Raw genomic sequence first — 55,645 nt, 5'->3', positions numbered from 1 at the left:
GCGCTGCTTCTTCTGGCTGACGGCGGTGATGCGCGACGGCACGATCTTGCCGCGCTCGGAAATGTAGCGCTGCAGGAGGCGCACGTCCTTGTAGTCGATCTTGGGCGCGTTGGCGCCCGAGAACGGGCAGGTCTTGCGGCGGCGATGGAACGGGCGCCGGGTCGGGATCTGGTTGATGTCGACCATTATTCTGCACCCCCTTCAAAGCCTTCGCGCGGACGGCGCGGACCACGATCGCCACCGGCGTCGCCGCCGAAGCTGCGTGGCGGACGATCGCCGCGATCACGGTCGCCGAACGAGCGCGGACCACGGTCGCCGCGGTCACGGTCGCCGAAGCCGCCGCGTTCCGAGCGCTCTTCGCGCTTCTGCATCATGGCGGAGGGACCTTCCTCATGCGCATCGACCTTGATGGTCAGGAAACGCAGCACGTCCTCGGACAGGCCCATCTGGCGCTCCATTTCGTTGAGCGCTGCCGGCGGGCAGTCAAGATCCATCAGCGTGTAGTATGCCTTCCGGTTCTTGTTGACCCGGTAGGTGAGGGACTTCAATCCCCAGTTCTCGACCCGGCCGACGGACCCGCCATTGGCGGAGATGACGCCCTTGTACTGTTCGACAAGCGCATCGACCTGCTGCTGCGAGAGGTCCTGCCGGGCAAGAAACACATGTTCGTAAAGAGCCATTATGTCTTTTCGCCTTTCTTCGTTTCTCTCCCGGTTCCCGGCGGCAAAAGCCTCTGCAACTTCTCTGACCCGCCAGGAGCGGGGAAGAAAGGAGCATGACGAGACGGTCGAGAGCGGAGACACGGGAGGCGGAAGCGCTTCTGGCATCACGCGAAGGTTTCGAAAACCTCCGGCCCTCCGTTCAGCCCCCAGCTGGGACCGGCAGATTGGCGGCGTCTATATAGCAATCCACATGGAAGGCAAGAGCAGGCGGCAATCCCGGATGTCGCAGGGCCGGAAAAACCGGCATGTGCGGCGACGGGACGTCATGGTTCCCGGAAACCAGACCTTAACCACCATGACAGGTGTATGGGGTTGCGGCCCCGGCATCAACCGCCGATTCATCATGTCTGGCGCAAAAAGCGGCATCCCGCTGTCAGCAACGGGCTAGGCATTTCCGGGGGTAAGGATGCTTCTCAAGAAATTCTGGCGCTCGAAAAGCGGCAATTTCGCGCTTTTGCTCGGGATCGGCTTGCCGGCCATCCTGTCGGCGGTGGCCTTCGCAACCGATGTCTCCACCATCATGCGGGCCAAGAGCAACTTGCAGAATGCGCTCGACGCGGCAAATCTCGCTTCCTCGCATCTCGGCGATCTGGACATCACCCGCACCGACGCCTTCAACCGCTATTTCCAGGCCAACGTAGCCGGACATGGCGAGCTCACAAATGCGCAGGCGACGCTGACCGTCGACAGGGGCGTCAATTTCGTCAAGACGAAGGCGGTGGCCTCGGCGGACGTCAATTTGAACTTCGCCTTCCTGTTCGGCCAGAACAGACACATCGTGGTCGATGCCTCGGCGGTCGAATCGAACAACCAGCTCGAAGTCGTGCTGGTGCTGGACAACACCGGCTCGATGGCCGGCGCCAAAATTGCTGCCCTCAAGACAGCGACGGACAATCTGCTCAAATATCTGGAAGCGGCGCAATCACCGACGCGCAAGGTCCGCGTGGCGCTGGTTCCCTTCGTCACGGCTGTCAATGTCAATGGCGATGGGTTCGACCCGTCCTGGATCGATATGGAAGGCAAGTCATCCACCAATGGAATCAATTTCCCCATCATCAACGGCAAGCGTCCCAATCACATGGCGCTGTTCAGGCAGTTGATGAAAGATCCGGCCTCTGCCGCCAGGTTGACGGGGTGGAAGGACGACAAGGGGGAGGATACGGGTTGGAAAGGCTGCGTCGAGGCGCGCCCTGGTGCCCTTAATATCGCCGATACGCCGCCCGATCCCCGTTACCCCGACACTCTGTTCGTGCCGTATTTCGCGCCGGACAGTCCGGGAAATGGCACGAGACCTTCCAGCGGCTATTCAAACGACGCCTATCACTACAACAATTCCTTTATCGACGACGCCCCCGATGAGACCAAACTAGCTCAGAATGGCGGACTGAATATTCTCGGAATAGATCTGAGCGGCTTGCTTGGAAGTGCTGCCGGCGTTTTGAGGGGTGATCTTGAAACGGTCGCCAAATATGTGGCGCCGCAGAACACCGCCATTGCCACCGCGGTCACAAACGATCCAAACGCTTTGCAACTGACGGTAGGGCCAAACCGGTCCTGTCCCTCGCCAATCGTCCCCTTGACGGAAGACTTTACAAAGCTTCGCCAGGCGGCCGCCAAGATGCTTGCATGGGCGGGGTCCGGCACCAATGTTTCCGAGGGCCTGGCCTGGGGCCAGCGGGTGTTGTCGCCGAGTGCGCCCTATGTTGAGGGGACGCCTTGGAAGACGCCCGGGGTGAGCAAGATCGTCATGTTGCTCACCGACGGGGAGAATGTCGTCTACGGCGCCAGCAACGAGACGACCAAGTCCGACTATACGTCCTATGGTTTTCTTGCCGGCTCAGCCTATGGCGCTGCCGGTCGGCTTGGATCGGACAATCAGACGACCGCCGCGCGCAATGTCGACGGATGGACCAAAAGCGTCTGCACGCAGCTGAAGAACCAGGGCGCCGAAATCTACACGATGGTGCTGCAATCCGACACCGCCGCCAACCGCACGCTTTACAGCGCTTGCGCCTCGGATCCCAGCGACTATTACGCCGTCAACGACCCAAACAAACTGCCGAACGTGTTCCAGCAGATCGCCAACAAATTCTCGAAATTGCAACTGACGAATTGAACGCTCGACCCCCTGGGCGGCATCCAGAAGGATGCCGCGAATCTCAGCTCATATGGGCGACGACCTTGTCCACCGTTTCGGGGAAGAAGTCGGGCGCCGCGTGGCGTTTGCCGAACATCATGTCGTATTGCAGCAGCCGGAAATCGCGGATCGCCGGGTCGATTTCCTTCTGCCGCGCCCAGTCCGGCGTGGCTTCTCCCGCCGGCGTCAACAGCAGATTGCGGTCGACCACGCGGTAGCGTTCGCGCATCTCTCCCAGGAAGCCGGTGTAGTAGGGGTGGGTGATGCCGGCCGTTTTCAGGATGTGATAGGGCAGGAAGGCGGGGCTGACGGCGCCCATGTCCTTGGCCGGGCCGGTGCGGTTCGACCAGATGATCAGCGGCGTCTGATGATGCTCCAGCGCCGCCTCGGCGGAAGCCTCCTTGCGCGGCGCGACATTGTCCTTCATGAACCCGGTCTCGACATAGACCGGCCCAAGTGGCGGCAGATGGTCGCCGAAGAAGGCGATGACGGTGGGGCGAGAGCGTTTCTTTGCCCATTCGACCAGGCGTCCGAGACCGCGGTCCGCGTCCGCCGAGCCCTCGGTGTAACTCAGCAGCGATTCACGCGCCCATTGGCTGATCGGCGCCTGCACGGTGTGGGTCGGGTTGTAATAGCGGTTCGGCTCGTAAGGGCCGTGGTTCTGCAGGCTGACGGCAAAGAAGAACACCGGGGCATCGCTGGCATCGGCCTCGCTGATGATCTCGTCCGTCATCGCCGCGTCGGATGCCAGCGGCCCGCGCTTTTGCATCGGCGGCAGCGTCTCTTCCGATCTGAAGTCGTCGAAGCCGAAATCGGCATAGACCGCGCCGCGGTTCCAGAACCAGTTGGTGCCCGGATGGATGGCGCGCGCCTTGTAGCCCTCCCTCTTCAGGAAAGTCGCCAGCGACGGCGTCGGCGTGCGCACATATTGCTGGTAGGGGATGCTGCCGGCCGGCAGGAAGGCGTTGGAGAAGCCGGTCAGTGCCTCGAACTCGATATTGGCGGTCATGCCGCCGAATTCGGGTGAGAACATGGAGCCCGAACGCAGCGCCCGCACGTTGGGGATCGGATCGGGCGTGATGGTGACCCCGGGCAGCTTGGTCGGATCCCAGAAGGATTCGCTCATGACGACGATGATGTCGGGCTTTTCCTGGGGCACAGAGGCGGTCACCTGCGGCCTGTCGATGGCCGCGATCGTCTTTTCCGAATAGCCTGGCGGCGCCGAGACATGCGCCATCGGCACGTTAAGCGCGAAGGCGAGCGCAAAGCCGTTGGAGGCGTAATTTTCCTTCTGGTCCCACATGATCGGGATGATCTGCAGCCGGTCCCGGGTCCAGGAGAAGGTGGCATAGTCCATGATCGAGACGAAGAAGGCGAGCAGCGGCACCGCCAGCGTCAGCCGGGCGAGACGGCCCTTGCGGCTGAGTATCGGCACCTTTCGACGCCAGACCCGCCAGCCATAGATGAGCAGCGACAGGCCGGCGACGATGCCGACAACCATGGCAAGGGCAGTCATCGGGCGGTCACGCACCAGCAGCGGCAGCAGCGCCACGATCTGGCGGGAGTAGAGGAAATCGGTCGGGTAGAGGGGATCGCCGAGATAATGCGATTTCTGATGACCGATGAAAGCCAGCGAGAGCGTCAGCGGCGCGACGATCATCAGGCTTTGATAGCTGCGGCCGAAAACGGCATCGAGGCCGATCAGAACCAGGGCGAACACCACGATCGTGGTCCAGCCCGGCTTGAGCGGCTGCAGGAAGAAGGAAACCGTGCCGGCGAAGTCGCCGCGCACGATCAATTCGATGGCGAACACCAGGACGGCCGCGATCAGCAGGCTGGTCAGCCCATAGCGTATGGTCGGCCACTTCCGTCCCGGCAGGTAGCCGGTGGAAGGATCGTCTTCCAGAAACTGTGGCGCGGCTTTGCCGGCGCCTTTCGAAATCCTAGCCACTTTAACTTCCCCACCCAGCGACAGACCCGTCACTCGATTGTCATGGAATTGTCACGCAAAGCTAGCGCCTGTGGCGGAAATAAGAAGAGCCAGCAAACGATTCGTGAGCGGTTTTCATCAGGAGTGATCGCCAAAAAGCCTTTTGGAACAGTCACTCGGCCCGCAAAGCTGCCGAGCGGCCGGGCCGAACCGGGCTTGACTTGGCAGGCCGCGTTGCGTCACAGGCAAGAAAATTCGTGTATCAGGCAAGCAGAACCGAGCTTTGGGAGCCCACACATGGCCGTTGCATTCACCTTCCCGGGACAAGGCAGCCAGGCTGTCGGCATGGGCAAGGACCTCGCCGATGCCTTCCCCGAGGCGCGTAGGGTTTTTAGCGAAGTCGACGACGCGCTCGGCGAAAACCTGTCGAAGCTGATCTGGGAAGGGCCGGAAGAGACGCTGACGCTGACCGCCAACGCGCAGCCGGCGCTGATGGCTGTATCGCTGGCCGCGATCAGCGCCTTGGAAGCGCGCGGTTTCTCGCTGAAGGACAAGGTCGCTTACGTCGCCGGCCATTCGCTGGGCGAGTATTCGGCGCTCGCCGCCGCCGGCTTTGTCTCGGTTGCCGATGCCGCCAGGCTGCTGCGCATCCGCGGCAATGCCATGCAAGCGGCGGTGCCGGCCGGCGAAGGCGCCATGGCGGCGATCATCGGGCTGGAGCAGGCCGATGTCGAAGCCGCCTGCGCCGAGGCTGCCAAAGGCTCGGTCTGCCAGATCGCCAACGACAATGGCGGTGGCCAGCTGGTGATTTCCGGCGCCAGGGCAGCGGTCGAACTGGCCGCCAAACTGTGCACGGAAAAAGGCGCCAAGCGGGCGCTGATGCTGCAGGTCTCCGCGCCCTTCCATTCGGCGCTGATGGCGCCTGCCGCCGAGATCATGCGGGAAGCGCTGGCTGGGGTAACAAAGAACGCGCCTGTCGTGCCGCTCGTCTCCAATGTCACGGTCACTCCGACCAGCGATCCCGACGTCATTGCGCGCCGTCTGTTCGAACAGGTGATCGGTCGCGTGCGCTGGCGCGAGACAGTGGAGTGGTTCGGCGCGAACGGCGTCACCACGCTCTATGAAGTCGGCGCGGGAAAAGTGCTTTCAGGGCTGGCCCGGCGCATAAACCGCGACATCGCCACGACATCGGTCGGAACCGCGGCGGAGGTCGAGGCCGCATTGGCGGCGCTCGGGTGAAGCGCCGCGTGTGAATTGATGGCGCGGCTTGTATCGCTGAAGATATTCCGTTGATGATGGCAATCGGACACCGGCACGACGTATACAGATAAGGTTGCTCGCTGAGCTTCCGAAACCAAAGAGGAAAACACATGTTCGAACTGACCGGCCGCAAGGCACTTGTCACCGGCGCGTCGGGAGGCATCGGCGAGGCGATCGCCAGGGTGTTGCATGCGCAGGGCGCCGTCGTCGGCCTGCACGGCACGCGCATCGAGAAACTGGAGGCGCTGGCCGCCGAACTTGGCGACCGGGTGAAGCTGTTTCCGGCCGACCTGTCGAACCGCGACGAGGTCAAGGCGCTCGGCCAGAAAGCGGAGGCCGATCTCGAGGGCGTCGACATCCTGGTCAACAATGCCGGCATCACCAAGGATGGACTGTTCGTGCGCATGTCGGACGCCGACTGGGACAGTGTGCTCGAAGTCAACCTGACGGCCGTGTTCAGGCTGACGCGTGAGTTGACCCATCCGATGATGCGCCGCCGCCACGGCCGCATCATCAACATTACCTCGGTGGTCGGCGTCACCGGCAATCCCGGCCAGACCAACTACTGCGCCTCCAAGGCCGGCATGATCGGCTTTTCCAAATCGCTGGCGCAGGAGATCGCCACCCGCAGCATAACCGTCAACTGTGTCGCCCCGGGCTTCATCGAATCGGCGATGACCGACAAGCTCAACGACAAGCAGAAGGAGGCGATCATGGCCGCTATCCCGACGCGCCGCATGGGCACCAGCGCCGAAGTGGCGTCCGCCGTCGCCTACCTTGCCTCCAACGAGGCCGGCTACGTCACCGGCCAAACCATCCATGTGAACGGCGGTATGGCGATGATCTGATCGGGTCGGCCAAAGCATGCATTTCGGGCCGGGCCCGGGCATTCGCGGTGGCTTTGAGACGGCGACAGGCAACGCTCGGGCGGGCTGTGAAAAGCGACCATTTCGGCTTGGACGCCCACGATTTTTCGTGTAATGCGGCCCGCAACCCGGCGGTTCGGGCAAAAACCGGTCTGCGGCCATTGCGTTTCCGGCGGGACCATCTTTCAGCTTGATTAGCGGCATTCCGCCCGCTAACGAAGACAGACAACCAAAAGACGAGGATGCCCCAAATGAGTGACACCGCAGAGCGCGTCAAGAAGATTGTCATCGAGCACCTGGGCGTCGACGCCGACAAGGTGACGGAGCAGGCGAGCTTCATCGATGATCTGGGCGCCGACAGTCTCGACACGGTCGAACTCGTCATGGCGTTCGAAGAAGAATTCGGCGTCGAGATCCCCGACGACGCGGCTGAAACCATCCTGACGGTGGGCGATGCCGTGAAGTACATCGACAAGGCTTCGGCCTGACGCTTTCCGCAGTCATCACCGGGGAGGACCTGCGATGAGGCGTGTCGTCGTCACGGGCCTTGGGTTGCTGTCGCCGTTCGGCATGGGCTTCGAGCACAGCTGGAAGGAACTTCTGACCGGCCGCAGCGCCGCCAAGCGCATCACCGAGTTCGAGGTGGAGGATCTTGCCTGCAAGATCGCCCATGTCGTTCCGCGTGGTGACGGCAGCAACGCCACCTTCAATCCCGAGGCGGTGCTCGAGCCGAAGGAACTGCGCAAGATCGGCGACTTCATCCTGTACGGGATCGCAGCCGCCGACGAGGCGCTGAAGGATTCCGGCTGGCAGCCGAAGACCCATGCCGAACAGTGCGCCACCGGCGTCCTGATCGGTTCGGGCATTGGCGGCATCGAAGGCATCGCCGAGAATGCGATGATCCTGAAGGAGCGCGGGCCGCGTCGCATCAGCCCTTTCTTCATCCCCGGCCAGATCATCAATCTCGTCTCCGGCCAGGTTTCGATCCGGCATGGGCTGAAAGGTCCCAATCATGCCGTCGTCACTGCTTGCTCGACCGGCGCGCATGCCATCGGCGACGCTGCCCGGCTGATCATCTGGGGCGATGCCGACGTGATGGTCGCCGGCGGCGCCGAAGCGCCCGTGACGCGACTGTCTATCGCTGGCTTCGCTGCCTGCCGCGCGCTCTCGACCGAGCGCAACGACGCGCCGCAAACGGCGTCGCGGCCCTATGACCGTGATCGCGACGGCTTCGTCATGGGCGAGGGCGCCGGCGTCGTCGTGCTTGAGGAACTCGAGCATGCCAAGGCACGCGGCGCGAAAATCTATGCGGAGGTGACCGGCTACGGCCTGACCGGCGACGCCTATCACATCACCGCACCGGCTGAAGACGGCGACGGCGCATTCCGTTGCATGACGGCGGCGTTGAACCGGGCAAAGCTGACGCCCGCCGATGTCGATTACATCAACGCGCACGGCACTTCGACCATGGCCGACACGATCGAGCTCGGCGCCGTCGAGCGGCTGGTCGGCAACGCCGCATCGAAGATTTCGATGTCGTCGACCAAGTCGTCGATCGGCCATCTCCTCGGCGCGGCAGGGGCTGCCGAAGCGATCTTTTCGATCCTCGCCATCCGCGACAACATCGCGCCGGCAACCATCAACCTTGACAATCCGGAACGTGAGACCGCGATCGACCTGGTGCCGAACAAACCGCGTGCCCGCCAGATCGACGTGGCGTTGTCCAATTCCTTCGGCTTCGGCGGCACCAACGCTTCGCTGGTCTTTCAGCGCTACAATGGCTGACCGTCCGCCTGCCGGACGGCGCCTCGGCGTGTCGTCAATTTTGCCATATTCGCCCCTACTCTGCCGCAGGGGATTCGTTGAGAGATCAAACGGTAGGGCGAAATGAACACAAATCCGGCCGGCAACGGAGAGTTCGGGCAAGGGCAGGCGACATCGGGACCGATCGTGCCCAAGACAGCCGCCGAAGCCTTGCGGCCGGAGGCCGGCACGCCGCCGCCGAAGCGCTCGCGTGCTTCGCGCAGTCAGGTCGTCGTGTTCATGAACTTCGTCATCTCCTTGGTGATGCTGATGGTTCTGGCGGCGGGTATCGCGCTTTACTTCGGCAAGCAGGAATTCACCGAGCCCGGCCCATCGGCCAATGGCGACACCTTCCTGGTCAAGCCGAACACCGGCGTACAGGATATCGCCGACCAGCTCGAGCGGCGCGGCCTGATCAGCGACGCCCGCATATTCCGTCTTGGCGTGCGCGCCTTCGGCAATGATTCCGCGCTGAAGGCCGGCGAATACGAGATCAAACCCAGGGCGTCCATGCGCGACATCATGGAATTGCTGAAGAGCGGCAAGTCGGTCATGTACTCGCTGACCATTCCCGAAGGGCTGACCGTCGAGCAGGCGCTGGCGCGCATCGCAGGCGAGCCCGCCTTGAGCGGCGACATGCCGGCCACCGTGCCTCCAGAGGGCAGCCTCGCCACCGATACGCTGCGCTTCACGCGCGGCGCCACGCGCCAGCAGATGATCGACAAGCTGCTGGCCGACCAGAAGAAGCTGGTCGAGGAGGTCTGGCAGCGGCGCGCCGCCGACCTGCCGCTCGCCAGCATTGACGAGTTCGTCACGCTGGCCTCGATCGTCGAGAAGGAAACAGGCAAGGGTGATGAGCGTTCGCGCGTCGCCGCGGTCTTCCTGAACCGGCTGGCCAAAGGCATGCGCCTGCAATCCGATCCGACCATCATCTACGGTCTGTTCGGCGGCAAGGGCAAACCCGCCGACCGGCCGATCTATCAGTCGGACATCCAGAAGCCGACGCCCTACAACACATATGTGATCAACGGCCTGCCGCCGACGCCGATCGCCAATCCCGGCCGTGCGGCGCTGGAGGCGGTAGCCAATCCATCAAAGACCGACGACCTCTATTTCGTTGCCGACGGCACTGGCGGACACGTCTTCGCCGCCACGCTTAACGAGCACAATGAGAACGTCGCGCGCTATCGAGCCCAGCAGAAGAAGCAGGTCGACGACGCGGCCAAGGCTGATGCCAAGGTGGAGGGGCAGACCGACGCTCCCATTGACGGCGACGCGGGGGCGGCCCAGTAGCGGCGCACGATGTTTTCCAGCTCGTCCATGCTATCGGTTGAAGGCAGGAACGTTGGATTTTGTCAGGGCGCCTCGTAAGCCGGTTGGCAGGCGGGCATTTCGGCTTTCTGAAGGTGCGCGAAGCCGGATCAAGCAGTATCCGCAGTACGCGCCAGGGGGTATGCAGGCACGATGAATTTGCAGAGCATGACCGGGTTTGCGCGCGCTGTCGCCGAACATGACGGCACCTCGATTGCCTGGGAGGTCAAATCCGTCAACGGCAAGAGCGTCGAGGTGCGGCTGCGGCTGCCGCAGGGTTTTGAGCGGCTGGAGCCGGCCATCAGGCAGACGCTTCAGAAACGTTTCGCGCGCGGCAATTTTCAGGCGACGCTGACCATCACGCGCGCCGTCGGAATGCAGTCCCAGCCCGTTGTCAACGAGGCCTTCCTCAAGGACCTGGCCGGGCTCGCCAAGCGGATCGTGGAACAATTTGGTGTTGCTCCTGCGACCGCCGACGGACTGTTGTCGCTGCGCGGCGTGCTCGAAATTCCCGAGACCACCGAAACCGAGGATGTAAGGACAGCGCTCGACAACGCCGTCATGGCGGCCCTTGAGGCGGCGCTGGAGGGGCTGGAGCGGTCCCGCCAGGGTGAGGGCGCGGCACTTGGCACGCTTCTGCTGGGCCATATCGACGCCATCGAAGCGCTGACGCTGGGCGCCGAAGCGGATCCGTCGCGCGAACCGGCGGCCATCCGCGAGCGCCTCGCCGAACAGGTGCGGCTCTTGATGGATGCTTCGGCCAACCTCGATGCCGGCCGCTTGCACCAGGAAGCCGCCTTCCTCGCCACCAAGGCCGACATTCGCGAGGAGATCGACCGCTTGAAGACGCATGTGGCGTCGGGTCGGGCATTGCTTTCCGGCGGCGGCGCCGTCGGCCGCAAGCTCGATTTTCTGGCACAGGAATTTAACCGCGAATCGAATACGCTGTGCTCGAAATCGAACGCCGCCGCGGTCACCGCCATCGGACTGGAACTGAAGGCCGTGGTCGATCAATTCCGTGAACAGGTCCAGAATCTGGAGTAGCCGATGGTCGCCAGGGATTTGGGGTCCCGCATTCGCCGCCGGGGGCTGATGCTCGTGCTGTCGTCGCCGTCGGGCGCCGGCAAGTCGACGATTGCGCGCAACCTTCTGGAAAGCGATTCCAGCCTCGAACTGTCGGTCTCCGTCACCACCAGGCCGCGCCGCGGCTCGGAGATCGAAGGCGTTCACTATCATTTCCGCACCATGCGCGAGTTCGAGCGGCTGCGCGATTCGGACGCCCTGCTCGAATGGGCGGAGGTGCATGGCAATTGCTATGCGACACCGCGCGAACCTGCGGAACTGGCGCTGGCTCAAGGGCGCGACATGCTGTTCGACATCGATTGGCAAGGTGCCCAGCAGCTCAAGGAGAAGATGCGCGCCGACATCGTCTCGATCTTCATCCTGCCGCCGTCGATGAAGGAGTTGAAGGCAAGGCTGAAGCGCCGCGCCGAGGACCAGGAGGCGGTGATCGAGACGCGGCTGAAGAACGCGCGCAACGAGATCGAGCACTGGAAGGAATATGATTTCGTCATCGTCAACGATGATCTCGATCGCGCCTTCGCCGAAGTGCGCGGCATCGTTGTCGCTGAGCGGTTGCGGCGCGATCGTCGGCCCGGGCTCTTCGATTTCGTCTCGGGACTGTTGGACGAGAAGACGAGCTAGCACTTTCCTCTGCCCATAAGATGGGCCGGCGGACAGGCCGAAGGCCGACAAGTCCGATGTGCTCGAGATGGTCGCGCCTGCAAGATGCGCATTGCGGCGACATAAATCAGACAATTGACGAAGAGGGCAACGCCCCTAGTTTCTCCGGCACGAGAGCGCGCGCGTGGTCGGTAACGGCCGGTTCGGCGGCGTCCCATCGTAGCCATGAGGGAGAGCAGATATTGAAACGCTTCTGGCTGGGCGTTCTTGTCATCGTCATTGTCTGCGGCGCCGGATTTTTCGCCTATGCGTGGAAGCCGGCGATCGATCCTGTCGAGCCGCCGCAACGATCGTCGTTCGACCCGGCGTTGATCGAGAAAGGCGCTGTGCTGGCCTCGGTCGGCAATTGCACCTCCTGCCACACCAGGCCCGGTGAAAAGTCATTTGCCGGCGGGCTCGCCGTGCCGACGCCGTTCGGCACCATCTATTCGACCAACATCACGCCAGATCCGCAGACCGGTATCGGCCGCTGGTCGCAGGCAGCCTTCAACCGCGCCATGCGCGAAGGCGTCGACCGCGAGGGCAGGCATCTCTACCCGGCCTTCCCATTCGATCATTTCACGCGTGTCTCCGATGAGGACAACCGCGCGCTCTACGCCTATCTGATGACGCGCCAGCCGGTGAACAACCGGCCGCCTCCGAACGAGCTGCCTTTCCCGCTCGATATGCGCCTCGTGCTGGCCGGCTGGAAGCTGCTGTTCTTCGACAGGGGCGCCTATCAAAACGATGCTTCGCAAAGCGCGCAGTGGAACCGCGGCGCCTATCTGGTCAATGGGCTCGGCCATTGCGGCGCCTGCCACACGCCGCGCAATCGGTTCGGCGCGGAAGAGAAGGGTTCGCACATGGCCGGCGGCGAGGCGGAAGGCTGGACGGCATTTGCGCTCGACGGCACTTCACCGGCGCCGATACCATGGACGCATGACAGCCTGTTTGCCTATCTCAGGCAAGGCTGGCATGCCGACCACGGCGTCGCCAATGGCCCGATGGGCGAAGTGACGGGCAATCTCGGCCGGCTTCCCGATGCCGACATCGACGCCATGGCCACTTACGTCATGTCGCTCATGGGCGAACCATCCGCCGAACGGACGGCAGCCGCGCAGGCTATCCGCGGCCGCGCCGCGGCCGACCCGGCGTCGACCGCCGCCGTGGTGCCGACATCCGCCGATACGCCGGCGGCGCGTGGAGCCGTCATTTACCAGGCAGCATGCGCCACCTGCCACGACGGCAGCCGTCCGCCGCCTTTTGGCGGTATCAATTTCCATCTGTCGAGCGCGGTCAACGCGCCAGATCCGCAGAACGTCATCAACACCGTACTGTTCGGCCTGCCGGCGGCGGGTGGACGCCCGAGCGCGATCATGCCGGGATTCGCGGCGACGCTGAAGGACGACCAGGTGAACGACTTGCTGGCCTATCTGCGCGATGCCTTTGCCGGCAAGCCGGCCTGGCAGGATGCGGCGGCCAGGATCGCCGACACCAGGAGCGGAAAATACCAGGTCAGCGTCCGGCCATCGGACGGCATCGAGCGCGGCCCGGACAATGTAGGAGCGAAGGACAGATGATCAATCTCAACGTCAACGGCATCTCCCACGACGTCGACGTCGATCCCGCGACGCCGCTGCTTTACGTGCTGCGCAACGATTTGAAGCTGAACGGCGCCAAGTTCGGCTGCGGCCTTGGCCAATGCGGCGCCTGCACGGTGATGGTCGACGGCAAGCCCGTCTTCTCCTGCCTGACGCCAGCGATGCTGGTGGAAGGCCGCGAGGTCAAGACGGTCGAGGGTTTGGGCACGATCGAGAACCCCGGCCCTATGCAGAAAGCTTTCATCGAGGAGCAGGCGGCGCAATGCGGTTATTGCATCGCCGGCATGATGATGCGGGCGCAGGCGCTGCTCGAGGCCAAACCCGATGCCGGTGACGCCGATATCAGGCAGGCGCTGGAACCCAACCTCTGCCGCTGTGGCACGCATATGCGCATCCTGCGGGCAGTGAGCCGCGCGCGCGACCTGATGAAATCGAAATCGGCCGGCTTGGCGCCGGCCGCGGCCGCGGGGAGGGCATGATGAACGCGCCAACCTTTCCCGAGCTGACACGACGCGGTTTTCTCGCCGGAACCGGCGCGCTGGTCGTGTCCTTCACCATCCCCGTGCAGGCTCAGGAGGCCGCGCCCTCGGCGCAAACGCCCGCGCCGCCGGCCCCGGCCAAGAAACTGCCGGGCAGCCTTGCCGATACCCCCTCGCTGGACGCCTGGATCAGGTTGGATGCCGATGGTTCGATCACCGTCTTCACCGGCAAGGCCGAGCTCGGCCAGGGCACCAGGACGTCGCTGCGCCAGATCGCCGCCGAAGAACTGGAGGTCGAGCCGGCTTCCATCAAGCTCATCACCGCCGATACCGCGCTCACGCCGAACGAGGGCTATACCGCCGGCAGCCAGACGATCCAGAACAGCGGCACCGCCATACGCTACGCCTCGGCGCAGGTGCGCCAGATCCTGGTCGCCAAGGCCAGCGAGAAGCTCGGCATTCCGGCCGACCAGCTCAAGGCGGCAAGCGGCAGGATCACCGGGCCGGACGGGAAGTCCGTGGGCTATGGCGAACTCGTGGTGGCGGATTTGCTGCATGTGGACGCATCGGCCGATACGGCGCTGAAATCGCCGGACAGCTATCACGCGATCGGCAAGCCGTTCGCCCGCGTCGATATTCCGGCCAAGGTGACGGGCGGCGAGGCCTATGTGCAGGACATGCGGCTTCCCGGCATGGTGCATGCCCGCGTCGTTCGCCCACCAAGCTATTCGGCCAAGCTCGTCAGCGTCGACGAGGCCGCCATCAAGACGATGCCGGGCGTGGTGGCGGTGATCCGCGACGGCGACTTCCTGGCCGTGGTGGCCAGGCAGGAATTCCAGGCGGTCCAGGCCATGCGCGCCATGGCCGCCAAGGCGAAGTGGCAGGAGCAGCCGGTCTTGCCGGACCAGGACAATATCCCCGCCTTCCTCGAGCGCTCGGTCGCCGAGGTCGGCACCGTGACCTCGGTCGGCGCGGAAACGGCAGCCGGCGCAAAGACGTTGCAGGCGCAGTTCACCCGCGCCTACCAGATGCATGGGTCGATCGGCCCGTCCGCTGCCGTTGCCCTGTTAGACAAGGGCCTGATCACGGTGTGGACGCATACTCAAGGCGTCTATCCAGACCGCAAGGCGATCGCCGAGATGCTCGGCGTGGGGCCGGAAAAGGTGCGCTGCATCCACACCGAGGGATCAGGCTGCTACGGCCACAATGGCGCCGACGACGCGGCGGCCGACGCCGCACTGATCGCGCAGGCGCTACCCGGCACGCCGGTGCGCGTGCAGTGGATGCGCGATCAGGAGCATTTGTGGGAGCCTTATGGCCCTGGCATGCTGACGCGCGCCAGCGCAATGCTGGACGCCGGCGGCAAGATCGTCAACTGGCACTATGATCTGTGGAGCAACAGTCACGGCACCCGGCCGGGAACGGCAGGTTCGCTGATTGCCGGCCGGCTGATGGCGAAGCATTTCCCGCCTGATCCGGCCAAGCTGCAGATCTCGCCGCTCGGCAATGGCGACCGCAATGCCATCCCGCTCTACGACGTGGCGAACCAGCGGGTGAACTGGCATTTCGTCGCCGACATGCCGGTGCGCGTCTCGTCGCTGCGCGGCCTCGGCGCCTACTGCAACGTCTTCTCGATCGAAAGCTTCATGGACGAGCTCGCGCTCGCGGCCGGCGCCGACCCGGTGGAATACCGGTTGAGGCACATGAAGGACCCGCGCGCCAGGAAGGTGATCGAGGTTGCGGCGCAAAAATTCGGCTGGAGCAATGATCCTATGCCGGAGGGCCGCGGCCGGGGGTTCGCCTTCGCCAAGTACAAGAACCACGCCGCCTATCTCGCAGTCGCGCTTGAAGCGGAGGTCGATCGCGACAGCGGCGCCATCGCCATCTCGCATGTGGTCTCGGCAGTCGACTGCGGCGAAGCGGTGGCGCCGGATTCGATCGTCAACCAGACCGAAGGCGGTATCCTGCAGTCAATGAGCTGGACGCTCTACGAGGCCGTCCATTTCGACGACACCCGCATCCTGAGCGCGGATTGGTCGGCCTATCCGATCCTGCGCTTCAGCGCCGTTCCCGACAGCGTGGAAGTGCATGTCGTCGACAATCCCGGCACGCCCTATCTCGGCGTCGCGGAAGCAGCGCAAGGCCCGACCGCCGGCGCGATCGCCAACGCCTTCCGCCATGCGGCGGGAAAACGCATTTATGACCTGCCCTACACGCGCGAGCGCGTCAAAGCGGTGTTGGGCGTGTAGTTCGAAGCATGCGCTCGACAAGGATCAGATTTCGCCGCGCTTCGACGGCCGGCGGCACTACACCGCATTGGTCAGCCGCACGAACTCCTCGACATCGAGCGTCTCGGCGCGCCGGGTCGGGTCTATCCCGGCGCGTTCGAGCAGGGCCTCGCCGCCGAGGCTCTTAACGCTCTGCCGCAGCATCTTTCGGCGCTGGCCGAAGGCGGCTTCCGTGACGCGGCCGAGTTTTTTCACGTCGGCGCATAGCGGCGTCGCGCGCGGCTCGAGATGCACGACGGAAGAGGTCACCTTGGGCGGCGGTGTGAACGCCTGGGGTGGCACGTCGAACGCTATCCTGGCCTGCGTGCGCCACCCCGCCAGCACGCCGAGCCGGCCATAAGCCTCGCTGCCAGGCGCGGCGACGATACGCTGGGCCACCTCGCGCTGGAACATCAGGGTCATCGAGGCATAGAAGGGAGGCCACTCCGCGACGGTCAGCCAGCGGACCAGCAGTTCCGTGCCGATATTGTAGGGCAGGTTGGCAACGATCCTGACCGGCCCGCCGTCTCCGGCGGTCGCGGCAAGCGTCGGGAAGTCGATCTTCAGAGCGTCGCCCGAAACGACCTCCAGCCGGCCGGGATAGTGGGCCGATATCTCGGCGAGGGCCGCCAGGCAGCGTTCGTCGCGCTCGATGGCGACGACCTTGCGCGCGCCGTTGAAAAGCAGGGCTCTTGTCAACCCGCCAGGCCCGGGGCCGACCTCGATTACGGTCGTCTCCGCCAAATTGCCGGCGGCGCGCGCAATCTTGCCGGTCAGGTTGAGGTCGAGCAGAAAATTTTGGCCCAGTACCTTCTTTGCCTGCAAACCGTGGCGCTCGATGACCTCGCGCAGCGGCGACAGCCCATCCATGCTCATGGCTTGAGCCTCATTGCGTGACAAGCCTGGCCTCGGTGTCGGCCAGCTGCCGTGCAAGCCGCAGCGCCGCCATCAGGCTGTCGGGCCGGGCGATGCCCTTGCCGGCGATGTCGAAGGCGGTGCCGTGGTCGGGCGACGTGCGGATGAAGGGCAGGCCGAGCGTGACATTGACCGCTTCGTCGAAGGCCAGCGCCTTGGCCGGTATCAACGCCTGGTCGTGATACATGCACAGCGCCACGTCGTAGCCGGCCCGGGCCCGGGCATGGAACAAGGTATCCGCTGGCAACGGCCCGAACGCGTCGATGCCTTCGGCTCGCAGGATCTCGATTGCCGGTCGGATGATGCGCTGGTCCTCCAGGCCCATGGAACCGTCCTCGCCCGCATGCGGATTGAGGCCGGCGATGGCGAGCCGCGGGTTGGCGATGCCAAAGCGGTCCCTGAGGTCGGCGGCGGTGACCCGCGTCGTGGCCAGGATCAGGTCGGTGGTCAACGCCTTCGGCACCTCGGCCAACGCGATGTGGATGGTGACGGGAACGGTGCGCAGGTCGGGGCCTGCCAGCATCATCACCGGCATCGCTTCCAAGCCGCTGTGCCGCGCCGCCAGATGCGCCAGATATTCGGTGTGGCCGGGAAAACGGAAGCCGGCGTCGTAGAGCGGCTTCTTAGCGATCGGGCAGGTGACGATGGCCGCGGCGTCGCCGGCGAGGCTGGCGGCCACCGCCCGATCGATCGCTTCGATGATGCCCGCCGCATTGGCCGGATCCGGCTGGCCGGGGCTGTCGATGAAGCGGGCAGCCAGCGTAACGATCGGCAGGGCGTGGCCAAAGACCTCGGTTGCCCGCGCCGGCGTCGTTTCCTCGATAGGCAGCGAGACGCCGAGGCGGCGCGCCCGCGAGGCGATCAGCGTGGGATCGGCGAGCAGGTAGAAGGGCGGAAGGGCCGCGGCGGCACGCGCCAGAAACGCGGCAATCGCGATTTCCGGCCCGATGCCGGAAGGATCGCCGACGCTCAACGCCAGCGCGCGCATCGCCCTGTCCACCTCAGCGCTTGACGATGCGGGCTTTTGCCTTCAGCTCGTCGACATATTTCTTGCTGAGATCGTCGGCCGCCTTGTCGTTGGAGCCTTCGCTCTGGAACACCATCTGGGCGACCTTGTCGTCGGACACCTCACGCGACGAACAGATGCCGATGAACTCGACACCGCGCTCCGTTTCGCGGGTAGGCGTGGCGCCGCCAACCTTGGTGGCCTTGATCTGCTCGGCCCAGTCCGGCGGCAGTTGCGGCGCCAGCACCCGGCCGAGATCCCGAACCGTGACGTCGATCAGGCCCTTGGCGAACTGCCGCGTCGTGTTGCAGCCGTTGAAGCGGGCGCGCATGGCGTCGGCCTCGCGCTTGCGCTTGCCCAGCGTCGCGCTGCGTTCGGCCGCCGGCACGACGAAGATGACCTGCTGGAGCATGTATTCAGTGGCACTCGGCTTGGAGCCGCCCTTGTCGAGCATGCGCCTGACCGCGTCCTGCTCGGTTACGCTGCCGCCCTCGCCGGAACGATACCGTGCGCTCAAGGCCTGATTCCAGGCCATCTGGGCGCGGATGAACTCCTTGAAATGGCTCTTGCTGACGCCGGACTTTTCCATGACGCCGTCGAGCTGGCTGAGCTGCATCTTGTTGCTCGAGGCAAAGCGCTGGTACGCAGCCTCGACCTGCGCGTCGCTGATGCGGATCCCAAGCCGTCTGGCTTCGGCCATGCGCAAGGTCTGATCGATCATCTCCTGGCCGGCGTCACCCTTCTTGCGCTGAAGCTTGAGGAAGGCGGCGCGATGCGCGATGTCGCCGCTGGTGATCGGTATGTCGTTGACGACGTACTTGATCTCGCTGGCGAAAGCCGGCGGCGTGATGACGGTCATCGACACGGATGTCGCCACCACAAGCAGCGCCAACCCTGCTGAAAAGAGGTATTTCCTCATCGCAAACATCCCAATTCTGTCCCAGCTCCGCCCAACTTCATTCCTTCTTCGGGGTTTGTGAAGTCCCTGCCAGCCCTATGCGGCGAAACGATGTCGCGGGCTACTGGATGGTGTCGACGGCGCTGCTCGACGATCCGAAATCGCCGAGGGTGCGGAACGACAGGTTGAAGCCGATGCTCTGCGTCACCTCCCTGGTGTTCAGGTCGCGCGACTGCGAGTACGTCATCAGATAGGTGAAGCAGGAATCATTATAGGCGAAACCGACCCCGTCCTTGACCAGCAGGCTTTGCTGCAGGTCATAGGTTCCCGTCCCGAACACGCGCCAGTTCTCGGCAAGATGCGTGGACGCGCCGAGCGTCACCTCGTGGCGGTCGGTGGTGAAGCCATAGAGCGGTTGAGCCTGGATGAAGGCGTATTTGGCGCTCAGCGACACCGGCAGGCCGGAATAGGCGGCCTTTACCTCGGCGCGGCGGATATCGAAGCTCTGCTCGTCGAAACGGCCGCTGACCGAGGCGGCGAACCCGTTCGGGCTGCTGACGCCAAATAGGCCGACATAGTCGGACTTGGTGTTTTCGAGGCCCGAATAGGCGCCGACATTGACCAGGTCCGGCGCGTCGAAGGAGTTCTCGCCGCCAATCTGGTAGGATTGGCCGAAAATGGCGTTGGTGCCCCAGCCGTTGATGTAGGAGCCGGAATAGCGAAGGCCGACATTGGCGCGCGAGCCGCCCTCGATACGGTCATAGCCGGAGAACTTGTCGCGTTCGAACAGCGTCGTCGCATCGAAAACCATGCTCTGCGCGTCTTCGTTCGGAACGGCGAGGCCGCCGACATATTGTTCGTTCGGACGCAAGAACACCTGCGCCATCGGCTCGAACACATGACTGGAGCCGCTGGCCATGGAAAACAGCAGCGGCCAGCGCATCTCGAGTCCGGCGGTTGCCATGTACCGGGCGAACGAGGAACGCATATCGTCCTGCTCGCCCAGGTTGGCGGCCATTTCGTTGACGGCATTGAGCGAAGCCGAGGACGCGCGGAGGTAGTCGACATCGCCCTGGAGCGCCAGCAGCGGCGTCAGCACTAGTCCGTCATCGGTGACATACGACCGCTTCCATTCGGCCTCGGCGGTGAGACGTCCAGATTCGCCCTCGATGCCGCGCACGCGCTGTGTGCCTGAAGGGGGGAAGTAGGGGGTAAAAAAGGTCTCGTCGAGGTCATCGCGGCGGATGACGCGCGAATTGACATTGAACGACAACTGGCCGCCTGCGACCGACGTATCCGGAATGTAGGCGTAGTCGAGCGAGGGCAGCACCCAGGGCTGCTGGCCGCTTCGCGCAGCGGGGTTGCTGTCGAGCGCGTCTTCCTGCACCTCGAAATGCATTGCGCGCAGGTCGAAATAATTGCGGCCATCGAGGCCGGTCAGGTAAACCGACGACTGGTGAACGGACCCGTTATATTTGTCGATGGCGTAGGTGTTCGAGAAGTTCTTGTCGGTCTGCAGCAGCACGTCCCAGCCGAAATTCCAGCGCGCATTGATGGCGAACTGCCCCTGTGTGCCCATCATGCCGCGGAATTTGTTCGGATCGCCCGCCTCGCCCGAATCGACATTTCGTCCGGCAGCGTCGATGAAGGCGTCGGGATCCCGCTGCTGAATGCCCGCGATCTTCAGGCTGTATTCGCCATTGTTGAAGCGTTGGCGCCATTCGGCCTCACCGAGAAAGCCTTGCTTGGTGAAGCCGGTGCCGGTGACGGTCAGGTCGTAAGTCGGTGAGAGCGCGAAATAGTAGGGGACCTTCACCCCGACGCCCAGATCGCTTTTGAAGACGATGCCGGGGATCAGGAAGCCGCTCTTGCGCTTTACCGTCGGATCGGCGATCTCGAACGCCGGCAGGTAGGCGAGCGGGAAGCCGAAGAATTCGAAATTCGCATTCTCGAAGCGGACCGTCTTCTTCTCGCCGTTCCAGATGATCTTCCTGGCCTTCACGCGCCAGGTCGGCGCCTTGTCGGGCTTGTCCTCGCACGGTTCGCAGGCGGTGTAGACGCCATTGTGGAAAGTGGTCAACACGCCGCCCATGCGTTCGGCGCTTTCGGCGGCGAAATAGGCCTTGTCGATGGTTTCGACCCGGAGCGCGTTGACGAAACCGTCGGCAAAGTCGTCGGTGATGTCGATATGATCCGAATTGATCTTGGTGCCGTCGCTGTTGATCACCTCGACATTGCCGCTTGCGACCATGCGCTTGGTGTTGCGGTTGTACTCGACCTTCTGCGCGACAAGTCGGTTGCCGCCATAGTCGATCTGCACGCCGCCGACCGCGGTCACGGTCTGGTTGTCGTTGTTGTAGACCAGCGTATCGGCCGCCAGCAGCATCTGCGAGCCGGACGGCACCTTGGTCGCCATGTCGCCGACGTCCTGGGCGAACGCAGGCAGCGGAACCGCGCATGCAAACAGGCATGCCAAGGCGGTCGCCGCATAGAGGCGCGCCAAACCGGCCTGCCTGTTACTGGGCAAAAAGGCCTCCCTCACTAGCCGTCTTCCTTGTATAGCAGGAAAGTCACCCCGAAGAACATAGCTACCACGACCGGCACCCAGGCAGCTACGACAGTCGGCACGAACCCCGCCACGCCGAATGCCTTCACCAGCACCGAAACGACATAAAGCAGAAACCCGGCAACGACGCCACCCAGAATCATCGTTGCCGATTGCCCCATCCTCGCAAATCGCATTGAAACTGTTGCCGCAATCAGCGTCATGGCGACGAGCAGGAACGGCAACGCCACCAGCGAATCGAACTGCATGGCAAAGGCATTTGCCTTGAGGCCGAAGGAACGGGCAACCTCGATTTTTCCCGGCAGATCGTAGAATGGAATGGTCTCCGGGCGCGCCAGCCGCTCCTGCACGAATTCCGGCTTCAGATTGGTCGGCACGCGATCGTTTGCCGCAGGCTGGATGGTGCCGTTCTTGAAGGTCTTGACGTCCTGCAATTCCCAGTAGCCGTCCCGCAGGTAGGCGCGCGCGGCATCCTTGCGCTCGACGATATCGCCTTGCGGGTCGAGGATGAAAAAGACCGCGTCAGCCATCTCCAGGCCCTGGTTGAGGATGGCGCGCGCTCCGATGATGGTGTCTCCGGAGCTGGTTTTCTGCCGGATCCAGGGCGCGGCGTCGGCCGACACCGTGTTCGACTTGCCCGAGCGCAACTGCGTTTCGATCTGTTCGGACCAGGAAAAGGCGTGCGCGGCGAGCGGGTTGATGAGACCGACCGACAGGACGCCGAACAACAGCGCTCCGATGCAGCAAGGCAAAAGGAACTGCCAGGCCGAAACGCCGGCCGAGCGCGCTATGACCAGTTCATACCTGCGGTTGAGCGAGACCAGCGTCGCCATCGCCGAGAAGAGACCGACAAACGGCACGGTCTGCAGCATGATCATCGGCATCCTGAGCCCGGAAATGGCCACCGCCGTTCCGTAGGTAAAGCCGGGCAGGCCGGTCGTGCGGCCGGAAAGCTCGGTGAAATCGATCAGGAACACCAGCGCAAGCAGGCCGATGAAGAACCACACGGTGATGGTGACATAGCGGAAGAAGAAATAGCGTCCCAGCGTCCAGCCCATCAGCTGACCCCCTGGCCCGAGGCGCTGCGCCTGGACAGGCGCAGCTTGACGGCATTCCAGGCGTCGGCCATCCGACTGGCGAGATTCGTCAGCCAATCTGCCCAGGCCACTGGCAATTCCATCGTCCGGTTGGAGGCGATGAACCAGATTGCCACCGCCGACGACACGATCGGCACGCCGTAGACCATATACGCATATTGCGGGACCTCGCCGGCCTTGCCGGCGGCGAAGAAGCCCATCCAGCGCACGAACAGCGATATCGCGATGGCCGTGATCAGCGGATTGACGCGCGCCTCGCGATGCGAGCGTGCGTCTCCGGCGACCGCGAGTGCGATCAGCGCGAAGACCATGGAATAGAGCCATTCCGAGAACCGCTGGTCGACCTCCGCCCGGTATTCGTTCGGGCGCTGCTGATAGACCTTGTCATTGGCACTCGGGTTGAGCAGGTACTGGGTCGTCTGGTCTTTTGGCATCAGCGTCACCTCCGACGCTGCCGCCATGAAGGCCGACATGTCGAAGGCATAGGAGGTGAAGCGGATGACCGAGAGGTCGCCGGTCAGGGTCTTTCGATGGATGACGCCGTCATTCATCATCAGCACCTTTTCGCCGCCGCGTTCGACGATGCTGCCGGTCTTGGCATAATAAACGAGGTTGACCCCTTCCTCGCGCGAATCCGCGACGAAGATGCCGCCCAGCCGGTTGTCGGGGAGCCGCTCGCCTATCTGCAGGAACAGCCCGTCATCGATCTTGCGGAATGTGCCTTCCTGGATGATCAGCGACAGAAGATCCGCGCGTGACTCCGCCACCAGCATCCGGTTCTTCTGGCGCGCATAGGGGTCGATGCCGTTGTCGACGGCGAAGGAAAAGACGCTGGCCGCGGCCGCGAGAATCATGATCGGCCGCACGATGGTCCAGCGCGAGGCGCCCGCTGCGTTGACGACGGCGAGCTCCGAATCCGAATTCATGACGCTGAGCGTCTGGGCAACCGCCACCACGAGCGCGAAGGGCACCACGATCGGAATGATCGAGGGAAGAATGAGGGCCGCGACCTCGAAGAAGGTCAGCGCCGACTGCCCGCTGTCGGTGACGAGGTCGATCTTGGCCAGCACCTGCGTCGTCCAGACAATGGCCAGCGTCCAGGCCAGCGCTGCAATAAAGACCACGAAAGCGCGGCGCATGATGTAGCGTTCAACGACCTTCATGAAGGCTTTTCTCAATTTTCTCGAACGGCATCATGCCACCGGATAAGGGTAGCCGTCCGGCGACGCCCGCACAACTGGCTGCGTCGGGCTCTGTCAGGCAGACGATCCGGTTCCCGTCCCATATCGCGCGCCACGTTGGGCCGGAGTGTCGGCGGGATTGGATAAGAAAGGGCGAACATCGATGGTTAACAACAGGTTGCGGCCAAAAAGCGGAGCCGTGCCGCGACGAATCGCCGTCGATTCATGTGCCATATGGGGAGCCCGTTTGGCAAAGTCTTGCCAAATGCCGGAAAACGACCAAATGTCGCGGATCGCTTCCAACCGCTTCGCGCGAGCCGCGCATTCCCCGAAAGCAGGACATGATGAACCAGAGACCCTCGATCGCCTTCGCAAAATTCGCCGCGCCGCAGACCGCCGCGAACAGGAAGGGGACGGTCTTCGTGCTGGCGACGGATGATGGCGGCCTGAGCGAAACCGCCGCAGCGTATGATCCCGGCAAGACGCTGGAACGGGCCTTCCCGGTGGCCGAATTCACGGCCAAGTTTGCCAGCGTGGTGGAAGTGCTGACGCCGCAGGCAAGCTCGCTCGACAGGCTGGTCGCGGTCGGCGCCGGCAAGGTATCGGGGCTCGACGAATACGCCTGGACGAAGCTTGGAGGCACCATCGCGGGGTCGCTGCGCAAGGCGACTGACGTGGCGGTGGTGCTCGACGTGGTCGGCGCCTCGTCAAGCGGTGCGCAGGCGGCCAGCCTTGCCGCCGGTATTCTTCTGCGCAGCTATTCCTTCGACAAGTACAAGACCAGGAAAGACAAGGACGATGGCCAAGGCGACAAGGCCGAGCCGAAAAAGCCGGCCAAGATAACCATCCACACCGCCGATCCGGCGGGTGCGAAGAAGGCCTTCGCCGAGACCGAGGCGGTGATCGACGGCGTGCTTTTGGCGCGTGACCTCGTCAACGAGCCGGCAAACGTCCTGGGACCGGTCGAGTTTGCCGCCCGCGCCAAGGAACTGGAGGCCCTCGGCGTCAAGGTCGAGATCCTGGCCGAGAAGGAAATGAAGAAACTCGGCATGGGGTCGCTGCTCGGCGTCGCGCAAGGCTCGCCGCGCGGCGCCCGCATGGCCGTCATGCAGTGGAACGGCGGCAAGGCCAAGGACAGCCCGGTCGCCTTCATCGGCAAGGGCGTCACCTTCGACACCGGCGGCAATTCGATGAAACCGGCATCCGGCATGGAGGACATGAAGGGCGACATGGGTGGCGCCGCGGCGGTGACGGGACTGATGCATGCGCTCGCTGGCCGCAAGGCGAAGGCCAATGTCGTCGGCATCATCGGGCTGGTGGAAAACGCCGTCGACGGCCACGCGCAGCGTCCCGGCGACATCGTTACCTCGATGTCGGGCCAGACCATCGAGGTGCTCAACACGGATGCGGAAGGGCGCCTCGTGCTGGCCGATGCGCTCTGGTACTGCAATGACCGCTTCCAGCCGAAGTTCATGGTCAACCTGGCGACGTTGACCGGCGCGATCATGGTCGCGCTCGGCCAGCACTACGCCGGCCTGTTCTCCAACAATGACGAACTGGCGGAACGCCTGGCGACAGCCGGGCAGTCGACGCAGGAGCGGCTGTGGCGCATGCCGCTCGGTCCCGAATACGACAAGCTGATCGATTCCAAGAATGCCGACATGAAGAACATCGGCGGCCGCTATGGCGGCGCCATCATCGCCGCGCAGTTCTTGCAGCGCTTCGTCAAGGACACGCCCTGGGCGCATCTCGACATCGCCGGCACCGCCATGGGGGCGCTGTCGAACGAAATCAACCAGTCCTGGGGTTCCGGCTTTGGCGTGCGGCTGCTCGACCGGCTCGTGCGCGACCACTACGAGAGCTGATCGGGACCCATGGCCGACGTGCTGTTTTATCACCTGACCGAATCGACGCTGGAGGATGCGCTACCCGGCCTGCTTGAGCGCAGCGTCGATCGCGGCTGGCGCGCCGTGGTGCAGACCGGCACCGAGGAGAGGCGCGACGCGCTCGACCAGCATCTGTGGACGTTCCGTGACGATTCTTTCCTCGCGCACGCCACCGACCGCGAAGCCTATCCCGCCGAGCAGCCGATCCTTTTAACCACCGCCGAAGGCAACCCGAACGCGGCGCAGATACGTTTCCTGGTGGACGGAGCGGCGCCGCCGGACCTTGGCGGCTACGAGCGCGCCGTATTCCTGTTCGACGGCCATGATGCCGCCCAGGTCGAGGCCGCCCGCGGACACTGGAAGACGATGAAAGACGCCGGCCACGCGGTGACCTACTGGCAGCAGACGCCCGATCGCCGCTGGGAGCGCAAGGCTTGAGGGATGTCAGCGGTCGCTGATCGTCACCTTGTTGATTTTCGTGCCGGGCGGGAGATCCTTCACCTGACGGTGAATTTGCCCCGCAATGTGCACCTTCACGACGAAGAAGGTTTTTTCCATCTGCCCAACGCTCATTTCACCACCAATCACGGGCGGCTGTTTAAAGTCATAACATTCGCCAGCGCCAAGGATCATTCCCCTTTTTCGCGCCGCGATCACCAGACCAGCCAACACCAGATCGTCTCGGCGACCGGCGTCCTCCATCTGTGCTGCAAACTCCGCCCAACTCGCGGAAATCGGGGACAATCGCCCCTCGATCATGTCGAGATGATGGACCGAGCCATCAGCGGCGCGGAAGAAGATGTCGCCAAAGGCTGAAACGGCCGCCGGCTCCAGGCCGTCCAGGCCGATCCACGTCCAGCCGTCAAGCGCTTCCGCGACATCCTTGCCCGACGGTTCGATAAAGAAAAGCTGGAGATCGCGAGGCCATGCCGACCTGACCAGGCCGGTTGCTCGGGCCGCGCCTGTGTTGCTGCGTCGGCCGTCAGACCGATCACGTGCAGTACGAAAGCCGCCCAGAATTGAAGAAATAAACTTCCAAAGAGAGTTGCTCATAAAATCGTCCCCCAACCCATGTATACTTGCGGTTGGCTTTGACGGCAATCCGACGCGCGCCTTTCAGATGCATTCGGGGATCGAATGATGGGCATTGCTCCTGATCTGATTGTATATAAATGGCGCGAGGCCGTTGGCGGAATGGTAAATGCGGATCGCGATCATTGAACCGGAAGAAACCTGTCGGCTCGTTACATGAACAGCCTTACTTCTTCCCCTGCGGATGGATCGTCTCGCCGCGCTTGAGCATCTCGACAAAGGTCTCGATCTTCTTCCTGCGCCCGGCTTCGGTCTTCATGTTGTGGATACGGAAGGCGAGCGCGAAGCGGTTTTGCGCGCTGAGTTTTTCGAGCATTTGCCGAGCCTCTGGCTCGGCGTCGATCGCGGCCTGCAGGTCATCGGGAATTTTCATGTCCTTGCCACTGGCATAGGCGCGCGCCCAGCGCCCATCGGCCTTGGCGGCCTCGACCTCGGCCAGCCCATGCCGCGTCATCCGGCCGTCGTCGATCAGCCGGGCGACATTGTCGATGTTGATCTGGCTCCAGATGCTTTTCTTCGTCCTCCGCGTGTAGCGCTGCAGGAAGCTCTTGTCGTCGAGCCCCTTGCGCACCGCGTCGATCCAGCCCCAGCACAGCACGACGTCGATCGCTTCCTTCGGCGAGATCGACCTCAGTCCCGAGCCGGTCTTGTGGATTTTGATCCACACCTCGGTTTCCCTGTCATGATGCTCGCCGAGCCAGGTATAAAAGCTCTCGGCGTCCTCGAATTCGTGCACCTTGTCGGGGTCGACCTTGACCGGCGCCATTTGCGGCCTCGTCCATGCTTGCGATTGCACTTTCAATGCGGCATTTCCCGCGGGATGACAATCGAAGGCGAAGATGACGGCGCTGCCGGATGACGGCAGGTCCGCGGTGGCCCGCAGGCGCGGACCACCGCAGCGTCGTTTCATTGCCCGCCCATTTCCTTCTTGAACGTGTCGAAATCGACCTGCATGCCATTGAAGATGGTGCTCCAATGGCGGGTCAGCGCCGCCATCGCCACCGCCTCCTGGATTTCCTCATCGGTAGCGCCGGCGCGCTTGGCGTCTTGCGTGTCCGACCAGATGCAGTAGTTGCACGGGATCTGCGCCGCCACCGCCAGCGAAATCAATGACTTTACTTTTGGCGGCAGCGCCGTCTTGTCGCTGAGTTCGATGGCCTTGACCTCGGCCCAGGCGCCGGGCAGACCCGCTTTGGGAAGTTGCTTCACAAAGCTCGGCACGCCGCCCATGGTCGACTGGATGTCCTTTATGGTTGCATCGTAGTCATCGGCATAGGCAGGGGCCGCGGCGAGGACGCAGGCCACGGCGGTTAGAGCCAACGCACGATGGAAGGAAGAATGCACGGATTTGGCAATGCGATGGTGTGACATGTTTTCCTCCTCTGGTCTTTGTTAGCCTTACTGTGTAAGGTGAAATGAAAAATGAACCTTACGCTGTAAGTTGTCAAGCGCGGCCATGGACTCATCGATCAAAAAAAAGCGAGCACGCGCACGGCTGTCCCGCGAGATGATCGAGGATGCCGCTTTCGAGGTGATCGAGAAGGAGGGTCTTTCCGGTTTTTCGATGCGCAAGCTCGCCGCCGTGCTCGGCTGCGAGGCGATGAGCATTTATCATCACTTCCCCTCACAAGCGCACCTCTACGAGGCGTTGGTCGATCGCCAGGTCAGCGGGATGGTTATCCCCGACGACAGCATGCCCTGGCGCGACAGGATTAGGATGGTCATGCATGAGTTCCGCCGTGTTGCGAGGGAGCACCCGGCCTTCGCACCATTCCTTGTCGTCTACCGGATGAATTCGCCGCCTTGTCTGGCCATGCTGAACGGCGTCATCGGCCTGTTCGAGGCTGGCGGTTTCGGCCCGGAACTCAGTGCCAGGCTGTTTCGCACCGCCAGCTATTATCTCATGGGCGCAATCCTCGACGAGACCGCGGGCTACGCCAAGGGCCCGTCGGCGGTGACCACCGTCGACGACGAGCAACTGGCGAAGGATTTCCCCAGTGTCATGGCGGCCGGGACCTATTTCGGCACCGGCGGTTTCGACAAGACGTTCGAACTCGGCCTCGACATGCTATTGGACGAAATGGAGCGCCTGCGCGACAGGGCCAATGCAGGCTGATTGTCCGGCAACGCCCGATTACAAGGTGATTCCCTGAATGCGCTTTCTGTTCCTGTTGATCCTGCTCGCCGGCATCGGCGTCAGCGCCATCTATCCATGGGCGATGACCAATTTCTCCGGTCACCAGATCGGCAGCTGGCGGGTCTATGATGGCGGCCGCTTCAAGCAAGTCACCGTGCCGCTTGCCGCGCGCGACGCGCCGGTAAGGGTGCTGGTCGACTTGACCGCGAGGGCCGAGCGCATCGTTTCGCAGCAGCGCACGGTGCTGACGCTGACAGCCGCCACCGGCGGTCGCACGGTGCTTGCCTCGACGCTTCAGTTCAATCATTCCGACAATCCGCGTCAGGCGAGCCCGCAACTGCCCGACAAGATCTTCCGCGATGAGGCCGGCGTGATCGGGACCGTCGGCCCCGGCCCCTATGTCTTCACCGTCGGTCCCGGCGACGCCGAGGACATTCCGATACGCGCGGTCGATCTTGTCTTGCGCTCCGGTGTCGGCGAGACCGACAGCCGTGCGCGACCGGTTGGCTTCGCGCTGATGGCGATCGGCCTGATCGGCTTCCTGATGTCCTTGCGTTCTGCCGGCGGCCGGCCGCAAAATCCGAATTCACAGCCACCGCCGCCACGCTGGGGCAGGGGCGCCACATGAACTATCGCCACGCCTATCACGCCGGAAATTTTGCCGACGTCGTCAAGCACGTCGTGCTGACGCGGCTGCTCGAATATCTGAAGCAGAAGGACAAGGCCTTTCGCGTCATCGACACCCATGCCGGCATCGGCCGCTACGATCTGTCCTCGCTCGAGGCGCAGAAGACCGGCGAATGGCAAGGCGGCATCGGCCGACTGGTCGATGCTGCGCCCGAAGCCCAGGCCGCAATGCTGCTCGCGCCCTATCTCGACGCGGTGCGTGCGTGCAACGCAGACGGTCAATTGAAAAAATACCCGGGCTCGCCGCTGGTCGCGCGGCACCTTCTGCGCAAGCAGGACCGGCTGTCGGCGATCGAACTGCACCCGAAGGATGTCGCGAAGCTGAAGACGGAATTCGCCGGCGATTTCCAGACAAGGGTGATCGAGCTCGACGGCTGGCTGGCGCTCGGCGCGCACCTGCCGCCGAAGGAAAAGCGCGGGCTGGTGCTGATCGATCCGCCATTCGAGGAAGAGGGCGAGTTCGGCCGCCTCGTCGACGGGCTGGCGAAGGCGCACAAGCGCTGGCCGGGCGGCATCTATGCGCTGTGGTATCCGATCAAGGACCGCAAGGCGGTGATTGGCTTCCGCAAGGCGCTGAAGGAAACCGGCGTTCCGAAATTGCTCGACATCGAATTCGAAATCCGGCCCGCCTCGCAAGAGCCCAGTCTCGACGGAAGCGGCCTGGTCGTGGCCAACCCGCCCTTCACGCTGGAAGGTGAATTGCGCATTCTCCTGCCGGTCCTGCACAAATTGCTGGTCCTGGAAAGGCCGGCGCACTGGACGCTGAACTGGCTGGCAGGGGAGTAGCAGCGGCGGCGGAATGCCGGTTGCAGGCGGCGTCCTCGCAGATGCGCCACGACAAACAGTTAAAGCGGCTCTGCGGCCGGCCCGGCTCCGCTTACATTCCGCGATATGCCGTGCACCAATGCCGAGGGCGTTATGCCCGACAGCCGCCGGCTTTCGCGGATGAGATGAGCCTGGTCCGAATAGCCGGCTTCCGCCGCCAGCACCGCGGTCGAGACATCGCCGGACACCCGTTGCAGGCGACGGAAGCGATGAAAGCGCAGGATGCGGTCGAGCGTCTTCGGCCCGTAGCCGAAACTCTCTTCGAAGCGGCGGCGCAAGGTCCTCTCGCTCAGGTGCAGCGCGCGAAGCAGAAAGGGCACCAGAGGCGCGCCGGCCGGCAGGCCGCGGTTAATAGCGTCATAAGCGTGATGCATCACCGGATCGAGGACCTCATGCCCGTCGCCGGATTGGCCGACGGCGTTCTCCAGGGATTTCACCAGGACAGCGAGATCGGGATTTGCACGGACACGGCCCGCGAGCTGGCGTGCCCTGGCACCCCATAACTCATTCAGGTCGAGCCGCTGTCCGACGATCTCGCTCGCCGGCATGCCCAGCCAGGCCGCGGCGGCACCTGGTCGGAAGCGGAAGCCGATGACAAGGGCGCCGGAGGGCAGCGCCTCGACCTGCGGCTCCTTGTCCGGGCCGGCGATGCGGAACCGGCCGTCGATCCATTGCAGGTCGATCGTCGCATCCGGCGTGATGATGACGGGTGGCGCGTCCTTTTCCTGCATGGAGTGGACCCATACCGAAGCGAACGCGCCGCGCAGCCGCGGATGCGCGGAGCGTTCACGGAAAAAGCCGGTGGTCTGTGCCGGTACCGCTTCCATTCATCCGCCTTCGTCGGCTTTCCAATTTGGCCCCAGCGCCGGCATTTTGGCCGAAATCTTCAATTCGCGGCGCCTCCGCCATGGCAAATCAAACGCAGCCTGTCGGGGATGGTTGCGCGGACCAGTCATACCCGCTCCCCGCCCGGCGGCGAAACAACGCTGATCCTTGAAAGGAGAATGGACATGAAAGCCCGAATAAGTGTCATCACGCTTGGCGTCGACAACCTGGAAGCATCGCTCGAATTCTATCGCACCGGGCTGGGGCTTCCGAGCGAAGGGATCATCGGCCGCGAGTTCGAGCACGGCGCCGTCGCCTTCTTCACCCTGCACGGCGGATTGAAGTTCGCCATCTTCGAGCGCAGCAGCATCGCACACGATGCAGGCATCGCCCATGATGCGGGCATCGGCCAGAGCGGCCGCAGCCCGACCGAGCTCACCCTCGGCCATAATGTGGCCAGCGAGACCGAGGTCGATGCGGTGATGGCTGAGGCGGTCAAGGCCGGCGCGCACCTGGTCAAGCCGGCCCAGAAGACTTTCTGGGGCGGCTATGCCGGTTACTTCCAGGATCCTGACGACCATCTCTGGGAGGTCGTCTACAATCCTGCCTTCGTTCCCGAAGACTGAGGCGGGCGGAGCCTGGCCATGGTCACCGATATCGCATCGGCGTTCGGCCTGCTGCTGATCGGCGGCGTTTTCCTTTGGGCCGGGGTCGAGCATTTCGTCAGGTTCAGGGCGATCTGCGAAGACCTGGCGGCGCGGCGGCTTCCGGCTCCGGCCTTCCTGCTCGCCGCCGGCTCGGTGCTGGAGGTGGCGGCCGGCTTCTGCCTCGCCATCGGCATCGCGGTGCCCTATGCCGCCGGCGCGCTCATCCTGTTCACGGTGGCGGCGAACCTGCTCGTCCTGCCTTTCTGGCGCCATCACGGGCCGGAAAGGCAGGTGCTGAGGTCCGCCTTCCTGGTCAACATCGCCGTTATCGGCGGGCTGCTGCTGGCGGCGCGCCTCGGCTGATGGCCGGTGGCCAAAGCCGGAGGCCACACCCTGGAAACCATTGTCAATGCAATCGCTTGACCGCCGCCCGGCGAATCCCGCACAGTGCACGCAATCGACCTTGAGAGGCTGCCATGACTCGCTTCGCCCGCTCCGCCCTTGCCGCCCTGATCTCGCTCTGCACGCCGTTTGGCACATCGCTTGGCTTCACCCAGGCGGCGCAAGCCGCCGATCTTGCCGTCTATTCTGACGAGGACAGCGGCATTTGCGGCGAAGCCTGGGTGCTGAACAAGATCACCAGCCGGTTCTCCTACCAGGTGCGGCACGTGCCGCACCTGCCGGATGTCGCGATCACCGATTTCCACCGCATCCACCAGAATCGCTACTTGCCGGCCAGCGAGGAATGGCCGATCGGCCGTCGCTATTGCGGCGCCACGGTCGCCCTCTCGGATGGCCGCGACCGCGCCATCTGGTACCTGATCGAGGAAGGCCAGGGCTTTGCCTCGATCGGCGACAATGTCGAATTCTGCGTCTCGGGCTTCGACCGCTGGATGGTCTACAACGGCCGCTGCCGCGTGCTGCGCTAGCAGGCGGTTTCCAGTCTCGATTTCGTTAGCGTCTGCGGCTCCAGCCGCGGGCGCCTTTGTGTTGTCTTGACAGAAGACGGAATCGATCGCATCGTGATGAGACAGACCTGTCTCATCACTTGGTGATCACTGTGGCATCATCGCCTGTCTCCGACAAACGCCAGCATGTCGTCGAAACGGCCTATGCGCTGTTCAAGCGCGCCGGCTTTCATGCCACTGGGATAGACCGGATCATCGCCGAGGCCGATGTGGCCAAGATGACGATGTATCGCCATTTTCCGAGCAAGGACGAGTTGATCGTCGAAGTGCTCGATCATCGCGCCAGGCGTTTTGAGTGTCAGCTCGATCGCGTGGGCCGGGAGTGCACCACGCCGGAGCAGAAAATCGGGAAAATCCTCGACTGGCACGAGCGCTGGTTCCACAGCCCGGATTTCCACGGTTGTCTGTTTGCTCATGCGCTGGCTGAGTTCGGCGACCCCCAACATCCGGTGTTCAAAGCTGCCGCCAGGCAGAAGAACGGCCTCAGGCAGCGTATGCAAGCAATCCTTTCGGAGGTGATGCCGCGCGGGCGGGCCGGGAGCGTGGCAGCGGCACTGCTGATGCTGATCGAAGGTGCCACCCTGATGGCGCAGATGGGACAAGCGGATATAGCCATCCGCGCCGCCCGCAAGGCGGCCCTGGGCATCATCGCCACTTCGCGCAAGCCGCAATGAGCCCGCTGGTCGTCGGGCTCGCGCTCTTTGCGGCGCTCCTGCACGCAAGTTGGAACGCTTTCCTGCGAACGGGAACTGACAGGTTGTGGACCGTCACTGTCATGAGCTTCTCCAGCACGGCCCTTGCCATTCCCTTCGTGATTTTCCATGCCCTTCCGGCCGCGCCGGCCTGGCCCTATGTCTTGTTCTCAGCCTGCCTTCAGGTCAGCTACAGCATGTTTCTTGTGGCCGCTTACAGACATGGCGATTTGGGGCAGGTCTATCCGATCGTGCGCGGCAGCGTGCCATTGCTGGTCACGCTCGGTGGATTTCTGCTCGCTGGCCAGCGGCTCACCATTCCAGAGACGGTAGGTGTCGCCCTCGTTGGGGGTGGAATCATGGGTCTTTCAATTGGTCGAGGACGAGCCACCGCCAAATCGATCCTCTATGCGCTCGCAACGGGAGCAATCATTGCCGCCTATGCGACCGTCGACGCGATCGGCGTTCGCGCGGCGGGCAATGCTGGCGCGTACGCTGCCTGGGTCCTGCTGATCTACGGCTTGTTGCTGCCGGCGGCGTTCGTCTTCTGCCGCGGCCGGTTGGTCGTCGATCCGCAGGCGCCGGAAACCTGGAAGGCGCTCGGCGGCGGCGTGTTTGCGCTTTTAGCTTACGGTCTGGTGGTGGCGGCTTTCGCCTTGGGACCGGCCGGCCCCATCACCGCGATCCGCGAGACCAGCGTCGTCTTCGCGGTCTTCATCGGACGCCTGTTTCTCGGTGAGACGCTGACACCGCGGCGGGTCGGCGCCTGCGCAATCGTCGCGCTCGGTGCCATCTGCCTCGGATATCAGCCGTGACGAAAATGTGTGCCGGCATTTCGCGCCGACAACGCTTGCGCGATCGCAGTGCTACTTCCTGCCCCGCGTCGCTTCGGCTTCACCGATGATCTTTCGAAGAAAGGCAATGTGACCGCGAAAAGCGCGGCGCCCGATCGTCGTTGCTCTGATCCGTGTCCGCGGCCGCCGCTCGATGAAAAGCTTTTCAACATCGACGTAGCCCGCTTTGGCCAGCGTATCGAGATGCGCGCCGAGATTTCCGTCGGTGGTTTCGATCATGGCCTTCAGTTGCGTGAACTCCAGCGCCTCGCGTCTTTCCAGCGTGTTCAGGGCGGCCATGATCCTGAGCCGTGTACTCTGATGGATGATGTCGTCGGCACTCATCAATTGGCTCCAATGCTGCGGACCTTGATCTGTCACCCTATGGCTCTGCTGCCTCGGGGAGTACTAACCCTTCGCCTTAGTGAACGACATCGAACGCACTTGCCAGAATACTCTGGCATGCAGAGTAATCTGTCAATTCGGTGATGAAGCCAGGCTTGACAAGGTGATCTCCAGATCGGCGCATCGCATTGCACTTGTAATCCGAAGGGACCGGTCGTCTGCAAAAGATGATCATTCTCTATAAGCCGCAGCTCATGATATTCGCGGCCGAAGATCGATGCGCGAAGCTGCTTCCTGATCTTTGCAGTCTCATGGCAGGCGCGCTCTCGCAGCGTATCGAGAATGTCGGTGCCAAATTTCTGGCGATATCGGAAGATCACGCCATATTTTTGCGACGATGAGTGCGATCATGTGTCGATCGCAACGAAAATTTAAGCTGAGAAAATCATATCATTGCTTCGCTGGCTAGCGAGGCGCGAGTCAGATAAGCATGACACGCCGGGCCATTAACGGTCGTCGGCATAACGCAAGGGGCATCGCATGGCTAAGCAGTCATCAAAAGCGCCGGCATCCAAGGCACCGGCAAAGAAAGCACCTGTAAAAGCGGCAGCGGCGAAAGCCGCGACCGCAGTCAAGAAAGCAGCACCCGCTGCCAAGCCGAAGGCGGCAGCGCCCAAGGCGAAGGCGGCACCGGCGAAGAAGCCGGCAGCCAAGGCCGCCGCGAAACCGGCGGCGAAGAAGGCAGCGCCCGCCAAGGCCAGCGCCGCATCCGCAAAGAAGGCTGCACCGGCCAAGAAGGCCGCTCCGGCAAAGAAAGCCGCTCCGGCAAGGAAGCCCGCTGCCAAGGCCGCGGCCAAGCCCGTTGCGAAGAAGGCAGCTCCGGCCAAGGCTCCGGCCAAGGCCGCCGCGGCGAAGTCTTCGGCACCGGTGAAGAAGGCGGCACCCGCCGCCAAGAAAGCAGCGCCGGCGAAGGCCGCGAAGAAGTAGTCACGTTTCTTCGCGCCGGGACCGTGTCGGCAGAAATGAGGGCAGGTGCCGTTGAGGCCCTCGCCCTCTGCTCTGGCATTGGGGCGCAACGAGAGGGGCGGACGCCAGATATCTTTCGCAGCTCCCAGGACTTCGCCGCAGGGCGAAGTCCGGTGGGCTTTTGTTGCGCGCTATCGTGCGGCGGCGGAACGATCGTTGGTCTTGTCCGGCCTGTCGGAGTGTTGCCGTCATCACATGTGGCGCATCCGGATCAAGGCGTACAAGAGACCAAGGCATGCAGGAGTGGTCGCCGGCTGCTGGCGGCTGGTTTTTCCGCTTCTGGCTGTTGCGCGGGGAAGGGCGCCCGGTCAACAGTGACGGCCTGCCAACAGGAACCCGACCATGCCGAAGCTGCTTTACGCCTCCACGTCCCCCTACAGTTCCAAGGTACGAATGGCGGCACTTTATGCCGGCATCGCCGTCGACCTGGCGCCTGTCAAAACCGAAGACAAGCCGGCCGAACTGATCGGCGCCAATCCGCTGGGCAAGATCCCTGTGCTGGTGCTCGACGACGGCCGCTCGATCCACGACAGCCGAGCCATCACCCAGCAGCTCAACCGGATGTCGAAGAGCGCGCTGTTTCCGCGCAATCCCGACAAGCGGCTGGAAGCGGAAGTGCTGGAAGCGTTGGCGGACGGCATCTGCGACTGTGCGCTGTCGATGGTCTATGAGCGCCGCACGCGGCCCGAGGAGATGGTCTACCAGCCCTGGCTCGACCGCCAGTGGGCGAAGATCACCGCCGCGCTCGATCTGCTCAATGCCAATCCGCCGAAACTGCCGAAGAAGATCACCGCCGGCCAGATGGCGCTGCGCGCCTGCCTTGGGTACCTGGCGCTGCGTTTCGCCGGGAAATGGGAAAAAGGGCGCAACCGTCTGGTCCGCTGGGCCGCGCGCTTCGATGAGAAATTCCCGAACCTGAAGCCCTGCATTCCCGCGTGAGCGGCCGACAATAAAAAAGCCGGGCGCGAGGCCCGGCTTCTTCGTGTCGTGGCTTGAACGACTTAGAACTTCATACCGACGCCGAAGGTGACGCGGTTGTCGGTGGCCTTGACCTTGCCGATGCCGTCGAAGTCCTTGCTGCCGAAGTCGGTGTAGCGGTATTCGACGCGGCCGAACACATTGTCGGTCAGCTTGATGTCGGTACCAAGACCGGCGGTCCAGCCGATCATGGTGGCGCGGTCGCTGGCGCCGAGGACGCTGTCCTCCACCTTCAGGCTCCTGCCGGCGAGACCACCGGTGCCGTAGAGCAGGATTTCCGGGGTCACAGCGTAGCCGAGACGGGCACGCAGCGAGCCTTCGAAGCCGGCCTTGGAATCGATGCCATTATCGTCGCCCTTGACGCCGTTGTAGCCGAGTTCGGCTTCACCGCCGTAGACGAAGTTCTCCTGCTGCCACTGATAGCCGCCGAAGACGCTGCCGATGAAACCCTTGGTATCGGTGTCAACGTCGAAATCCTTTTCCTTGGTACGGCCGCTGAAGCCATAGCCAAGATTAAGACCGGCATAGGGGCCGGCCCAGGACGCGACGGGCAGTTCGGCGACCGGGGCAGGTGCCGGCGGCTCTTCCTGGACCACATCGGCGGCATAGGCGGTTCCACCGAGGGCGAAGAGCCCGAGCGCTACGGCCAGCGGCCGCGCGAATTTGAGATTGGCTTGCATTGTTGTTACTCCTTAAGCCACAGGACACAGGCTTGTTCTTACGATCGCCCATCAACCCGTCCGGGGGGTGAAACGGATCTGGCGTTCGTCGGTTCCAAATGTCGTGTCGAAATGCGGCTGAAGCGAACCTGAACTTGGGTCATTCCCCGGCGCGAATGAGGCAGAAACTTGACGTTGCATCTTCGCAACAGCGAAATGTCAGCAGATGGGCCGTGCTGCGCCGCAGGCGGCTTGGTGCAAGGAGTCCAGCCTCCTATATTGTGTTGAGGCCGGCTCATTGCGGGCCGGCTCGAGATGCCGAACCGGCCGCTTCGCCACAATGCTGCCGCAGGTGCGAACGCCATTTAACGGGTGGTGGGCCATAATTTGCCGGCGCCCTCCTTCGCGCCGAAACCGAGGATTGACAACAGATGAGCAAAGCCACCGCGGCGCTGGTGACGGGCGGGGCAAAACGGATCGGTAGCGCGATTGTCGAGGATCTCGCCGCCCACGGTTTTGCCGTCGCCATTCACTGCAACCGCTCGCGCGACGACGCGGATGCGCTTGCCCAGCGGATCAACCGCGCCGGCGGCCACGCCGCCGTGGTCGCCGCCGACCTCACGGATATGACCGAGGTCGGCCGCCTGATCGGCCGCGCCGAAGCCGCGCTCGGGCCGATCTCGCTGCTGGTCAACAACGCTTCGCTGTTCGAGGACGATTCGGTCCTTGACTTCGACTGGCAGGGCTGGGACCGCCACTTCGCCATTCATGTGAAGACCCCGGCGCTGTTGGCGCAGAACTTTGCCCGGGCTCTGCCAGCCGGGCAGGAGGGACTGATCGTCAACATGATCGACCAGCGTGTCTGGCGGCCGACGCCGCGCTACTTCTCCTATGCGCTGTCCAAGTCCGCCTTGTGGACGGCAACCCAGATGATGGCGCAGGCGCTCGGCCCGCGCATCCGCGTCAACGCCATCGGTCCCGGCCCGACCTTGAAGAACGCGCACCAGGACGACAGCGACTTTGCCGCGCAGCTCGCCGGTCTCATTTTGAAACGCGGCCCGCAATTGCCGGAATTCGGCGCCACAATCCGCTATCTCTGGGAAGCCCGCTCGGTTACCGGGCAGATGATCGCGCTTGATGGCGGCCAGCATCTTGCATGGCGCACGCCTGATGTGACAGGCATGACGGAATGAGTCCCGCAGAGCAGAAACACAAGATGCGTGGCGGCGCCGACGACCTGCCTCCCGAAATCGACCTCGAGGACGAGGCGGCGGAGGAGATCGTCGAACCGGCCGGCCCGGACGTCGCCTTCACCGCCATCGACTGGACGCCGCATGCCGGCGATGCCGACGGCATGGTCGGCGCCGAGGTGATCCAGACGCTGGTCAAGCGGCTGCCCAATGCGCCGGGCGTCTACCGCATGATGAATGCCAATGGCGACGTGCTCTATGTCGGCAAGGCCCGCAGCCTGAAGAAGCGCGTCACCAACTACGCGCAAGGCCGCTTCCACACCAACCGCATCGGCCGCATGGTGCGCGAGACCGCGACGATGGAGTTCGTCGTCACCCGCACCGAGATCGAGGCGCTGCTGTTGGAGGCCAACCTCATCAAGCGGCTGCGGCCACGTTTCAACGTGCTGATGCGCGACGACAAGTCGTTCCCCTACATCCTCTTGACGGGCGACCATGTCTCGCCCGGCATCTACAAGCATCGCGGCGCGCGTTCGCGCAAAGGCGATTATTTCGGTCCCTTCGCTTCCGCGGGCGCGGTCGGCCGTACCATCAATTCCTTGCAGCGCGCCTTCCTCCTGAGGAGTTGTACCAACTCCTTCTACGAGAACCGCACGCGGCCTTGCCTGCTCTATCAGATCAAGCGCTGCGCCGGTCCGTGCACCGGCGAGATTTCGCATAGCGACTATGCCGAATTGGTCGCCGAGGCGAAGGATTTTCTTTCCGGCCGCAGCCAGAAGGTGAAGACCGAGATTTCGGCCGCCATGCAGCAGGCCTCGCAAGACCTCGATTTCGAGCGCGCCGCCATTTATCGAGACCGGCTGGCGGCACTCTCGCACGTGCAGAGCCACCAGGGCATCAATCCGCAGACCGTCGACGAGGCCGATGTCTTCGCCATCCATCAGGAGGGCGGCCAGGTCTGCATCCAGGTGTTCTTCTTCCGCACCGGCCAGAACTGGGGCAACCGCGCCTATTTCCCGAAGGCCGATCCGGCGCTGGAAGGGGCCGAGGTGCTGGGCTCGTTCCTGGCGCAGTTCTACGACGACAAGCCGACGCCGCGCGCCATTCTGCTGTCGCACGCCGTGGAGGACCAGGAACTGTTGGCCGAGGCGCTCTCGACCCGCGCCGGCCGCAAGGTGTCGATCTCGGTGCCGCAGCGTGGCGAGAAGAAGGACCTGACCGACAACGCGTTGCAAAATGCTCGCGAGGCGCTCGGCCGTCGGCTGGCCGAAACCTCGACGCAGGCCAGGTTGCTTGCCGGCTTCGCCGAGACCTTCGGGCTCGAAAAGCCGCCGGTGCGCATCGAGGTCTACGACAATTCGCACATCATGGGCACAAACGCCGTCGGCGCCATGGTCGTCGCCGGGCCGGAAGGTTTTGTGAAGAACCAGTACCGGAAATTCAATATCCGCTCGACCGAGATCACGCCCGGCGACGATTTCGGCATGATGCGCGAAGTGATGGAGCGGCGCTTTTCACGATTGCTCAAGGAGCATGGCGATGTGGCGCCCGACGATGCCGCGGCAGGCGAGGCGGATAGCGATGAAGGCGACATGTCAGGCGGCTTCCCTGCCTGGCCCGATGTCATCCTGATCGATGGCGGCCAGGGCCAGATGAGCGCGGTGCGCAAGATCCTCGCCGATCTCGGCATCGAGGACCGGGTCGTGGCCATCGGCATCGCCAAGGGCCAGGACCGCGACGCGGGCCGCGAGCGCTTCTTCGTCAAGGGCAGGGACTCGTTTTCCCTGCCGGTACGCGACCCTGTGCTCTATTTTGTCCAGCGCCTGCGCGACGAGGTTCACCGTTTCGCCATCGGTTCGCACCGGGCTCGCCGCAAGAAGGAGATGGTCAAGAGCCCGCTCGACGAGATCGGCGGCATCGGCCCCAGCCGCAAGCGGGCGCTGCTGATGCATTTCGGCACTGCCAAGGCGGTGGGTCGCGCGGCAATCGAGGACCTGGTAAAGGTCGACGGCATTTCCGAGCAGGTGGCCAGACTGGTTTACAACCATTTCCACGAGAACTGATGCATGTCGCCCGAAAGCCGTCAGCTCCCGGGCGAAGCAAGGGCGTAGCCCGCGAGATGACAAGATTGGCCTATTTTTGCTGGCCAATCGATTTTGGCCTGTTGACCCCCTACATCAGCTTCTGATTTGAGTACGCAGGCAGAAAGAGTTCCCCCGGATATGGCTCAGCGCGCGTTCAACCTTCCGAACATCCTCACCTACGCCCGCATTATCGCGGTGCCGCTGGTGGTGCTGTGCTTTTTCCTCGAGGGACATCTGAAGTCGAGCGACTTCGCCCGCTGGTCGGCGTTGATCATTTTCCTGCTGGCGTCCATCACCGATTATTTCGACGGCTATTTCGCCCGCGCCTGGAAGCAGACCTCTAACATCGGCAAGATGCTCGACCCCATTGCCGACAAGCTGTTGGTCGCGACATGCCTGCTGCTGCTTGCCGCCGACACCGACCGCCATGCCGGCATTGCCGGCTGGTCGCTGTGGGCGGCGATCATCATCCTGTGTCGCGAAATCCTGGTTTCGGGCCTGCGCGAATATCTGGCGGCGCTCAAGGTCTCCGTGCCGGTGACGCAGCTTGCCAAATGGAAGACCACCATCCAGATGGTCGCTATCGCCTTCCTGCTCGCCGGTCCGGCCGGCGACAAGATTTTTCCGCTGACCACGCAGACCGGCCTGGTGCTGTTGTGGATCGCGGCCCTGGTCACGCTTTACACCGGCTATGACTATTTCCGTGCCGGCCTCAAGCACATCATGGACGAATAAGGATGACGAAGCTCATCTACTTCGCCTGGGTGCGGGAGCGTATAGGCAAGCCGGACGAAGACGTGGACTTGCCGCATGGCGTCGACACCGTCGCGGATCTCTTGCGCTGGCTGAAGTCTCGCGGCGAGGAATACGAGCGTGCGCTGCAATATCCCGACGTGATCCGCGTCGCCATCAACCAGGAACATGTCGAGCACGGCGAGAAGATATCAGGCGCGCGCGAGATCGCGCTGTTTCCGCCGATGACCGGGGGCTGAGATGGCCGGCGCGGTCGTACCTGTCGTGCGCGTCCAGCGCCCAGATTTTGACGTCGCCGCCGAAATCGCCAGACTGACGCGAGGCCGCGCCGACATCGGCGCCGTGGTCACCTTCTCGGGCCTGTGCCGTGACGAGCAGGGGATGCTCTCGGCCCTTGAGCTCGAGCATTATCCGGGCATGGCAGAGGCCGAAATCGCCCGCATCGCGGCCGAAGCGGTTCAGCGCTGGCCGCTGCAGGGCATCACCGCCATCCATCGTCATGGCAAGATCCAGCCAGGCGAGAACATCGTGCTGGTGGTGGCGGCCTCCGCGCATCGGCAAGCCGCGTTCGAGGCGGCGAATTTCCTCATGGATTATCTAAAGTCGCGCGCTCCCTTCTGGAAGAAGGAGCATCGCGCCGACGGCTCCGAAGGCGGTTGGGTCGAGGCCAAGGAGAAAGACGAACAGGCGGCAGAGCGCTGGAGGCCACCGTCCGAATAAATTCGGCCTCAGCCACGCATTGACCGCAATCCTTTGGCCAATTCGCTGTTGGTCAGCCTGGGCTGTGGCCAGCCCGGGGAAGGGAGATGGTCATGCTGGACAGGATAGCGGAGCTCTTCGTCTTCGGTTTCGTGCCTCTGGTCGTGGGTATACTTGCCGTGCCGGAACTCTCCATGGCCGCCGAAAAAGCCCTGAAAGGCGAGATGACCTACCGCGAGCGCATCGCCTTGCCGCCCAATGCCGTGCTCTCGGTCCAGCTTGCCGATGTCTCGTTGGCCGATGCGCCCGCCAAAGTCGTCGGCGAACAGACGATGACGCTGGCAGGCCAGGTGCCGATCAGCTTTACGGTCACATTCGATCCGTCCCGGATCCAACAGAGGATGACCTATGCGTTGCAGGCCAAGATCACCGTCGGCGACAGGCTCCTGTTCATCTCGGATGAGCGCCATCAAGTCGACCCGCTGACCGATGCGCCGCAAACCATCATGCTCAAGATGGTGACGCCAAGCACGGAGCCCATGGCTTCCGTTCTTGGTCAGCTTTGGCTGCTCGATTATGTCGACGGCGTCGGCGCCATTACCGCGCCGCAAGCGACGTTCCGGGTGAGTGAAGCAGGCAAGGCCGGCGGCAACGGTCCCTGCAACAGCTATTTTGCCACCGCCAACCTCGATGGCCAGAAGATCGCGATCAGCGACATCGGCTCGACCTACAAGGCCTGCGCGCCCGAGGTGATGGCGGAGGAAAAGGCGCTGTTCGAGGCTCTGGCAAAGGCGGCCTCGTATAAAGTCGATGCCGGCAAGTTGACCATCGCCGACGGGAACGACCGCGAGATCCTGCGTTTCAGCGCCGCGAGCTGATGCCCTGAAACGGCTGTCGGCGGAGGTCACCCGCCCATTTTTTCGAACACGGCGCCATAGTGGTAGGGCGGTACCTCGACCAGCTCGATGAATTTGAGGCCGGCCGCCTCGACGGCCGTGATGGTCTGTTCCGGCGATATCCTCAATTCGGTCTTCGGTCCGCGGGGCTCGCCGAGCACCGTGGTTTGTTCACGCGGCTGCTGATGCCAGTTGACGAGGGCAAAGCGTCCGGCACGGACGAGCGCTTCGCGCACGGCTCGCGCCAGCCGTGGCCGGTCGGGCACGCCGTGAAAGGCGTTTGCCATGAAGATGAAATCGACGGGGCGGGATAGCAGGCTCGCGAGTTCATAGGCATCGCCCGCTACGAGATCGAAATTCCTCGTGCCGTTTTCATTGAGCCGGCGACGGGTGACGTCGAGCAGGTCGGTATCGATATCGATGCCGACGACATGGCGAGCGACCCTGGCTATGGGCAACGTAAACCAGCCGTCGCCACAGCAGAGGTCGGCCACCTCCATCCCCGGCTTCAGCCCCGTTGCCGAAAGCACGGCACCGGGGTCGGGCCACAGCACCTCCCACCAGCCGCTCGATGGCATCTCGGTGCCCTGGAAGAAGCCGGGAATGGTGCTGGTCATGCTTCGTCGGCTCCCTGTACCTGACCGACTTTAGCGCGGGCAAGGGTTCAACGGCAGTGCCGAATCGATCCGTTTCAATGAAAAAGGCCGGCAATCCGCCGGCCTTTTTCGGTCACAATGCCAGGGTCGGCTCAGCCGACGATCTCGGTATCGGAGAACCAGTACTTGATCTCCTGCGCGGCGGTTTCCGGCGCGTCCGAACCGTGCACCGAATTCTCGCCGATCGACAGCGCATGCACCTTGCGGATGGTGCCTTCGGCGGCGTTGGCCGGGTTGGTGGCGCCCATCACCTCACGGTTCCTGGCAATGGCGTTCTCGCCTTCCAGCACCTGCACGATCGTCGGCGCCGACGACATGAATTCCACCAGCTCGCCGAAGAACGGACGATCCTTGTGGACGGCGTAAAAACCTTCCGCCTCGCGGCGGCTCATCCACACGCGGCGCGAAGCGATGACGCGCAGACCGGCATCTTCCAGCATCTTGGTGATGGCGCCGGTGAGATTGCGCCGCGTTGCGTCCGGCTTGATCATGGAAAAGGTGCGTTCGAGCGCCATTGGGTCGTCCTTGTCTGGTTGGATTGGGAGTGGCGGGCTCTATACAAGCCGGCCGGCCCATTGCCAAGAGGAAGTCGATAGAGGTGTCGACAGGGGAAGTCGACGCCATGCGCGTTTGCATGCCGGGCCGATTATGGCGATGCCGTCGCCAGCCCGAGATCGGACGGCTGCAATATAAGGCTTTGCTTGCTATAGTTGCGTGTCGGCGCCGCGCTGAGGTCGGCCCGGATGGAGACCATGACCATGACAGACGACCGCCAGGAGCGCATTCGCAACCGCGCACATCAGATCTGGCAGGAAGAAGGACAACCTGCCGGACAGCATGAACGCCATTGGCAACAGGCGACGGCCGACATCGACCAGGAGGATGCGGGGTCATCCGCGGTGAAGAAGGCAGCAAGAAAGGCGCCCGTCGCCGGCAAGGCAAAAACCGCGCCCAAAGAGGCCAAGACCGCCGCCAAGCCCGGCAAGCCAAAAAAGGCGGCCAAATAAGACCTGGCCATATCGGAGCCGATGGCTCGTCGTTAGCCCTGCCGCAAGGTCAGGTGCTAAGCTTTCACGCGGCCGCCGCAACCTTGCGCCCCAGCCCGCCATGCAGGTCCAGGCAGCGGGCGAACCACTGCGCCACGACATCGTGGTCGTCGAGCAATGGGTAGGGCGAAGCGATGCGTGCCCATTGCAGCGCGCCGAACACGATATAGTCGGCAAACAGGGGCGAATCTCCGCCGATGAATTGCTGATAGGCGAGCATCGAGCGCAGCGGCTCCAGCGAAGCCCTGAAAGCGCCAAGTCCGGCATCCCGCGCGGCCATCACGTCTTCCAGCCTCTTGCCCAGGCGCTGCTCCCGGCTCTGGCGGAAATAGGCGGCGTTATCCGTATCCTGCATGGCATAAAGGTCCATGATCGCGGCGGTGGTCACATAGGGATGGATGGTCAGTTGCGACCAGCGCTCGATGAAGCGCGCCATAGCCTTGCCGCCTTCGCCGCCAAACAGCGACGGCCGCTCCGGATAGGTTTCGTCGAGATAAAGCGCGATGGCGAAGGAATCCGCGACGACCGTCTCGCCGTCGCGGATCACCGGCACGAGGTTCGATGCGCCGCCCTCGACGCGGGGCACTTCGAGAAAACGCGTCGGCACCGCGCTGATCTCCAGCCCCTTATGCGCAAGCGCCATCGTCGCCTTCCAGCAATGCGGGCTGAAGGGGCGGCTGGCGTCGCGTCCGACGAGATCATAAAGCAGAATGGTCATTGGCGGCGGCTTCCTTGCGGTTTAGGTATCCCGCAACGCCTCGACACAGGCCGGCGGGAGAAAAGATGAAACGGCACTTCATGATGTTTGCGGCCTATAATCAATGGGCCAATGGCCGCATCTACGATGCAGCCGCCGATCTCGACGAAGAGGAATTCAATCGCGACGTCGGCGCTTTCTTCGGCTCGATGAAGGGCACGCTCAACCATCTCCTGGCCGCCGATCGCATCTGGATGAAGCGCTTTACCGGCGAGGGCGATGCGCCGACGGCGCTGGACGCCATACTGTACCAGGCATTGCCGGGCCTGCGCATGGCGCGCGAGGCGGAGGACCGGCGGATCGTCGACTGGGTTGGCGGTTTGAGCGACAAGGCGCTGTCGGGCCGCTTTACATACATGACGGTATCGGACATGCGCACCGTCTCGCAACGGCTGGCTCCGGCGCTCGACCACGTCTTCAACCACCAGACCCACCACCGCGGCCAGGCCCATATGATCCTGACGGTTCTGGGCCGCCCTTCCGTGCAGCTCGATCTGGCGCATTTCCAGCGCACCGAAGAAGGGCGCGCATACGCCTGATTTCGGCCGCCGGCTCCGATAGAGCAGTTTTCACCGTCTCACGGAAACTGCGAACTGAAGGTCGAAAGACGTTGGAGCGCGTTACGACCGGCGGCGCGTGTTTTAGAGATATTGGCCTTCCAACCGGACCGCCTAAGTCTGCCGACCCCAAAAAATAGCTTTTCTAATTTGCACGGAGCCGATTTCCGTAAAAAATATTTGACTGCAAGTCTTGATTCGTTTTGAGATTTGCTGGTCCGTTTGGGGGACGCGGTTAAATAAATGCATCGACGAAATTCTTCTCTGGGGTAGATGATTTTGTCGCAAATAGGGTGAAAGATTTGTCAAATATCGAGGATAAGACCGTTATCGAGCTGACCGCTGACATTGTCTCGGCCTATGTCGGCAACAACCCGCTGCCGGTTTCCGGCCTGCCTGACCTGATTGCCAGCGTCAGTGCCTCGGTGCGAAAGCTCGGAGGTGCCGTTGTCGCGGAAAGCCCAAGCCTGGTTCCTGCGGTGAACCCGAAGAAGTCGGTTTTTCCCGACTACATCGTCTGCCTGGAGGACGGCAAGAAGTTCAAGTCGCTCAAGCGGCACCTCAGGACGGACTATGGGCTGAGCCCGGATGAGTATCGCACCAAATGGGGCCTGCCGCCCGACTATCCGATGGTCGCTCCGAACTACTCAGCGACACGGTCAGCGCTGGCGAAGTCGACGGGACTTGGCCGCAAGCCGGCAGCGCCGGCGCCCGTAGCCAAGGCGACAAAGCGCGGCAAAGCCAGCGCCTGAGCACGGCCGACCGCAGCCGGAAGCCACTGAGCTGCGATGTTGACGGCGCCATTGCGCGCGCCGTTTTCATGCCTTGCGTGGCCAACCGGCCCGCAAGGTCTTGCGAAGCGCCGGTCTCCCGTGCAAAAGCGCGGCCATGCTTATCATAAACGACCTCTCGCTGCGCATGGCGGGGCGCTTGCTTCTCGACCATGCCTCGCTGACCTTGCCGGCCGGCACCAAGGCCGGACTTGTCGGCCGCAACGGCACCGGCAAGACCACGCTGTTCAAGGCCATAACAGGCGATTTTCCCTCCGAGACGGGCTCGATCAGCCTGCCGAAGAACACGCGGATCGGCCAGGTGGCGCAAGAAGCGCCCGGAACCGAGGAGCCGCTGATCGAGATCGTGCTCAAGGCCGACCTCGAACGCACGGCGCTGCTCGAGGAGGAAAAGACGGCGACCGATCCGCACCGCATCGCCGACATCCATATGCGGCTGGCCGATATCGACGCGCATTCGGCCGAGTCGCGCGCCGCCACCATTCTCGCCGGTCTCGGCTTCGACGACGCGGCGCAGCGCCGCCCCGCCTCCTCGTTTTCCGGCGGCTGGCGCATGCGCGTGGCACTCGCCGCCGTGCTGTTTTCCGAACCCGATCTTCTGCTGCTCGACGAGCCGACCAATTATCTCGATCTCGAAGGCACGCTGTGGCTCGAGAACTATGTTTCCAAATATCCGCACACAGTGCTGCTGATCTCGCACGATCGCGACCTGCTTAACCGCGCCGTCAATTCGATCGTCCATCTCGACCAGAAGAAGCTGACCTTCTGGCGCGGCGGCTACGATCAGTTCGAACGCCAGTACACCGAGCAGAAAGAACAGCAGGAAAAGGGCCGTATCAAGCAGGAAGCCGCCCGCAAGCATATGGAATCCTTCGTCGAGCGTTTTCGCGCAAAGGCATCCAAGGCAAGACAGGCTCAGTCCCGCATCAAGGCGCTTGAAAAGATGAAGCCGATCACGGCCATCGTGAACGACACGGTGCGGCCATTCTCTTTCCCGGAGCCGGTGAAGACGGTGGCCTCGCCAATCGTCGCGCTGAACAATGTCAATGTCGGCTATACCCCCGGTGAGCCGATTCTGAAGAAGATGACCTTGCGCATCGATGCCGACGACCGCATCGCGCTGCTTGGCGCGAATGGCAACGGCAAATCGACCTTCGCCAAGCTTCTGTCTGGCCGCCTGAAGCAGGAGACCGGCACCATGACCGTGGCGCCCGGGCTGAAGGTGGCGATCTTTGCACAGCACCAGCTCGACGATCTCAGGCCTGAGGAAAACGCCTACGAACATGTTCGCAGGCTGATGCCGGAAGCGCCGGAATCGAAAGTGCGCGGCCGTGTCGCCCAGTTTGGGCTCACCACCGAAAAGATGAACACGGCGGCGAAAGACCTGTCCGGCGGCGAGAAGGCGCGGCTGTTGATGGGGCTGTCGGCCTTCGAGGGGCCGAACCTGTTCATCCTCGACGAGCCGACCAACCATCTCGACATCGACAGCCGCGAATCCTTGATCCATGCGCTGAACGAGTTCCCCGGCGCCGTCATCCTGATCTCGCACGACCGCCATCTCCTGGAAGCGACGGCGGACCGGCTGTGGCTGGTCAAGGACGGCGCGGTCAATCCCTATGACGGCGACCTGGAGGACTACAAGACGCTGGTCACCGGCGTGTCCGGCGACCGGCGCGAGCGGCGCGAGGCGGAAAAAGCCTCGAAGGCCGACCGCCGCCGCGAGGCGGCCCAGCGCCGCGCCGCCTTCGAGCCTCTGGCCAAGGAGATCCGCGCAACCGAAGCGCTGATGGACCGCATCCGCAAGCGCATCGACGGTATCGAAGACGAGCTCGCCAACCCGGCGATGTACGAAAAGGATCCGTCGACGGCGACAAGGCTGGCGAAGGAGCGATCGCAACTCGCCCAAACGCTTGCCGGCCACGAGGAAAAATGGCTGACCATGTCGGCCGAGTACGAGGAAGGCACGGCGGAGTGACCGCGTAATCTCCCCACGAGGGGGAGATCGGCTAATCATCTGGCCCTACACGCCGTTCCTAAAACCCGCTAAACACACTCCATGAACCAGCACGCCAGCCTTCGCATCGGCCATTCGGCCTGTCCGCATGATTGCCCGTCGACCTGCGCGCTCGAGGTCGAGTTGCTTGACGGCAACCGCATCGGCCGCGTCCATGGCGCCAAGGCAAACACCTACACGTCAGGCGTCGTCTGCGCCAAGGTCGCTCGTTACGCCGACCGCGTCCACCATCCCGACCGCTTGCTGAAGCCGCTGGTGCGCAAAGGCGCCAAGGGCGAGGGCGCCTGGCAGGAAACAAGTTGGGAGGCGGCGCTGGACCTCGTCGCCGAAAAGTTCATCGCGGCCGAGAAAAAATACGGCTCGGAGACGGTCTGGCCCTATTTTTATGCCGGCACGATGGGGCTGGTGCAGCGCGACGGCATCGAGCGGCTGCGGCATGCGAAGAGATATTCGGGCTTCTTTGGCTCGATCTGCACCAACCTGGCCTGGACCGGCTGGATGATGGGGGCGGGCGCGCTGCGCGGTCCCGACCCGCGCGAAATGGCCAAGTCCGATTGCGTGGTGATCTGGGGCACCAATGCCGTGGTGACCCAAGTCAACGTCATGACCCACGCCATCAAGGCGCGCAAGGAGCGCGGCGCCAGGATCGTGGTCATCGACGTCTATGAGAACGCCACGATGAAGCAGGCCGATATGGGCCTTGTCCTGAAGCCTGGCACCGATGGCGCGCTGGCTTGCGCGGTCATGCATGTTCTGTTCAGGGAAGGCTTGGCCGACCGCGCCTATCTCGAGAAATACACCGACGACCCGAAAGGTCTGGAAGCCCACCTGCGCACGCGTTCACCCGAATGGGCGGCCGCGATCACCGGATTGACTGTGGCCGAGATAGAGAGTTTTGCCCGTCTCGTCGGCACGACCAGGAAAACGTATTTCCGCCTCGGCTACGGCTTTGCCCGCCAGCGCAACGGCGCGGTCAACATGCATGCCGCCTCCTGCATCGCCGCGGTCACCGGCGCCTGGCAATATGAGGGCGGCGGCGCCTTCCACTCCAATTCCGGCATCTTCAAGCTCAACCAGGAGGTGCTGGAGGGCACGCGCATGCGCGATCCCTCGATCCGCTATCTCGATCATTCGCGCATCGGCCCGGTGCTGACGGGCGCGCCGGATGCGCTCTATGGCGGGCCGCCGGTGACGGCGCTGCTCATCCAGAACACCAACCCGGCCAATGTTGCGCCCGAGCAGCGGCTGGTGAAGCAGGGATTCCTGCGCGACGACCTGTTCACCTGCGTGCACGAGCAGTTCATGACCGACACGGCCAGGCTCGCCGACGTCGTGCTGCCGGCAACGATGTTCGTCGAGCATGACGACATCTACAAGGGCGGCGGCAACCAGCACATCACGCTCGGCCCGAAGCTGATCGAGCCGCCGGAAGGGCCGCGCACCAACCATTTCGTCATCGAGCAATTGGCTGAGCGCCTCGGCGTGGCCGACAGGCCGGGCTTCGGCCTCACCGAGCAGCAGCATATCGACATCATCCTGGGCAAGCGCGGGCTTGGCAGCTTCGCCAGCCTGAAGGAGCAAAAATGGATCGATCTGCAGCCGGATTTCGAAGCCGCGCATTTCACCAAGGGCTTCGGCCATGCGGACGGCAAATTCCGCTTCCGCGCCGATTGGACCGGACAAGCCGCCCCCAACCGGCCGCCCAAAAGCATGGGCCTGTTCGGCCCGGTGGAGCAGTTGCCGCAATTTCCCGATCATGTCGACCTGATCGAGGTTGCCGACGAGGCGCATCCGTTCCGGCTGGCTACGTCGCCGGCGCGCAACTTCCTCAACTCGACCTTTTCCGAAACGTCGGTGTCGAAGGCCAAGGAGGGCCGGCCGGAATTGCTCTTGCATCCCGACGATGCCGCCGCACACGGTTTGGCAGACGGCGACCGTGTCGAAATCGGCAATGCGCGCGGCGAGGTGGTGCTGCATGCGAGGCTGTTCGACGGCATCAAGCGCGGCGTGGTGATCGCCGAAGGCATCTGGCCGAACAGCGCGCATGAGCGCGGCGAGGGCATCAATGTACTGACTGGCGCCGATGCGCCCGCACCCTATGGCGGCGCGGCATTCCACGACAACAAGGTGTGGCTGCGCAAGGCGGGGTGATCCAGGCGTCCAGCGCCGGCGGTTTTCAATTCCGTCTGTTACGGATTTCGACATCTGGTCCAAGCGCCGGCGGTCGCGAGCACCCGCTCGCGCACGTATAAAGGTGCTCGGTCTGACAGGAGGGAAGAGCGTCGATGGGAGCCGGAATTTCGCTTCTGGGAATACCGCATGACGGGAATTCGTCCTATCTGCGGGGCGCAGCCGAGGCACCGGCCCTCATCAGGCGCGAATTGCACAGCGACGCCTATAGCTCATGGTCGGAAACCGGCTTCGATCTGACAGGCCGCTTCATCGACCACGGCGACATCGATTTCAAGCAGCCCGGCGACCCTTGGCAGCGGATCGAAAGCGAGGTCGGCCGCGCTATGGATGGCGGCCATCCGCTGATCTCACTCGGCGGCGATCATGCCATATCCTGGCCAGTGCTGCGCGCGGTGCGTCGCCGTCATCCCGGTTTGACGATCCTGCACATCGACGCTCACCCCGATATCTACCATGCCTATGACAACAATCCGCGCTCGCATACCTCGCCCTTCGCACGCATCATGGAGGAGCGTCTGGCCGACCGGCTGATCCAGGTCGGCCTGCGCACGGTCAACGGCCATCATCGCGACCAGTTCAGGCGCTTCGGTGTCGAGGTGGTGGAGGCGGCGCGCTTCAGGGAAGGCCTGCGGCTCGATCTCACAACGCCAGTTTATATTTCAATGGACCTCGATGGGCTCGATCCCGCCTTTGCCCCTGGCGTCTCCCACCGCGAGCCCGGCGGCCTCTCGACCCGGCAAGTCATCAACTTGATTCAAAGCATCGACCAACCGGTCGTGGCCGCTGATATCGTTGAGTATAATCCGAGCCAGGATCTCTCCAACCTGACGGCGCTCGTGGCCGCCAAGCTGTTGAAGGAGATTGCCGGAATGATGCTGAAGACTGCTCTTGGATAGAGCAGGCCGCCAGACGCGGTGATTTCGACCCGCAAGGGGCTGAAGCCGCCGGGAGGTTTCGCCGTTTCGGCGCAAGTCACACCGGCAGGGTTTCGGCCGTCCTTTTTCTGTTCTGCCGGAGACGGATGTCGTCGGCGATCGCCTGGGCTTCGATTCCGATTTCGCGCAGCAGGCCGGTAACCGAATTGTGGAAGCCGACGAGATAAAGACCGAGTTCCGAAGCGCGCGCATTGACGCCGCTGCCGCCGGGCTCGACGCCGGGTTCGAGGAATTTGGCATAGGCTGGGCGGTAGCCGGTAGCGAAGATGATCGCATCGAAGTCGCTATGCCGACCATCGACGAAACGGGCGCCGCCTTCTGATATCTCGGCAATGTCGGGCGCGACCTTGATCGCGCCTTCGCGGATCTTGCCGATAGTGCCGACATCGATCACCGGTATGCGCGACGCCAGGGATATCTGCTCCAGCAATCCCTGCTTGGGGCGTTTGAGCCCATATTTCTCCAGCCTGCCCAACACCAGATCGAGGATGATAGGAAAGACGGCGTCATTGACGCGCCGCGGCCCCAGGCGCGTCGCCATGCTGACGACCTGGATGGGCACGCCGAGCAATTCGCGCGGCACGATATGGACGCCGCCGCGCACGGAGATAGTGGGTTTCGCCCCGCCCTCCGTCAGGTCGAGCGCGATCTCGGCGCCGGTGTTGCCCATGCCGACGACCAGCACCGACTGGCCGGCAAACGGCGTGTTGTTGCGGTAATCCGCGCTGTGCAGACTTTTGCCCTTGAAACTGCCGGCGCCGGCGAATGCCGGCATCAGCGGCTCGGCATTGTATCCTGACGCAATCACGACATGGGAAGCGCGCACGGTGCCTGATGTCGCTTCGACGCCCCAGCTTCTGCCCTGCCGGCCGATCGCCCGCACCGCTTCTCCAAAGCGGGGCCGCAGATCGAAGCGTTGCGCATAGGCATCGAGATACTCGACGAACAGATCGCGCGGCACATAGCGCGGGTAATGCCTCGGGAAGGGCACGAAGGGCAGGGACGAATAGCGCTTGGTCGTGTGCAGGTGGACGCGCTCGTAATGGCGCCGCCAGGCGGGAGCGGGCTGCTGCTCTTTTTCAAGCAGGATGAAGTCGACACCGGCCTGCCGCAGGCATGCGGCAACCGCCAGGCCCGCCGGCCCGGCACCGATAATCGCAACCGGGGTGGTGTCGTCCAAGCGCGCCTCCCGCCAATTCGCGATGCGGAGAATGGCGAAAGCATGCCAGACATGCAACCCGGTCGCTTATCCCGGCAGCGGCACCGTCAGGCCGACCTTGACGCGGTCCATGGCGACGAAGGTGCGGAATTTGCGGACATTGTTGCTGTCGAAGAACAGGCGCCGCGTCAGCGCCTCATAGGCGCTCATGTCGGCCACCGTGATGGCCAGGATGAAGTCGGCCTCGCCTGTCACATAGTAGCATTGCTGGACTTCCGGTGCCGCCAGGAATTGCCGCTTGGCCGCGTCGATCAGTTCGGCGCGTTCGCTTTCGAGTTCGACCTCGACGAAGATGGTGATGGGCTGGCCGACCGCGGCCGGTTCGATTACCGCGACATTGGCCGCGATGACGCCGGTCTGTTGCATGCGCTTGATACGGCGCTGCACCGCCGGCGCCGACAGGTTGACGGCCTCTCCGATCAGCCGCTGCGGTGTCGTGTTGTCCTTCTGCAGCACGGCGAGAATGGCGAGGTCGAAACTGTCGAGCAAGGCTGGCAATGCGGGCAACGGCATGTCCTGAAGAAACAAACTTGCATTTCGACGCCTTGAATACAGCGCTTTTTGCGCCTGTCTTGCAATATAGTCTCGTTGTCAGCCAAGGAGGCCTTGATGTTCCTGCTCAACCGCAATGCCTTGCACGGCAGCCCACTCGATCCGGTCGACGCCGAAATGCTGGGGATTGCGGGGGCCGACGCGGCCGAGCGTTTCCTGTCCCATCGCGACATCAATCGGGAGACGCCGCTGGATGCGTTGCCGGCGCTGGCCGCGGAACTGGGCATTGGCGCCATCCACCTCAAGGATGAGGGGTTTCGCCTCGGTCTCGGCAGCTTCAAGGCGCTTGGGGGTGCTTATGCCGTCGTTCATCTGGTGCTGGAGGAAGCCGGCCGCCGGCTTGGCAGGCCGCTCGACATCGCCGATCTCGATGGGCCCGACGTCAGGGCGGTTGCCGCCACCATGACGATGGCTTGCGCGACCGACGGCAATCACGGCCGCTCGGTGGCACAGGGCGCCGAGCTCGTCGGCGCGAGGGCGGCGATCTTCGTCCATGCCGGCGTCAGCCGCGAACGCATCACGGCTATCGCCCGTTACGGCGCCGAGATCATCCGCGTCGACGGCAACTACGATGATTCGGTCAGGCAAGCCGCGCAAGTCGCGACGGACAAGGGCTGGACCGTCGTGTCCGACACCTCGTGGCCCGGCTATGAGCGCATTCCGGGCCTCGTCATGCAAGGCTACACCGCGATCATGCGCGAGGCGTTGCGCCAGCTCGGCGAACCGCCCACCCACGTCTTCGTTCAGGCTGGGGTCGGCGGCATTGCCGCTGCCTTGGCTGGCCATCTCGCCATCGTGCTCGGCGATGCCAGGCCGGTCTTCACGGTGGTCGAGCCCGAACGTGCCGCTTGCATCTTGGGCGCCGCCAAGGCTGGCCACCCGGTCAAGATCGCGCATGGCGAAGCGACTGTCATGGCGATGCTCGAATGCTACGAGGCGTCGCCTGTCGCCTGGCGCGTGCTGGCGCGGGCCGCCGATGCCTTCATGACCGTCGACGAGGAGGATGCGGTCGCCGTGATGCGGAGGCTTGCGCGGCCGGCCGGCGGCGATCCGGCCATCGTTGCCGGCGAAAGCGGCGGGGTCGGCCTGGCCGGACTGATCCGGGCGCTGGCCGACAACAGGGCCGAACTCGGCCTCGACCGGACCTCGCGGGTGCTGGTCGTCAACACCGAAGGCGCAACCGATCCCAAGCGTTATGCCGAACTCGTCGGCGTGGCCGCCGCGGACGTGCTTGCGGGCAAGGTACTTTCTGGAGCAACGCCATGATCTCGGTCGACGCGCAGCGGCTGCTTGGCCGTATTCGGGACCTCGGCGCAATCGGCCGCGACGGCGAGGGCCGGCTGGTGCGGCTTGCCGCCTCGGACGCCGACCGGCAGGGCCGCGACCACTTCGTCGGCTGGTTGCGCGAGGCGGGGCTCGAAGTCGCCATCGACCGCATGGGCAATATTTTCGGCATCTGGCGCACGCCTGAGAATGCCGGGCAGGCGCCGATCCTGATAGGCTCGCATATCGACACGGTCATAGATGCCGGCATTTATGACGGCTGCTACGGCGTGCTGGCCGGGCTGGAGGCAATCGAGACACTGAAGGCGTCAGGCTTTGTCCCGTCGCGCCCGTTGGCCGTCGCCGCCTTCACCAATGAGGAAGGCGTGCGCTATTCCCCCGACATGATGGGCTCGCTGGTTCATGCCGGCGGCGTCGCGATCGAGGAGGCGCTGGCGGCCGTGGGGACCGACGGCAGCGTGCTCGGGCAGGAACTGGCGCGCATCGGCTATGCCGGCGACGAACAGCCGGGCTTCCTAAAGCCGCATACCTATCTCGAACTGCATATCGAGCAGGGCCCCGTGCTGGAGCGCGAAGGCGTGCCGATCGGCGCGGTGGAAAACCTGCAAGGCATCTCCTGGCAGCGCATCACCATCGACGGGGTCGCCAACCATGCCGG

Annotated in this window: 57 protein-coding genes (2 of these 57 cut by a window edge); 37 read left to right on the top strand and 20 right to left on the bottom strand. The window is 63.5% G+C overall.

Annotated features, from left to right (window positions below; all coding sequences use genetic code 11):
- Positions 1-186, bottom strand: the 5' portion of a protein-coding gene (gene rpsR, locus LB551_RS06385) for a 30S ribosomal protein S18 (RefSeq protein ID WP_006203718.1). The gene continues 63 nt to the left of window position 1, outside the view; the window shows 186 of its 249 coding nt (coding positions 1-186); it begins with the start codon at positions 184-186; the stop codon falls past the left edge of the window.
- Entirely contained in the window at positions 186-680 is a 495-nt protein-coding gene (gene rpsF / locus LB551_RS06380; RefSeq protein ID WP_140494463.1) for a 30S ribosomal protein S6, read from the bottom strand. The genes rpsR and rpsF overlap by 1 nt, the downstream gene beginning before the upstream one ends.
- Before the next feature lie 448 nt (positions 681-1,128).
- On the opposite strand from rpsF, the gene LB551_RS06375 reads away from it, so the two are divergent.
- The gene (locus LB551_RS06375; RefSeq protein ID WP_224658565.1) at positions 1,129-2,838 is read left to right on the top strand and encodes a pilus assembly protein; all 1,710 of its coding nucleotides are present in this window, start codon (positions 1,129-1,131) and stop codon (positions 2,836-2,838) included.
- 43 nt (positions 2,839-2,881) lie between these two features.
- On the opposite strand, the gene LB551_RS06370 is transcribed toward LB551_RS06375, so the two are convergent.
- Positions 2,882-4,810, bottom strand: coding sequence for an LTA synthase family protein (locus LB551_RS06370; protein WP_224658564.1), 1,929 nt, complete (start codon positions 4,808-4,810; stop codon positions 2,882-2,884).
- 276 nt (positions 4,811-5,086) lie between these two features.
- Between LB551_RS06370 and fabD the strand changes: the two genes are divergently transcribed.
- From fabD to LB551_RS06320, 10 genes are all read left to right on the top strand, one after another.
- Complete coding sequence (gene fabD, locus LB551_RS06365; protein ID WP_224658563.1) at positions 5,087-6,028, top strand: ACP S-malonyltransferase; 942 nt, start codon at positions 5,087-5,089, stop codon at positions 6,026-6,028.
- Between the two features lie 131 nt (positions 6,029-6,159).
- Entirely contained in the window at positions 6,160-6,897 is a 738-nt protein-coding gene (gene fabG / locus LB551_RS06360) for a 3-oxoacyl-[acyl-carrier-protein] reductase (protein ID WP_140549287.1), read from the top strand.
- A 269-nt stretch (positions 6,898-7,166) separates the two neighbouring features.
- Complete coding sequence (locus LB551_RS06355; RefSeq protein ID WP_006203723.1) at positions 7,167-7,403, top strand: acyl carrier protein; 237 nt, start codon at positions 7,167-7,169, stop codon at positions 7,401-7,403.
- Between the two features lie 34 nt (positions 7,404-7,437).
- Positions 7,438-8,700 carry a beta-ketoacyl-ACP synthase II gene (gene fabF, locus LB551_RS06350; RefSeq protein WP_140494455.1) on the top strand — a complete coding sequence of 421 codons (1,263 nt, stop codon included), beginning with the start codon at positions 7,438-7,440 and terminating at the stop codon, positions 8,698-8,700.
- A 102-nt stretch (positions 8,701-8,802) separates the two neighbouring features.
- Entirely contained in the window at positions 8,803-10,011 is a 1,209-nt protein-coding gene (mltG, locus tag LB551_RS06345) for an endolytic transglycosylase MltG (RefSeq protein ID WP_140494453.1), read from the top strand.
- 171 nt (positions 10,012-10,182) lie between these two features.
- Complete coding sequence (locus tag LB551_RS06340) at positions 10,183-11,073, top strand: YicC/YloC family endoribonuclease (protein WP_224658562.1); 891 nt, start codon at positions 10,183-10,185, stop codon at positions 11,071-11,073.
- 3 nt (positions 11,074-11,076) lie between these two features.
- Positions 11,077-11,733, top strand: coding sequence for a guanylate kinase (gmk, locus tag LB551_RS06335; RefSeq protein ID WP_140494448.1), 657 nt, complete (start codon positions 11,077-11,079; stop codon positions 11,731-11,733).
- 221 nt (positions 11,734-11,954) lie between these two features.
- Entirely contained in the window at positions 11,955-13,331 is a 1,377-nt protein-coding gene (locus LB551_RS06330) for a c-type cytochrome (protein WP_224658561.1), read from the top strand.
- A complete protein-coding gene (locus tag LB551_RS06325) occupies positions 13,328-13,831 on the top strand; it encodes a (2Fe-2S)-binding protein (protein ID WP_140494444.1) in 504 nt (167 codons plus the stop codon). Before LB551_RS06330 ends, LB551_RS06325 begins: the two co-directional genes overlap by 4 nt.
- Entirely contained in the window at positions 13,831-16,080 is a 2,250-nt protein-coding gene (locus LB551_RS06320) for a xanthine dehydrogenase family protein molybdopterin-binding subunit (RefSeq protein WP_224658560.1), read from the top strand. Before LB551_RS06325 ends, LB551_RS06320 begins: the two co-directional genes overlap by 1 nt.
- 57 nt (positions 16,081-16,137) lie before the next feature.
- On the opposite strand, the gene rsmA is transcribed toward LB551_RS06320, so the two are convergent.
- From rsmA to lptF, 6 genes are all read right to left on the bottom strand, one after another.
- Positions 16,138-16,974 carry a 16S rRNA (adenine(1518)-N(6)/adenine(1519)-N(6))-dimethyltransferase RsmA gene (gene rsmA, locus LB551_RS06315; RefSeq protein ID WP_224658559.1) on the bottom strand — a complete coding sequence of 279 codons (837 nt, stop codon included), beginning with the start codon at positions 16,972-16,974 and terminating at the stop codon, positions 16,138-16,140.
- A gap of 10 nt (positions 16,975-16,984) precedes the next feature.
- Positions 16,985-18,001, bottom strand: a complete 1,017-nt coding sequence (gene pdxA, locus LB551_RS06310; RefSeq protein ID WP_224658558.1) for a 4-hydroxythreonine-4-phosphate dehydrogenase PdxA — start codon at positions 17,999-18,001, stop codon at positions 16,985-16,987.
- 13 nt (positions 18,002-18,014) lie between these two features.
- Positions 18,015-18,947, bottom strand: coding sequence for a SurA N-terminal domain-containing protein (locus LB551_RS06305; RefSeq protein WP_224658557.1), 933 nt, complete (start codon positions 18,945-18,947; stop codon positions 18,015-18,017).
- Between the two features lie 91 nt (positions 18,948-19,038).
- Positions 19,039-21,459, bottom strand: a complete 2,421-nt coding sequence (locus tag LB551_RS06300; protein WP_224658556.1) for an LPS-assembly protein LptD — start codon at positions 21,457-21,459, stop codon at positions 19,039-19,041.
- Positions 21,459-22,544 carry an LPS export ABC transporter permease LptG gene (gene lptG, locus LB551_RS06295; RefSeq protein WP_181172376.1) on the bottom strand — a complete coding sequence of 362 codons (1,086 nt, stop codon included), beginning with the start codon at positions 22,542-22,544 and terminating at the stop codon, positions 21,459-21,461. Before lptG ends, LB551_RS06300 begins: the two co-directional genes overlap by 1 nt.
- Positions 22,541-23,743 (bottom strand): LPS export ABC transporter permease LptF, encoded by a 1,203-nt coding sequence (gene lptF, locus LB551_RS06290; protein ID WP_224658555.1) that lies wholly within the window; start codon positions 23,741-23,743, stop codon positions 22,541-22,543. The genes lptG and lptF overlap by 4 nt, the downstream gene beginning before the upstream one ends.
- Positions 23,744-24,105: 362 nt before the next feature.
- Between lptF and LB551_RS06285 the strand changes: the two genes are divergently transcribed.
- Together LB551_RS06285 and LB551_RS06280 are read left to right on the top strand one after the other, a co-directional pair.
- Entirely contained in the window at positions 24,106-25,626 is a 1,521-nt protein-coding gene (locus tag LB551_RS06285) for a leucyl aminopeptidase (RefSeq protein ID WP_224658554.1), read from the top strand.
- A 9-nt stretch (positions 25,627-25,635) separates the two neighbouring features.
- Positions 25,636-26,085 carry a DNA polymerase III subunit chi gene (locus LB551_RS06280; RefSeq protein ID WP_224658553.1) on the top strand — a complete coding sequence of 150 codons (450 nt, stop codon included), beginning with the start codon at positions 25,636-25,638 and terminating at the stop codon, positions 26,083-26,085.
- A 6-nt stretch (positions 26,086-26,091) separates the two neighbouring features.
- On the opposite strand, the gene LB551_RS06275 is transcribed toward LB551_RS06280, so the two are convergent.
- The 3 genes from LB551_RS06275 to LB551_RS06265 all read right to left on the bottom strand — a co-directional run bounded on the left by LB551_RS06275 (position 26,092) and on the right by LB551_RS06265 (position 28,110).
- A complete protein-coding gene (locus tag LB551_RS06275) occupies positions 26,092-26,700 on the bottom strand; it encodes a T6SS immunity protein Tdi1 domain-containing protein (RefSeq protein ID WP_140549275.1) in 609 nt (202 codons plus the stop codon).
- Positions 26,701-26,905: 205 nt separating this feature from the next.
- Positions 26,906-27,505 carry a YdeI/OmpD-associated family protein gene (locus tag LB551_RS06270; protein WP_140549398.1) on the bottom strand — a complete coding sequence of 200 codons (600 nt, stop codon included), beginning with the start codon at positions 27,503-27,505 and terminating at the stop codon, positions 26,906-26,908.
- A 140-nt stretch (positions 27,506-27,645) separates the two neighbouring features.
- On the bottom strand, positions 27,646-28,110 hold the full coding sequence (locus LB551_RS06265) for a carboxymuconolactone decarboxylase family protein (protein ID WP_140549274.1): 465 nt from the start codon (positions 28,108-28,110) through the stop codon (positions 27,646-27,648).
- An 85-nt stretch (positions 28,111-28,195) separates the two neighbouring features.
- Between LB551_RS06265 and LB551_RS06260 the strand changes: the two genes are divergently transcribed.
- From LB551_RS06260 to LB551_RS06250, 3 genes are read left to right on the top strand one after another with little or no spacing between them, the layout of a single operon-like run.
- Positions 28,196-28,855, top strand: a complete 660-nt coding sequence (locus tag LB551_RS06260; protein WP_140549273.1) for a TetR/AcrR family transcriptional regulator — start codon at positions 28,196-28,198, stop codon at positions 28,853-28,855.
- 37 nt (positions 28,856-28,892) lie between these two features.
- Positions 28,893-29,504, top strand: a complete 612-nt coding sequence (locus LB551_RS06255; protein WP_140549272.1) for a hypothetical protein — start codon at positions 28,893-28,895, stop codon at positions 29,502-29,504.
- The gene (locus LB551_RS06250) at positions 29,501-30,349 is read left to right on the top strand and encodes a 23S rRNA (adenine(2030)-N(6))-methyltransferase RlmJ (protein WP_224622814.1); all 849 of its coding nucleotides are present in this window, start codon (positions 29,501-29,503) and stop codon (positions 30,347-30,349) included. The genes LB551_RS06255 and LB551_RS06250 overlap by 4 nt, the downstream gene beginning before the upstream one ends.
- 59 nt (positions 30,350-30,408) lie before the next feature.
- Here LB551_RS06250 and LB551_RS06245 read toward each other — a convergent pair whose 3' ends face one another.
- A complete protein-coding gene (locus LB551_RS06245) occupies positions 30,409-31,215 on the bottom strand; it encodes an AraC family transcriptional regulator (RefSeq protein WP_224658552.1) in 807 nt (268 codons plus the stop codon).
- A gap of 183 nt (positions 31,216-31,398) precedes the next feature.
- Here LB551_RS06245 and LB551_RS06240 point away from each other — a divergent pair, with 183 nt between their 5' ends.
- The 5 genes from LB551_RS06240 (at position 31,399) to LB551_RS06220 (ending at position 34,335) form a co-directional block, all read left to right on the top strand.
- Positions 31,399-31,839, top strand: coding sequence for a VOC family protein (locus LB551_RS06240; RefSeq protein ID WP_224622810.1), 441 nt, complete (start codon positions 31,399-31,401; stop codon positions 31,837-31,839).
- Between the two features lie 18 nt (positions 31,840-31,857).
- Positions 31,858-32,223 (top strand): DoxX family protein, encoded by a 366-nt coding sequence (locus LB551_RS06235; RefSeq protein WP_224658551.1) that lies wholly within the window; start codon positions 31,858-31,860, stop codon positions 32,221-32,223.
- 113 nt (positions 32,224-32,336) lie between these two features.
- Entirely contained in the window at positions 32,337-32,789 is a 453-nt protein-coding gene (locus tag LB551_RS06230; RefSeq protein ID WP_224658550.1) for a hypothetical protein, read from the top strand.
- Positions 32,790-32,920: 131 nt separating this feature from the next.
- Positions 32,921-33,502 (top strand): TetR/AcrR family transcriptional regulator, encoded by a 582-nt coding sequence (locus tag LB551_RS06225; protein WP_224658588.1) that lies wholly within the window; start codon positions 32,921-32,923, stop codon positions 33,500-33,502.
- The gene (locus LB551_RS06220; protein WP_224658549.1) at positions 33,499-34,335 is read left to right on the top strand and encodes a DMT family transporter; all 837 of its coding nucleotides are present in this window, start codon (positions 33,499-33,501) and stop codon (positions 34,333-34,335) included. The genes LB551_RS06225 and LB551_RS06220 overlap by 4 nt, the downstream gene beginning before the upstream one ends.
- A gap of 51 nt (positions 34,336-34,386) precedes the next feature.
- On the opposite strand, the gene LB551_RS06215 is transcribed toward LB551_RS06220, so the two are convergent.
- Positions 34,387-34,698 (bottom strand): transcriptional regulator, encoded by a 312-nt coding sequence (locus LB551_RS06215; protein WP_224658548.1) that lies wholly within the window; start codon positions 34,696-34,698, stop codon positions 34,387-34,389.
- Positions 34,699-35,238: 540 nt separating this feature from the next.
- Between LB551_RS06215 and LB551_RS06210 the strand changes: the two genes are divergently transcribed.
- On the top strand, positions 35,239-35,685 hold the full coding sequence (locus LB551_RS06210; RefSeq protein ID WP_224658547.1) for a hypothetical protein: 447 nt from the start codon (positions 35,239-35,241) through the stop codon (positions 35,683-35,685).
- Positions 35,686-36,066: 381 nt separating this feature from the next.
- The gene (locus LB551_RS06205) at positions 36,067-36,663 is read left to right on the top strand and encodes a glutathione S-transferase family protein (RefSeq protein ID WP_224658546.1); all 597 of its coding nucleotides are present in this window, start codon (positions 36,067-36,069) and stop codon (positions 36,661-36,663) included.
- A gap of 62 nt (positions 36,664-36,725) precedes the next feature.
- On the opposite strand, the gene LB551_RS06200 is transcribed toward LB551_RS06205, so the two are convergent.
- Positions 36,726-37,382: an outer membrane protein gene (locus LB551_RS06200; RefSeq protein WP_224658545.1), complete on the bottom strand. Its 657-nt coding sequence runs from the start codon at positions 37,380-37,382 to the stop codon at positions 36,726-36,728.
- A gap of 410 nt (positions 37,383-37,792) precedes the next feature.
- Between LB551_RS06200 and LB551_RS06195 the strand changes: the two genes are divergently transcribed.
- The 6 genes from LB551_RS06195 to LB551_RS06170 all read left to right on the top strand — a co-directional run bounded on the left by LB551_RS06195 (position 37,793) and on the right by LB551_RS06170 (position 42,965).
- Entirely contained in the window at positions 37,793-38,554 is a 762-nt protein-coding gene (locus LB551_RS06195) for an SDR family oxidoreductase (protein WP_224622801.1), read from the top strand.
- Positions 38,551-40,614 (top strand): excinuclease ABC subunit UvrC, encoded by a 2,064-nt coding sequence (uvrC, locus tag LB551_RS06190; protein ID WP_140549261.1) that lies wholly within the window; start codon positions 38,551-38,553, stop codon positions 40,612-40,614. Before LB551_RS06195 ends, uvrC begins: the two co-directional genes overlap by 4 nt.
- Positions 40,615-40,773: 159 nt before the next feature.
- Positions 40,774-41,370 (top strand): CDP-diacylglycerol--glycerol-3-phosphate 3-phosphatidyltransferase, encoded by a 597-nt coding sequence (pgsA, locus tag LB551_RS06185; protein WP_140494400.1) that lies wholly within the window; start codon positions 40,774-40,776, stop codon positions 41,368-41,370.
- Between the two features lie 2 nt (positions 41,371-41,372).
- Positions 41,373-41,627: a molybdopterin converting factor subunit 1 gene (gene moaD / locus LB551_RS06180; RefSeq protein WP_224622797.1), complete on the top strand. Its 255-nt coding sequence runs from the start codon at positions 41,373-41,375 to the stop codon at positions 41,625-41,627.
- A 1-nt stretch (position 41,628) separates the two neighbouring features.
- Positions 41,629-42,108 carry a molybdenum cofactor biosynthesis protein MoaE gene (locus LB551_RS06175; protein ID WP_224658544.1) on the top strand — a complete coding sequence of 160 codons (480 nt, stop codon included), beginning with the start codon at positions 41,629-41,631 and terminating at the stop codon, positions 42,106-42,108.
- A 92-nt stretch (positions 42,109-42,200) separates the two neighbouring features.
- Positions 42,201-42,965, top strand: a complete 765-nt coding sequence (locus LB551_RS06170; RefSeq protein ID WP_224658543.1) for a YbaY family lipoprotein — start codon at positions 42,201-42,203, stop codon at positions 42,963-42,965.
- A gap of 26 nt (positions 42,966-42,991) precedes the next feature.
- Here LB551_RS06170 and LB551_RS06165 read toward each other — a convergent pair whose 3' ends face one another.
- A complete protein-coding gene (locus tag LB551_RS06165) occupies positions 42,992-43,600 on the bottom strand; it encodes a class I SAM-dependent methyltransferase (protein ID WP_224658542.1) in 609 nt (202 codons plus the stop codon).
- A 131-nt stretch (positions 43,601-43,731) separates the two neighbouring features.
- On the bottom strand, positions 43,732-44,154 hold the full coding sequence (ndk, locus tag LB551_RS06160) for a nucleoside-diphosphate kinase (protein ID WP_010915217.1): 423 nt from the start codon (positions 44,152-44,154) through the stop codon (positions 43,732-43,734).
- A 237-nt stretch (positions 44,155-44,391) separates the two neighbouring features.
- Here ndk and LB551_RS06155 point away from each other — a divergent pair, with 237 nt between their 5' ends.
- Positions 44,392-44,646 (top strand): DUF2934 domain-containing protein, encoded by a 255-nt coding sequence (locus LB551_RS06155; RefSeq protein WP_140549256.1) that lies wholly within the window; start codon positions 44,392-44,394, stop codon positions 44,644-44,646.
- Positions 44,647-44,710: 64 nt separating this feature from the next.
- On the opposite strand, the gene LB551_RS06150 is transcribed toward LB551_RS06155, so the two are convergent.
- Complete coding sequence (locus tag LB551_RS06150; protein ID WP_224658541.1) at positions 44,711-45,403, bottom strand: glutathione S-transferase family protein; 693 nt, start codon at positions 45,401-45,403, stop codon at positions 44,711-44,713.
- 65 nt (positions 45,404-45,468) lie between these two features.
- Between LB551_RS06150 and LB551_RS06145 the strand changes: the two genes are divergently transcribed.
- From LB551_RS06145 to LB551_RS06125, 5 genes are all read left to right on the top strand, one after another.
- Positions 45,469-45,981 carry a DinB family protein gene (locus tag LB551_RS06145; RefSeq protein ID WP_140549254.1) on the top strand — a complete coding sequence of 171 codons (513 nt, stop codon included), beginning with the start codon at positions 45,469-45,471 and terminating at the stop codon, positions 45,979-45,981.
- Between the two features lie 320 nt (positions 45,982-46,301).
- A complete protein-coding gene (locus tag LB551_RS06140) occupies positions 46,302-46,751 on the top strand; it encodes a MucR family transcriptional regulator (protein WP_140494381.1) in 450 nt (149 codons plus the stop codon).
- A gap of 136 nt (positions 46,752-46,887) precedes the next feature.
- Complete coding sequence (locus LB551_RS06135; protein WP_224658540.1) at positions 46,888-48,765, top strand: ABC-F family ATP-binding cassette domain-containing protein; 1,878 nt, start codon at positions 46,888-46,890, stop codon at positions 48,763-48,765.
- 81 nt (positions 48,766-48,846) lie between these two features.
- Entirely contained in the window at positions 48,847-50,955 is a 2,109-nt protein-coding gene (locus tag LB551_RS06130; RefSeq protein ID WP_224658539.1) for a molybdopterin-dependent oxidoreductase, read from the top strand.
- Positions 50,956-51,089: 134 nt separating this feature from the next.
- Positions 51,090-51,893, top strand: coding sequence for an agmatinase family protein (locus LB551_RS06125; RefSeq protein WP_224658538.1), 804 nt, complete (start codon positions 51,090-51,092; stop codon positions 51,891-51,893).
- Between the two features lie 76 nt (positions 51,894-51,969).
- Here LB551_RS06125 and LB551_RS06120 read toward each other — a convergent pair whose 3' ends face one another.
- Positions 51,970-53,112, bottom strand: coding sequence for a flavin-containing monooxygenase (locus LB551_RS06120; protein ID WP_224658537.1), 1,143 nt, complete (start codon positions 53,110-53,112; stop codon positions 51,970-51,972).
- A gap of 66 nt (positions 53,113-53,178) precedes the next feature.
- Entirely contained in the window at positions 53,179-53,658 is a 480-nt protein-coding gene (locus tag LB551_RS06115; RefSeq protein WP_411970932.1) for an Lrp/AsnC family transcriptional regulator, read from the bottom strand.
- 102 nt (positions 53,659-53,760) lie between these two features.
- Here LB551_RS06115 and LB551_RS06110 point away from each other — a divergent pair, with 102 nt between their 5' ends.
- The gene (locus LB551_RS06110; RefSeq protein ID WP_224658536.1) at positions 53,761-54,969 is read left to right on the top strand and encodes a diaminopropionate ammonia-lyase; all 1,209 of its coding nucleotides are present in this window, start codon (positions 53,761-53,763) and stop codon (positions 54,967-54,969) included.
- On the top strand, positions 54,966-55,645 hold the 5' portion of the coding sequence (locus LB551_RS06105; protein ID WP_224658535.1) for a Zn-dependent hydrolase. Its footprint extends 547 nt past the window's final position; only the first 680 of its 1,227 coding nucleotides appear in the window; its start codon is at positions 54,966-54,968; its stop codon lies off the right edge, out of view. The genes LB551_RS06110 and LB551_RS06105 overlap by 4 nt, the downstream gene beginning before the upstream one ends.

This window comes from Mesorhizobium sp. BR1-1-2 (assembly GCF_020165435.1).
Lineage (GTDB): Bacteria > Pseudomonadota > Alphaproteobacteria > Rhizobiales > Rhizobiaceae > Mesorhizobium.
This window is presented reverse-complemented; position numbering and strand designations above follow the sequence as displayed.

What these genes read in the sequence shown, in the direction of transcription:
- LB551_RS06110 (WP_224658536.1), top strand. Translation starts at nt 53,761, where the DNA reads ATGTTCCTGCTCAACCGCAATGCCTTGCACGGCAGCCCACTCGATCCG.
- LB551_RS06210 (WP_224658547.1), top strand. Translation starts at nt 35,239, where the DNA reads ATGGCTAAGCAGTCATCAAAAGCGCCGGCATCCAAGGCACCGGCAAAG.
- LB551_RS06325 (WP_140494444.1), top strand. Translation starts at nt 13,328, where the DNA reads ATGATCAATCTCAACGTCAACGGCATCTCCCACGACGTCGACGTCGAT.
- LB551_RS06175 (WP_224658544.1), top strand. Translation starts at nt 41,629, where the DNA reads ATGGCCGGCGCGGTCGTACCTGTCGTGCGCGTCCAGCGCCCAGATTTT.
- LB551_RS06195 (WP_224622801.1), top strand. Translation starts at nt 37,793, where the DNA reads ATGAGCAAAGCCACCGCGGCGCTGGTGACGGGCGGGGCAAAACGGATC.
- LB551_RS06150 (WP_224658541.1), bottom strand. Translation starts at nt 45,403, where the DNA reads ATGACCATTCTGCTTTATGATCTCGTCGGACGCGACGCCAGCCGCCCC.
- fabD (WP_224658563.1), top strand. Translation starts at nt 5,087, where the DNA reads ATGGCCGTTGCATTCACCTTCCCGGGACAAGGCAGCCAGGCTGTCGGC.
- LB551_RS06260 (WP_140549273.1), top strand. Translation starts at nt 28,196, where the DNA reads ATGGACTCATCGATCAAAAAAAAGCGAGCACGCGCACGGCTGTCCCGC.
- LB551_RS06355 (WP_006203723.1), top strand. Translation starts at nt 7,167, where the DNA reads ATGAGTGACACCGCAGAGCGCGTCAAGAAGATTGTCATCGAGCACCTG.
- LB551_RS06250 (WP_224622814.1), top strand. Translation starts at nt 29,501, where the DNA reads ATGAACTATCGCCACGCCTATCACGCCGGAAATTTTGCCGACGTCGTC.
- LB551_RS06265 (WP_140549274.1), bottom strand. Translation starts at nt 28,110, where the DNA reads ATGTCACACCATCGCATTGCCAAATCCGTGCATTCTTCCTTCCATCGT.
- mltG (WP_140494453.1), top strand. Translation starts at nt 8,803, where the DNA reads ATGAACACAAATCCGGCCGGCAACGGAGAGTTCGGGCAAGGGCAGGCG.
- fabG (WP_140549287.1), top strand. Translation starts at nt 6,160, where the DNA reads ATGTTCGAACTGACCGGCCGCAAGGCACTTGTCACCGGCGCGTCGGGA.
- LB551_RS06215 (WP_224658548.1), bottom strand. Translation starts at nt 34,698, where the DNA reads ATGAGTGCCGACGACATCATCCATCAGAGTACACGGCTCAGGATCATG.
- LB551_RS06165 (WP_224658542.1), bottom strand. Translation starts at nt 43,600, where the DNA reads ATGACCAGCACCATTCCCGGCTTCTTCCAGGGCACCGAGATGCCATCG.
- LB551_RS06130 (WP_224658539.1), top strand. Translation starts at nt 48,847, where the DNA reads ATGAACCAGCACGCCAGCCTTCGCATCGGCCATTCGGCCTGTCCGCAT.
- LB551_RS06170 (WP_224658543.1), top strand. Translation starts at nt 42,201, where the DNA reads ATGCTGGACAGGATAGCGGAGCTCTTCGTCTTCGGTTTCGTGCCTCTG.
- rpsF (WP_140494463.1), bottom strand. Translation starts at nt 680, where the DNA reads ATGGCTCTTTACGAACATGTGTTTCTTGCCCGGCAGGACCTCTCGCAG.
- LB551_RS06205 (WP_224658546.1), top strand. Translation starts at nt 36,067, where the DNA reads ATGCCGAAGCTGCTTTACGCCTCCACGTCCCCCTACAGTTCCAAGGTA.
- moaD (WP_224622797.1), top strand. Translation starts at nt 41,373, where the DNA reads ATGACGAAGCTCATCTACTTCGCCTGGGTGCGGGAGCGTATAGGCAAG.
- pdxA (WP_224658558.1), bottom strand. Translation starts at nt 18,001, where the DNA reads ATGCGCGCGCTGGCGTTGAGCGTCGGCGATCCTTCCGGCATCGGGCCG.
- LB551_RS06145 (WP_140549254.1), top strand. Translation starts at nt 45,469, where the DNA reads ATGAAACGGCACTTCATGATGTTTGCGGCCTATAATCAATGGGCCAAT.
- LB551_RS06375 (WP_224658565.1), top strand. Translation starts at nt 1,129, where the DNA reads ATGCTTCTCAAGAAATTCTGGCGCTCGAAAAGCGGCAATTTCGCGCTT.
- LB551_RS06285 (WP_224658554.1), top strand. Translation starts at nt 24,106, where the DNA reads ATGAACCAGAGACCCTCGATCGCCTTCGCAAAATTCGCCGCGCCGCAG.
- fabF (WP_140494455.1), top strand. Translation starts at nt 7,438, where the DNA reads ATGAGGCGTGTCGTCGTCACGGGCCTTGGGTTGCTGTCGCCGTTCGGC.
- LB551_RS06235 (WP_224658551.1), top strand. Translation starts at nt 31,858, where the DNA reads ATGGTCACCGATATCGCATCGGCGTTCGGCCTGCTGCTGATCGGCGGC.
- LB551_RS06270 (WP_140549398.1), bottom strand. Translation starts at nt 27,505, where the DNA reads ATGGCGCCGGTCAAGGTCGACCCCGACAAGGTGCACGAATTCGAGGAC.
- LB551_RS06125 (WP_224658538.1), top strand. Translation starts at nt 51,090, where the DNA reads ATGGGAGCCGGAATTTCGCTTCTGGGAATACCGCATGACGGGAATTCG.
- LB551_RS06255 (WP_140549272.1), top strand. Translation starts at nt 28,893, where the DNA reads ATGCGCTTTCTGTTCCTGTTGATCCTGCTCGCCGGCATCGGCGTCAGC.
- LB551_RS06240 (WP_224622810.1), top strand. Translation starts at nt 31,399, where the DNA reads ATGAAAGCCCGAATAAGTGTCATCACGCTTGGCGTCGACAACCTGGAA.
- rsmA (WP_224658559.1), bottom strand. Translation starts at nt 16,974, where the DNA reads ATGAGCATGGATGGGCTGTCGCCGCTGCGCGAGGTCATCGAGCGCCAC.
- pgsA (WP_140494400.1), top strand. Translation starts at nt 40,774, where the DNA reads ATGGCTCAGCGCGCGTTCAACCTTCCGAACATCCTCACCTACGCCCGC.
- LB551_RS06155 (WP_140549256.1), top strand. Translation starts at nt 44,392, where the DNA reads ATGACCATGACAGACGACCGCCAGGAGCGCATTCGCAACCGCGCACAT.
- uvrC (WP_140549261.1), top strand. Translation starts at nt 38,551, where the DNA reads ATGAGTCCCGCAGAGCAGAAACACAAGATGCGTGGCGGCGCCGACGAC.
- LB551_RS06245 (WP_224658552.1), bottom strand. Translation starts at nt 31,215, where the DNA reads ATGGAAGCGGTACCGGCACAGACCACCGGCTTTTTCCGTGAACGCTCC.
- lptF (WP_224658555.1), bottom strand. Translation starts at nt 23,743, where the DNA reads ATGAAGGTCGTTGAACGCTACATCATGCGCCGCGCTTTCGTGGTCTTT.
- LB551_RS06230 (WP_224658550.1), top strand. Translation starts at nt 32,337, where the DNA reads ATGACTCGCTTCGCCCGCTCCGCCCTTGCCGCCCTGATCTCGCTCTGC.
- LB551_RS06320 (WP_224658560.1), top strand. Translation starts at nt 13,831, where the DNA reads ATGAACGCGCCAACCTTTCCCGAGCTGACACGACGCGGTTTTCTCGCC.
- LB551_RS06340 (WP_224658562.1), top strand. Translation starts at nt 10,183, where the DNA reads ATGAATTTGCAGAGCATGACCGGGTTTGCGCGCGCTGTCGCCGAACAT.
- LB551_RS06135 (WP_224658540.1), top strand. Translation starts at nt 46,888, where the DNA reads ATGCTTATCATAAACGACCTCTCGCTGCGCATGGCGGGGCGCTTGCTT.
- LB551_RS06200 (WP_224658545.1), bottom strand. Translation starts at nt 37,382, where the DNA reads ATGCAAGCCAATCTCAAATTCGCGCGGCCGCTGGCCGTAGCGCTCGGG.
- LB551_RS06305 (WP_224658557.1), bottom strand. Translation starts at nt 18,947, where the DNA reads ATGTTTGCGATGAGGAAATACCTCTTTTCAGCAGGGTTGGCGCTGCTT.
- LB551_RS06220 (WP_224658549.1), top strand. Translation starts at nt 33,499, where the DNA reads ATGAGCCCGCTGGTCGTCGGGCTCGCGCTCTTTGCGGCGCTCCTGCAC.
- LB551_RS06280 (WP_224658553.1), top strand. Translation starts at nt 25,636, where the DNA reads ATGGCCGACGTGCTGTTTTATCACCTGACCGAATCGACGCTGGAGGAT.
- ndk (WP_010915217.1), bottom strand. Translation starts at nt 44,154, where the DNA reads ATGGCGCTCGAACGCACCTTTTCCATGATCAAGCCGGACGCAACGCGG.
- gmk (WP_140494448.1), top strand. Translation starts at nt 11,077, where the DNA reads ATGGTCGCCAGGGATTTGGGGTCCCGCATTCGCCGCCGGGGGCTGATG.
- LB551_RS06275 (WP_140549275.1), bottom strand. Translation starts at nt 26,700, where the DNA reads ATGAGCAACTCTCTTTGGAAGTTTATTTCTTCAATTCTGGGCGGCTTT.